We start from the raw sequence: 54867 nt of genomic DNA, 5'->3' as shown, positions 1-54867 counted from the left end.
GCTGCGCCGTCGAGTTCCGCGCGGTGGACGACGAGAAGAACGCCGATTCCGCCGTCGCGGCCATGGCCCGCTTCTCGGTCGAACGCGGCGCGCCCGGCGTGCACCTCGAATCCACCTGAATCTCCAGCGCCTGCAGGAATGCGCGGCCGTGCCTATGATGGCCGCCGCCTCTTTTCCTCCCTCTCCCATCTTCTCGGAGCGAGCCTGCATGAGCATCCCCACCACCCGCCTGGGCCGTACCGGCCTCACCGTGTCCCGCCTGGCCCTGGGCACCATGACCTTCGGCCTGCAGACCGACGAGGCCGTGTCGCACCAGATCCTGGACAAGGCCGCCGACGCCGGCATCAACTTCCTCGACACCGCCGACGTGTACCCGCTGGGCGGCACCATCGAGACCACCGGCCGCACCGAAGAGATCATCGGCAACTGGCTCGACAAGCAGGGCCCCGCGGGCCGCCGCCGCTTCGTGGTCGCCACCAAGGCCGTCAACAAGGTCGGCCCCAACCCCTGGGACCAGGGTGCCTCGCGCAAGCACCTGCTCGACGCCATCGACCTGTCGCTCAAGCGCCTGAAGACCGACCACGTCGACCTGTACCAGCTGCACATGGACGACCGCGAGACGCCGCTCGAAGAAAGCCTCGAGGCGCTCGACGTCATCGTCAAGTCGGGCCGTGCGCGCTACATCGGCGTGTCGAACTTCCTGGCCTATCGCCTGGCCCGCGCGCTGGGCAAGGCCGAGCTGCACCGGTTCACGCGCTTCGTGTCGGTGCAGCCGCGCTACAGCCTGCTGTTCCGCGAGATCGAGCGCGAACTGCTGCCGCTCGCCGCGGAAGAGGGCCTGGGCGTGATTCCCTACAACCCGCTGGCCGGCGGCCTGCTCACCGGCAAGTACAAGCCCGGCGCCAAGCCCGAGGAAAACACCCGCTTCACCCTCGGCACCGCCGGCGGCATGTACCAGGACCGCTACTGGAACGACCGCAGCTTCGACACCGTGACCCAGCTGCACGCGCTGGCCGACGAAGCCGGCGTGCCGCTGGCCACGCTGGCCGTGGCGTGGGTCATGGCCAACCCGCTGATCACCGCGCCGCTGCTGGGCGCCAGCCGCCCCGAACAGCTTGACGCCACCGTGGCCGCCGCCAGCTACGTGCTCGACCCGGCGCTCAAGCAGAAGCTCGACGCGCTCACCGCCGAGTACCGCAAGGGCGACGCGCCCCGCTGAGCGAACGGGCGTGCGGGCGCCCGGATGGCCTGCGCGCAGTACGTGCTTGGGCCATGCGGGAGAATCGCGCCCGGCATGACCACATCCCACACCCCTTCCCGGCGCGCCGCCCTGCGGCCCCTGGCAACGACCGAATGGCGGCCCGCATGGCGCAGCTGATGTCGCTGCTGGTGCAGAACGCGATCCTGGTGGTGTTTGCCGCCAGCTTTGCCGCGCGCCTGGGCCTGCCCGTGCCGGCCGCGGCCGTGCTGGTCGTCACCGGCGCGCTGCTGGCGGCGGGCGACGTGTCGGTGGTCGGCGTGGTGCTGGCCGCCGTGGTCGCCAACCTGCTGGGCGACGGCGCGTGGTTCTATGCCGGGCGCCGCTTCGGCTACCGCTTCATGCGGCTGCTGTGCCGCATCTCGCTGTCGCAGGACTCCTGCGTGCGGCGCGGCGAATCGCTCATTTCCGACTGGGGCGGCATGTCGCTCGTGGCCGCCAAGTTCGTGCCCGGCGTGTCCGTGGTGGCGCCGCCCATGGCCGGCGCGCTGGGCATGTCGGTGCGGCGCTTTGTCGGCTTCGACATCGTGGCCGCGCTGGTCTGGACGGGCCTGTTCCTCGGCCTGGGCTGGCTCTTTCGCGACCAGATCCAGCAGGTGCTCGCCGTGCTGGCGCAGGCCGGCGGCATCGCCACCGCCGCGCTGGGCGTGGTGCTGCTCGTGATGCTCGCCGTGCGCTACTGGCGCCGCCGCGCCTTCGCGCGGCTCACCGGCATGCCGCGCATCAGCGTCGACGAGCTGTTCGACCTGATGAGCGGCGACGTGCCGCCGCTGGTGATCGACGTGCGCGGCGAAGCCGGCGTGCAGGTCGACCCGCGCCGCATTCCGGGCGCGCTGTCGTACACCCTCAAGGCGCTGCAGCAGCGCAACCTTGACCTCACCATCGACCCCGACCGCGACGTGGTGCTGTACTGCAACTGCCCCAACGAAGTCTCGGCCGCGCAGGCCGCGCGCGTGCTGCTGGCGCGCGGGGCGCGGCGGGCGCTGCCACTGACGGGCGGGCTTGATGCGTGGGTGGCGTCGGGGCGGCCTACGAGCCTGCACTGACCCGCTTCGCTGCTGCTCATCGCAGCTGTTGTGTCATCGGGCACTGGAGAACGAGCCGGGCGGGCAGGGGTGAGTCCTGCCAGCCGGGGACGTCCTTCTTTCGGTAGGCCTCGAGCGACGGATAGCCATCGGCCGTCCAGTCGGTGCCATCCACCTGTTCGAGCGCGACGACTTCATACAAGCACTTGTCGCCGCGTGCCTTGAAGCGAAAGGCCATCCGCCGGGGTTCGCCGGGGCGGCTCATGTCCAGCACCTCATAGCTGCTGCGTGCGCAGCGGCTGAAACTCGACCGCCATTCGATGGTCTGGCTGCGCACGTGGAGCACACCGTTGCATGCCCGGCCCGTGCCGGTGAACTTCCCGGTGAATGTGTGGGCGTGCGCGGGACCAGCCATAACTGCTGAGCAGGCGAGTGCCAGGAGACGCCGCCCGATGTTTCGGCCTACTTGCATGCGGTTGCCTCGGAGCCTCTGCGAACGGCCGCCAAGGCATAGCCGAGCTTGTCTGCATACGTCGCATCGCCATCCACGTTGTAGTAAGTTGCCGCTCCCGATACCGTGATGGGCTTCCAGCCTGTGATGACCCTCTGAACCGAGGCCCTCTGGTAGTGCAGCACCTCGCCGGGCTGAAGCATGTGTGCGAACGGATTGAGCCGCTTCATCACCTCTGGCGTGCTGCCTTTCGCTCTGGCGATGCTGTTCAGGGTATCGCCAGCTTTCACGACGACCTGATGGGTGCGGGTGTCTGCATCGGGCACGCTCTGAAAGGAGAAATTGGCCATGCGCAGCAGCAGATAGCCGATGCCCGCCCGGATGTTGTCGGCAGGCGCGCGGCGCACGCCGTCGACGGAGAGGCTTCTGCGGTAAGAGGGCGGGAGGATCAGGTCACCGCCGTCCTTGCCACCCAACAGCGCCTGGAGGCCCAGATCTCCTGTATTGCCGATCTGCATCGGGCGGGTCTTCCACTGCGGCCGTTTGGCCCCCGTTTCGACCCACAGCATGGCCTTCACCAGGCGCCAGTCCAACGGGACGTAGCCCTTGGTTCGAGAGAGGTGCATGTCGTATTCATGGACGGCCGAGCGGATCTCGCAGTCGTGGCTGTTCCACTTGTTGTCGGCGTTGTCGATGCCGCGCTTCCAGCCTTCATTCTCTGTCTCGGCTGCCGTCGTCTTTTGCGTCTTGCGCATACGTGCTCCCTCTTCCGTTTGTTGATGTCCCCGTGTTGTAGGCCGGTTCGGCGCTGCACACTGTCACCCAACGTCACCCGGTCCTTCTTCCCCGGAATTTCTCCGCGAAGCCGCGAGGTCAGCTCCCCGCCCACCCCCAGTGGTAGTCTCCCTCCCCGATGAACCTCCGCACCAAGATCGTCGCGCTGGCCGTTGCGCCCCTGCTGGTCGCGCTGGTGCTCGTGGCCCTGGCTGTGCGTCACCAGGAACACGACCTGGCCCAGCGCGAGCGGGCGCTCATCGAGCGCAGCTACATGGCCCAGCGCCGCAGCGAGCTGCGCAGCTACGTCGACCTGGCCGTGAGCAACCTGCTGCCGCTGTACGAGTCGGGGCTGGACGACGAGGCCACGCGCACCGAGGCCCTGCGCCGCCTGGCCACGCTCAACTACGGCGACGACGGCTACTTCTTCGTCTACGACATGGACGGCAACTCGCTCATGCACTCGCGCCAGCCCGAGCTGGTCGGCCAGAACCTGTGGAACCTGCGCGATTCGCACGGCCGCTTCACCATCCAGGAGCTGATCAAGGGCGCGCGCGACAAGGGCGGTGCCTTCGTCGAGTACGAATGGCGCAAGCCCTCCAGCGCGCAGATGGCGCCCAAGCTCGGCTATGTCACCGCGCTGCCGCGCTGGAACTGGATGGTCGGCACCGGCCTGTACCTGGACGACATCCAGTCGACCATGGACACCCTCGACCGGCAGATGAACGCCAACGTCACCGCCACGCTGCTGTGGATCGCCGGCATCGCCGCGCTGTGCCTGGGCGTGGTCAGTGCGGCCGGGTTGCTGCTCAACCTCAGCGAGCACCGCACCGCCGAGGCCAAGCTGCGCCTGCTCGCGCGCCGCGTGGTGCAGTCGCAGGAAGAAGAGCGCGGCCACCTCGCGCGCGAACTGCACGACGGCACCAGCCAGACGCTGGTGTCGGCCAAGCTGCTCATCGAATCGGCCGTGGAGCAGCTCGACCGCGCGCACCAGTCGCCGCCGCCCGCGCTCGGCAAGGCGCTGCAGCGGCTGAACGATTCGCTCACCGAGGTGCGCCGCATCTCGCACCGGCTGCGCCCCGCGCTGCTCGACACCCTGGGCCTGCCCGCCGCGTTGGAGCGCCTGGGCGCCGAGTTCGGTGAAGAAGGCGGCGTCGACGCATCGATCATGGTCGAGGGCGAACCCTTCGAGCTGTCGCAAGAAGCCAAGACCGCGCTCTTTCGCGTCACGCAGGAAGCGTTGACCAATGTGCGCAAACACGCGCGTGCGCAGCAGGTGCACATCGCACTGGGCTTCGACGAAGAGGCGGTGCGCCTGGAGATCAGCGACGACGGCGTCGGCTTCAACGTCGAGGCCATGCAGCTCGACCCGCATCGCGGCATCGGCCTGCGCAACATGCGCGAGCGCATGGAGTCCATCGAAGGCCGGCTGCGCATGCGCTCGGGCCGGGGCCACACCTCCATCGTGGCCGAAGTGCCCGTGCGGCGCGCAAAGCCAGAATAGCGGCCATGAAAGAAGACCCCGCCGCTGCTGCTCCTGTTGTCGTGCGCCTGTTCCTGGTCGACGACCACCCGCTGGTGCGCGACGGCCTGCGCGCGCGCCTGGGCGCCATGCCCGGCCTGGAGATCGTGGGCGAGGCCGGCAGCGCGGCCGAGGCGCTGGCACTCATCGGCCCCGCGCAGCCGCACCTCGTGCTCATGGACGTGGGCATGAAGGACATGAACGGCATCGAGCTGGCGGCGCTGCTGCTGCAACAACAGCCGCAGCACCAGAAGCCCGCGCCGCACATCGTGATGCTCAGCATGTACGACAACCCCGAGTACGTGCAGAAGGCCCTGCAGGTCGGCGCGCGCGGCTACGTGCTGAAAGACGCGCCGGCGGCGGAGATCGTGGCGGCCATCGAGGCCGTGTCGGCGGGCGGCACCTTCCTGAGCCCGGCCGTGTCGAAGAAACTCTTTCGCAACCAGACCCCGCGCCCGCTGCTCACGCCGCGCGAGAGCGAGATATTGAGCGCGCTCGGCCGCGGCGAATCGAGCAAGCAGATCGCGCGCGACCTCGGCCTGAGCGTGCGCACCGTGGAGGCGCACCGCCAGAGCATCAAGCGGCGCCTGGGCATCGAAGGGCAGGCGGAGCTCATCAAGTACGCGGTGGAACACGCGCGGGAATTCGGCGGGCAGGGCTGAGGCGCTGCTGTCGATGCGGGGCTCGGGCCCTGCTTTCAGGGCCTGACTGTCAGGGCTTTGTGAATCGCCGCTGCCGCAGTGCGATTACTTGCGCGAACCGCGCATTCCTCGGCGAAATATCTCTCTGCGCCGGGCGGGACTTCTCTACAGTGAATGCCCCTGTGATGAAACGACCCGCTATGGGGGCGAGGAGGGCAGCACACACCACACCACGGACCACTGACTGATTGAGTGAATGAATGAACCGCGTCGCCTCACGGCGGGCCATCGATGCAGATCGATCGATGCGAACGTGAGGCACAAAAGGCGACGGCCACGGTGCGCGAACACCATGACCGTCTAACCAAATGACGTGCACAAACTTTGGAAAGCGAGCACACCAATGGCTGATCGAATTATGGCTCGGGCTCCCCGGCCGACTTCTCCCCAAGCAACCACCCCCAGCGCAGCAGACCTGCTGGAGTGCAAGCTGGAACAACTGAACTCACTGCTGTGGTGCTGCTACGGCGCCGGCGATGGCTGGTTTGAAGATGCGGGGGCAGGGCATCGGGACAACCTGCTGTGGATCGCTTCCGATTTGGCGCGGGATGCGGCGGCGTTGTTTCAGGAGAGTGGGGGAGGGTGAGAGTTTGGCGCCGGTATTGGATACCGGGGTGGCTGCTTCAGACTGATTGCTGCCGCTCGGGGCGATATGCGTCGAGGGCGGCTTTGCGACCCGGCGGGGACTTCCGCCTCGCAAATCTGCCCGAGCCGTCTGACTGAAGTAGACACGAACCAGCCGGTGCGCGCGTGTCAATAAACGGAGGTTCCAAACGCTCTGTGGCTTGGGCGACTGCTCGCATGCGTTGTGTCTTCAGTCTCGCCAAAGCGACGCAACAAGGCACATACGGTCGGTTGCCCAGGAGGCTCTACAGCATGGTTGTCGATGTCAGTTCGCAGCGTCTCGTCGAGCGTTGGCGTGTCGCCCCTGGCCAGTCGAACTTCGATCGACCACACAATTGCGTCACGAAGGATTTTCGGCATGCTGCGCCCACTGAGGTAAGTCCGAAGCAGCGACTCGGCGGTGAACTGGGAAGGTGTCATGGGCCCCTCCGTTGAAGAAGTTGAAGTCGCCACACTACCGCGCAGGAGATTTTTTGACCGTGCGCTGGCGCACAGACCGAAAACAAAAGGCGCGCGATGATCTGGTTGACGGCCATCCGGCGCTGGTAGAGGAAGCTTAAGCACCCGCCCATCAAGAGCGGCACCTCGATGCCGGCGGGCCGTCACCTCGCTGGATTTCATGGCAAAGGCCAAGCACTTGGGCCTGCGGAGCGATCAACTCCCGTTGTCTTACGGCCGCGAAGCGCCAAGCGTGTGATAGTGCACAGCCGCCCCCAAGAAAGATTCTCGCAATGTCCGATGCTCCCTACTTTCATGATGCCTCTGGCTCCGTCCGCTTCTGGGTGGACCTGGAAGGCAACCGGTTCGTGAGTGCCAGCGTCGGGAGCCAAGCGCTGCGCTATCACTTTCACACATCCGAGAGCGCCGATCCGCTTGAAACCTTCGGCCACCATGTCGAAGAGATTGAAGCTGCGGTGCGGCGGCGTCTCTCACAGGGGGCCATGGAGCCGGTGATGCTGCGGGAGAACGATCTTCATGTTCCTGCCGTGTGAATGGCAGGAAGGCCGCTTGTCATGAGATCAACCGTGCGTAGTTGCGCTGGTTGGCCCGATAGCAATCGCACGCCGCATTTTCCAGTCCCTGGCGATCCGTGATCGTGATGGCGCCACGGCGGTATTCGATCAGCCGACGCTCGTGCAGTGCCGTCGCTGCATTGGTGATGCCGACCCTGCGCACCCCCAGCATGCGACCCAGTACTTCATGAGTCAGTGCCAGGTGTGCGGAGTGCGCGCAATCCTGCGTGGTCAGTAGCCACCGCGCCAGGCGCTCCTCGATCAGATGGAAGCGGTTGCACAGGCCCGAGCGGCCCAGTTCCATCAGCAGCACACAGACGTAGCGGTTGAGAACACGCCTGAGCATCGTGTTGTGCTCCAGTTCCTGAGCAAAGGACTGCGCTGTCAGGCGCCAGGCCAGACCGCCGCCTTGAACGAACGCTCGCAACGGTGCGCTCTGAACACCCAGCGACAGTTCGTAGCCCAAGGCGCCCTCGTTGCCCACCAAGCCTGTTTGCAGGCCGTCGTGGCCGTCCGCCGTGGAAACCAGCGAAACAAAGGCGCTCGTGGGGAAGTGGATGTGGTGGATGGCATCGCCCGGCTCGTAGAGCGTCTGGGCCGCGGCCAATGGCACGCTCTCGCATTTTTCGAGCAGACGCGCCCTCACCATCGGCGGCAGCACTTCGAGCAGACGGTTGTGAATGGGGCGGGTCGGATGGGATGTCACAGAGCCCCTGGTGAGAGGGGCCAGCGCGAAAATGCGTGACCCGCCGCATTGTTGCCGATGCGATGGCTCACGTCTGTGCGGCGGCGCACCGAGCGTGACCGTCGGCGCGGCGAATCAGCTTGCCACTTGGCGAGGCAGCAGCCGATCCGTTTCGCGCTTCACGACCTCATAGCATTCACACACCTGCTGTTCCAGGCCCGGGCGGTCGAGCACCGTAATGTGACCTCGGGCGTACTTGATCAGGTTCAGGCGCTGCAACTTGCCTGCCGCCTCCGTGACGCCTTCGCGTCGCACGCCGAGCATGTTGGCGATCAGCTCCTGCGTCATGACCAGTTCATTGCCCGGCAATCTGTCCAGGCTCAACAACAGCCAGCGGCACAGCTGCTGCTCGAGCGAATGATGCCGGTTGCACACCGCCGTTTGCGACATCTGGGTGATGAGCGACTGGGTGTAGCGCAGCAAGAGGTGAAGCAACGGCCCCCCCTTGTCCGTCAGCTCCTGAACGTGGGTGGCACTCAGCCTGAAGGCCTTGCCTGCACTTTGCACCACGGCACGATTGGGGGTGCTACCTCCGCCCATCAGGAGCGACACGCCCACCATGCCTTCGAAGCCGACGACCGCGATCTCCGCCGACTGCCCGTTCTCCAGCACGTACAGCGGGGAGACGATGCAATCGACGGGGAAGAAAACGTGTCGCTGCACCACCCCCGACTCGTAGAGCACCTCCCCGAGACGCAGCGGCACCAATTCCAGGAACGGCTCCATTCGGGCCATCACCTCGAGAGGGATGGCATCCAGCAGTTCGTTGTGTGCGGCGGCCCGACGCAACGAAGAAGAACGAGGAGGCAATGCCATGGGCGAGATCTGCTTCCAAATTTTCATGATTCTGCGACTGAAATCCGGCGTCTGTGCGCTGGCGTACCAATCGTCGGGACATTTTTTTGGGGGGCTTGGTGCGCCAGCGAACAGTCAGGGACTCACTTTCTGGCTAGCGTGGGCCCCCCCAGAACCTCGCTTTGGAGAGCAACCCCATGTACGCCATGAGCCCCGCGGAAATCGACACCGAGAACCTGGCGCGCACTTGCTTGTACGGCCGTCAATTGCCCCGAATCCTGTACCGACCGGTGCGTGGGTTTCGGGCGCATGGTTGGGTGGCCGCACGTTCTCAGCAGTCAACGCTGCCGCCCAACACAGACCCGGGAAATCCAATGCCTATACATCTGCTTCGCCGCTTTTGCCGCGCGCGACCGCCTGTGCCGACCGATGATCTGGAGGAGACTCGAATGCGCGGAGTGCTGCGCAGCGCGGGGCTGAACGAGGCCGAACCTCCGTCCCCCGCTGTACCCACGTGGGCGAGTCGTCTGTTCAGGCCGGGCCACCGTGATGCGCGTGACGCCCAAAAGGCATGCTGCATCGGAACAAGCGCATTGAGCCCGTAGCATGGCCAAGCTTCTCGTGCACACAGCGACGGTGACTCTCAGCTTGCCCTTCGACATTGACGCGGACGCCGAAGTCGCAGCCCTTCGCGGCGCAGGAATCCCCGTTGATGCGCTCGGCAACGCAGAGTCTGGCTACCTGTTCGTGAGGCTCGCCAACAACCGCTGCGACAACATCTTCCGGTGGTTTCCCAACAAGAAGTTCTCAAAACCCTGAGAGGCTGCATTGATCTCTACGTCGGCGGCGAATGGCAGCAGGGATTTTCGGGGGTAGATTTTTCTGACGCGGGAGGCTACCCCTTGCTTACGGCCGGCGATCTTGATTGGGGGGGCCACATGGGCTCATGCGAGTGCGATGCGCCATTGAACTCAAAGCAGACGTCCGTCGCTTCGCGGTCGATTTCTACAATCGCTGCGAAGCGGACTTTCTCGACTGCTGGTTGTAGGACGGCATAGGGCCCACTGCGGTCTTCCGACATTGTCCAAAGCTGCCGGTCGTCGCGCCACTAAGAGACATCTCCTTCCACGCATTGTCTAGCCAGGCACGCTGAATAAAACCCAACCATGTCCGCCGCTGTAGTCCCACGCCCCCAGTGCACCGCTTGCCTGCGCCCGCTCAGCGCCTGCATTTGCCGCTGGGTCGCGCCCACTGCCCACACGGTGGAGGTACTAGTGCTGCAGCACCCGTTGGAGGTACACCAGGCCAAAGGCAGTGCCCGCCTGCTGCACCTCAGCTTGGCGCACTGCCGCTTGGTGGTGGGTGAGGCATTTGCCGTACCCGTCTGGCCGGAGGACGGCAAGCACACGCTGCTGCTGTACCCGGACAGTCTGCAAGATACCGCCCCGGACCTGCGAGTCCCACCCCCGCTACCGCCCGAGTGGCCGCAAGCCCCATCGCGCCTGCGCCTGGTCGTGCTGGACGGCACTTGGCGCAAAAGCCGAAAGATGCTCTACCAAAGCCCGCCACTGCAACAGTTGCCCCGCTTGGCCCTGCACAACCTGCCGCCTTCGCACTACCGTATCCGCAAAGCCCATGGGCCCGACCAACTGTCCACGCTGGAGGCGACCTGCTACGCCTTGTGCCAACTGGAAGGCGGTGCGGCGCGGTTCCAGCCCTTGTTGAATGCCTTCGACGGGTTTGTCGAGTACTTGGAGCAGGCTGGCGGGCAGCGAAACGCGCAAACTGATAAGCCCTGCCCTCGATCAAGGGATACAGGGTTCATTCAAGCGACCAGGTGAATGTCCGGTTGTGGCCGATAGTACCTATTCGTCTCGCAGGCGCCAACGACGGCAATCGCTGCATTGCCGACATTGCGGAACTACGAAACGGATCTGAGCGATCTTGCTTTGATACCCTGTAAGTTGTACCTGCCCGAAGCTTCTCGTGATGCCCGACCTCCCTTTCAGCCCCGCCGCCGACCGCAACAAACAACCCATCCTCGATGCCCTGACTCACATCCTCGGTGAGCGCGGCACCGCCTTGGAAATCGCCTCCGGCACAGGCCAACACGCCGCCTGTTTCGCCGCCGCCATGCCTTCATGGACCTGGCAGCCCACCGACGCAGACGCCCGCTCGATCCCCGCGATCGCCAGTCGCGTCGAGCAAGCCGCGCTGCCCAATCTGCGTCCACCGCTGCTGCTCGACGTGATGGCGCCGCAGTGGCCCTCGCAAGGCCCCGCGTTCGTTCAGGAAGGCGAAGAGGAAGAAAAGTTCGACGCCATCTACTGCGCCAACATGCTGCACATTGCACCCTGGCCCACCTGCGCCGCGCTCATGGCCGGTGCCGCGCGGCATCTGCGTGCCGGCACCGGCGTGCTGATCACCTACGGGCCTTACTTCGAAGACGAAGCACAGCACGGCCCCACGGCACCGAGCAATCTGGCGTTCGACGAAGACCTGCGCGCGCGCAATCCCGCGTGGGGCATTCGTCGTCTCGACGACGTGGTGGCGGAGGCGCGTCGCGTCGGTCTCGCATTGCGCGAGCGGCACGCGATGCCTGCGAACAACCTGCTGCTGGTCTTCGGCTTCAGTTGATGGCGATGAAGGGCGAGGGCATTGTCGCCCGCCAAGGGGCTCTGCATTGCGATCCGGCCCACTCGCGCTAGAGTCGGGCCACGTCCACAAGACCGGCCTGCGCCCATGCTCGACACACCATTGCCGACGCCTCCCCATTCCCCCGCATCGCTGTCGCTGCTGCAGCAGCGGCTCCTGTTCCGACTGATTCCCGCCGTCACCGCCTGCCTCCTGGCCATCGGCTGCGCGAGCCCGCCGTCGACGCGTGCGCCCGGTGGTTCGGTTCCGAGCAGCAACATCCCGCCGTTGACGTCGGAGCAGTCGAACAGCATCACGATCCATGCGCTGGGGCTGGTCGGCACGCCGTACCGCTATGGCGGCAACTCGCCCGAGGGCGGCTTCGATTGCAGCGGGCTCATCGGCTACGTGTACCGCCACAGCGTGGGGCAGGTGCCGCCGCGCACGGTGTCGCGCATGGCGGGCTTCGGTCGGCCGGTGCCGATGTCGGAGCTTCGCTCGGGCGACCTCGTGTTGTTCGGCTCGGCGTCGCCCACGCATGCGGGCATCTATGTGGGCGACGGGCGTTTCGTGCACGCACCGTCCACGGGCGGCGAGGTGCGGCTCGACCGGCTCGACGGCGTGTACTGGTCGCGCCAGCCGACGCAGGCGCGCCGGCCCGGCTGATCCGGCGAACCCGGCTCGCGCGTTACGCGCGCGGCGACTGCACGTGTTCCGGCCGCACGCCGATGCCCACGGCGCGCGCCGGCAGGGTGCGCAGCCACGGCCAGCGCCCCAGCAGGCGCAGGGGCCAGGGCATGGGGCGGGGCGCGGTCGATGCAGCTGCCTTGCGGCTGAGCACGGGCATCAGCACGCGGTCCTGCACGAGCCGCTGCGCGGCCTGGGTGACGCGCACGGGCCATTCGCGGCGGCGCTGCAGCTGGGGCAGCAGGTTGTCGATTTCCTTGTCGGTGGCGCTGCCGGCCAGCGACGCGGCCAGCAGGTTGGCGGCGGCCACGGCGTCCTGCACGGCGAGGTTGATGCCGACGCCGCCCACGGGCGACATGGCGTGCGCGGCGTCGCCGATGCACAGCAGGCCGGGGCACGACCACGATTCGAGCCGGTCGACGGTCACTTCGAGCAGCTTCACGGCCTCCCAGTCGGGCAGGGCCTCGGGCAGGCGCGTGGCGAAGAAGGGCGCGATGCGCGCGATCTCGGCGTGGAAGGCGGCAATGCCGCGCGACTGCAGTTCGGCGCTGCCGCCCTTGCGGATGACGAAGGCGCATTGCCAGTAGTCGCCGCGGTTGAGCGTCACCAGGAGGTGGCCCGCGGCGATGTGGCCGCCGGTGGCTTCGGGGTCGCCGGGGAGCTTGGGAAGGCGCATCCACAGCACGTCGATGGGCGCGCCGTAGCTGATGTGCGGCAGCGCCGCCGCGTCACGCAAGGTGGAGTGGCGGCCGTCGGCGGCCACGATGAGGGAGGCGTGCAGCTCGATGTCCTTCGGGCCGCCGCTGTCGGGGCTGCGGGCGCCGACGCGCACTTTCACGCCGTTGACGCGGCCCTTGTCCTGCAGCAGGCCGATGGCCTCGGCGTCGGTCCACAGCTCGAAGCCGGGGTAGCGCCGCGCCTCGTCGCACATGAAGTCCAGGAACTCCCACTGCGGCATGAGCACGAGGAAGCGGGCGTGCGTGGGCAGCCGCCTGAAGTCGGCAATGGTCACGCCGCGGCCCTCATAGGTGCCGCGCAGTTCTTCGATGCGGTTGTGCGGGCGCTGCAAGAAGGCGTCGAGCAGGCCGAGTTCGTGCAGCACTTCGAGGGTCGAGGGGTGCACGGTGTCGCCCCGAAAGTCGCGCAGGAAGTCGAGGTGTTTCTCGAGCACGACGACGGGCACGCCCGCGCGCGCAAGCAGCAGGCCCAGCACCATGCCGGCCGGGCCGCCGCCGGCGATGCAGCAGCGGGGCGACGTGGTGGGAGCGGGCGCAGAGGTGGTGTGGGTGTCCATGGCTCCGATCGATCCGGTCGCGCCATGGGTGGCGTGGCCTGTGGGGTGCGCGGTGCATGCACTGCGCGGCCGGACCCGCCGGGGCCCGGACCTCAGGGCTGCATGAAGCTCACGCTTTGGGCGATGAGCACGCCGTCGACCACGCGGTCGCCGACGACGGTCACGCGCTTGCCGTTGCCCAGGTCTGCGGCGGTGCCGTTTTCGAAGATGGTACCGGAGCCGCCGGCATCCACGCGCTGGCCGCGCACGGTGAAGTCGGCGGCCGACACGTAACCGCCGATGGCGCCGATCACGGTGAACGACACCGGACCGCCGGTGCCGGGCACGTGGCGGATGCGCAGTTTCTTGACCACGAGCACCTGGCCCGAGAGGAAACCGTCGACCTCGACCTTCACGCCGTTGCCGATGGAGCCGCTGGGCCCGCCGGTGATCTGGGCGTTGCGCGCGTCGATCTTGTTGCCCAGGACGCGGAAGTCGCCGAGCGCGGCGAAGTCGGTGATTACGCCGGCCAGCTGCAGCGCGATGCCGTCGGCCGAGGGAATGGCGTACCAGCCCTGCACCTGGGTGGCGGTGAAGCGGCCGGCGGCCGGTGCCGCCGTGCCGCGCACGCGGACGATGGCGCCGTTGGCCAGGCTGGCGGCGTCGATGCCGGGGCCGAAGGCGGCGCTGGCGAAGTCGACGGTCAGCAGGCCGAGCGTGAACTGCTGGCCGCCGCGGTCGAGGTTCTGCACGGTGCCGGTCACCAGCGGGGCGGTGGTGGCGGGCGCCACCTGGACGCGCGTGGCGCGCAGGATGCCCGGGGCGGCGGGCAGGCCCCACACCTGCACCACGGCACCGTCGACGAGGTCGGTGGCGCCCTTGGCGTCGCCCCAGACGGTGGCGTTGTCGGTGCTCACGCGGGCGCCCATCACGGTGAAGCTGCCGTCCTTCAGGTCGATGGCCGACACGGCGCCGCGCAGCTCGGCGGCCGAGACGACCGTGGCGGCGATGCCGTTGTTGAAGTCGGCGTCGACCTTGCCGGCGATGCGCGCGCTCATGCCGATCTGCAGCTCGGTGGTGTCCTCGAGGCTGAAGGTGGCGCTGTCGGTGTTGTAGCGCAGGCCGTTGAGGATCACGCTGCCCAGGCCGTCGGCTGCGCCGATGCCGGCGGCGTCGGCGGTCACGCCGGTGCCGCCGGAGCCCACGCCCGAGCCGTCGCCGTTGGTGTTGCCGGCGGTGCTGTCGCCGCCGCCGGTGCTTCCGGTGCTGCCGTTGCCCGTGCCGCTGCCGGAGCCGGCGTCACCCGAGCCGCCGTCGCCGCCCCCACCGCCGTTGCCGTTACCGGTGGCCGTGGTGCCGGCGGTGCCGAAACCCAGTGTGCCGCCGCCTCCACTGCCACCGCCGCCTCCCCCGCAGGACAGAAGCAGGGCCATGGCGCCGGCCATCAGCAGGCCGCGCACGAGTCGCAAGGAGAGGGGAGGCGTGTTCATCGGGGGGACTCGTTGTGCTGGGGCGCGCCGGGGGCGGGCGCGCCTTCTTCGTCTTCGTAATACGTGTAGATGCCGACGCGGATGCGTGCCTTCGCGGTGGCCTTGGCCTCGGGGGGCACGCGGTCGACGGCTTCGGTCATCTCGCGGGCCAGCTCGTGGTGCAGGCCGGCCCAGCGTTCGCGCACGAGGCGTTCGATGGCCGTGCAGTCGGCCAGCGTGAGCCCGCGCGCGTACACGGCGCGCTCGAGCATGCGGGGCGTCTCGCCCAGGGTGTTGGAGACGGCGGCCAGCAGGTGGTCGCGGCCGTTGTCGCCCAGGAAGGCGAGCATCGACTGCAGGTCTTCCACCGGCACGAAGCCGTCGGCCGTGAGTTCGGCGCTGCCGTCGCTCTCGGCCACCATCTGCAGGCGCACCAGCTCGTCGAGGATGGTGCGGTGGTGCACGTTGCCCCGGCTGGCCAGGCGGGCCACGCGCTCGAACGAGGGCCCGTCACCCTCGGTGACGACGGGCAGGCGGCGCAGGGTGTCGTCGTCGGTGGTCATCTGTAACCACAACGTAAAAGTCTTGGCGGCCGCTGACAGCTCGGTGTGGGGCAGCGGGTCGACGGTGGCGCGGACCTTGGCGGTGACGACCTTGCGGTTCAGCCCGGTGGTGACCGAAATCTGGCTGAGGTTGGGCTTGGTCACGCCCTGGGCGCGCCAGGTGCGCTGGGCTTCCTCGATGAGCAGGTCGCGCAGCAGGGCTTCGAGGTGCGGGTGCTTGACGCCCATGCCCAGCGCCAGCCGGACCACGGGCCTGAGGATGCGAGCGCAGGCGGCAAGGGCCCAGTCCAGCCGGTGTTCCATGAATGCGGGAGCGTTGTTCCTGGTGATGGTCGTCAAGGCAAGAGAGGCGGGACCGGCGCCCGGGCTTGCCACAGGGCCCTATTGTCGTTCGTCCGGCGGACCCCCTCGGCCGGCCGGGGTCAGGTCGCGGCGCAGGTGCCGCCGCTGGACCGGGTGACGGTGGTGCGTCCCGTGGCGCTGATGCTCACGGCGCGCGACTGGTCGGCGCTCGGGGTGGCGCGGCAGATGGTGATGCTGCTCCGGCCGGCGCCCAGGCCGGTGGCCTGGAACACGATGGCGCTGGCGCCATCGGCCTCGCGCAGCCGGTAGCCGCTGGCGGCCGCGGGCTCGACGCGCAGCACCTGCGTGTCGCTGCGCACGATCCAGCCGGCTTCCCACTGCCCGTTGGTGCTGCAGCTGGTGCCGTTGGCCGAGGCGCACAGGGTGACGGGCGCGTTGCGCTTGATGGCCTCGCTGCGCGCCAGCTGGCTGCCGGCGACCAGCGCGGTGCTGTAGCTGCTCAGGCGGGTGGACAGCCGGATGCCGTCGAACGAGGGCACGGCAATGGCGATCAGCACCACCAGCACGGCCAGCGTGACCATCAGCTCGATGAGCGTGAAGCCGCGCGGCCGGTTGCGGGCCTGCCTGGGGTGGTGGTTGCGCATGCGCGGGTGCACGGCTTTACTTCTGGATGAACCAGTAGACCCGGCCCTTGGGCTGCTTGAAGGCGGCCTTGGGGGCGGTGCCCTTGGGGCTGAGGAAGGAGTCGGGGTTGGCGCCGATCACCACGTCGCGCATGCCGCCGTTGCCATCGAGCTGCACGCGGAATACGGCAGGCGAGGGCGCGAGGCCGCCGCCCACCACGTTCTGGAAACGGCCGTTGGTGCCCTGGGCGGCGGCATCGACATACGACACGTTGTAGACGCGTGCGGTGCCGAGGTCGGCCTTGCACGTCTGCGTGTTGGGGGCGGTGGGCGTGTGGGTGTTGAAGGTGGTGGTGCCGTAGGCGGTGACCGAGCCGGTCACGACCTGCTCGCCCGCGGCCAGTGCAAGGTACCAGCCCTTCTTGGTGGCGAGGTCGGTGGACGTCGGGTTCTCGGCGGTGGTGATGGCCTGCAGCGAGGCATGGCACAGCACCTCGTTGCCGGTGCCGCAGCGGTCGGCCTCGCTGGTCAGCCAGGTGCCGGCGGTGGGCTTGTCCACGAGCATGTAGAAGCGGTTGGACACGCCGAGCGCGACGTTGTAGTAGCGCAGCGGCTTCTCGCGGTCGCCCGAGCCGAGCAGCACGACGTACGCGCCGTTGTCTTCCAGCACGTCGGGCGCGAACATGAACTTGCGGTTGGGCGTGCAGGTGGTCACGGTGTCGCAGCCGAGCGAAGCAATCTTCGTGATGCCCCAGGCGGACGGTGCCGCGCTGCCGATGGCGATGCGGTACACGTTGCCGCCCAGGTCGGCGGCATAGGCGATCTTGGCGACGCCGAGCGCGTCGGTGACCACCGTCACTTCGCCGACCACGGGGCGTGCCGTGGTGAACATCTTGAGCTGCGCTCCGGTGTCGGCGTCGAGCACGTAGATGCGGTTGCCCTTCACGCCGCTGCCGCAGGCCTGGGCGGCGCTGTTGGTGTCGACGTCTTCGCACTTGTCGTAGCCGCCGCCGAAGATCAGCAGCGGACTGTTGGCGCTGCCGTAGCCGTTGGCGCGCAACACCTTCGGGGCCGACCAGGTCTGGCCGATGCCGTCGAAGTCGGTGTCGCAGCCGGTGTCGTCGTTCTGGTTCGGGCAGCCCTTGCGCCACTTGAGCGTGGGCGTTGCGGGCGAGGACACGTCGAAGGCGTAGATCAGCCGGCCGCCGCGGCGCATGCTGGCATAGAGCCAGGTGTTGCTGCCCTGGCGGTAGGCGGCCACGGGACCGTCCATGCCATAGGGCTTGGGCGCCACCGCGCCCATGCTCACGGGCAGCTCGGGGAAGTTGATGCGCGTGCTGTTGTCGTACAGGCGCTTGAGGCTGCCGTAGAACTCGGGCGGCATGAACGACCACAGCTCGGAGCCTGCGGCGGCCCCGCCGATGGCCGTGTTGCGGTTGCCGTTGATGGCGCGCAGCACACCGTCGTTGCCGCCGTAGAACACCACCACCTGAGGTGCGGCGTCGGTGCCGTAGTTGATGGCCACCGGGCGCGAGTGCACCACGTCGCCGTGCACCGAAGGCCGCATGGCGCTCGAGGGCACTGGGTTGCCCTGGGCGTTGGGCCTTTCGTCGCCCAGGTTGTCCAGGCCGCGCACCCAGTTGATCAGCTTCGCATGCTCGGTGGCGTCGGCCGTGCCCAGGGCGGCGCGGGTGATGTCGGTGTTGCCGGCGTTGAACGCTGTGAGCGCCGTGCAGCCACCAGGCGCACAGGTCTTCATGTTGCGGCTGTCCGGCAAAATTCCGCGCAGCATGTAGCCTTGCGCGCCTTTCTCCACCACGTTGCCGTCGGGGCTGTCTGCGGCCTCTTTGCCAATGCAGTCGCCGGACTTGCGGAAGCTCCAGTAGGTGTCGGTGGTGCTGGGGGCCGGCGTCCAGAAGGCGCGCGCGCACGGTGCCACGAAGCCGGTCTGGTTGTTGATGGCGTTGGCGCCAACGGCGTCCTGCAGGACCAACTGGTTGCTGCTGTCCAGCCCGAGCTTGTACTGCTTGAGGTTGCCGTTCCAGCGCGGAAACGCGTCCTGGTCGGGGCGGAACATGCCGACGAACACCTGGTTCAGGTAGGTGCCCTGCGTGTTCACGCTCACGGGCAGGCTCACCGAGGAGAACACGCTGTTGACCGACTGGATCTTGCTGAAGATGTCGTCCAGCGCTTCGCCGAGCGCGGCGCCGAGTTCGGGCTTGCCGGTGATGTCGTAGTACTCGCCCTTGCTCTCCTTGGCGACGCTCTGCATCAGCGCGGTCCAGCCCGGCCCCTGGCCCTGGTCGGCCTTGGCGGCCTCGATGGTGTAGACCTTCACGCCCATGTTGGTCTGCAGGAAGCGCGCCCATTCATCGGCCGTGTTGTCCTGCGAGCCGCTGGTGCCCAGGGTGATCTGGGCGGTGCTGCCGCCGGCGGCGCGCAGCGCCTCGTTCGACAGCTGGTTGTCGTTGTTGTTGTCCTGCGCCGCGCCGTTGCTGATGTAGATGACGAACGTGCCGGTGCAGTTCTCGGTGCTCGGGCCGACGTAGGCGTTGGCGTTGAAGCTGGCGAGCGCGTTGCGCGGCAGCGCATAGATGGCCTTCGATGCCGCGGTGCCGCTCACGTTGCCGGCGTAGTCGGTCTTGACCTTGCCGTTGCCGGCGATCGGCGCGCCGCTGGACAGGTAGCGGTAGACCTCCGCCATGGTCTTGCCGGCCTTGCCGCCGTTGGACTTGTCGCCGACCTTGTCGAGGCCTCTGATCATGGCGCTGTACTTGTCCTTGGTGGGTGCATCGAGCGTGCGGACTGCGGCGCGCACGTAACCACCGTCGGTGTTCGAGTTGCCCTGGCCGGTCTCCGTGAACATCATCAGGCCGACCTTGAACCGGGCGTCCTTCAGGCTGGCGAATGCGTTGGAGAGCGCGGCGATCTCGGCCGTGAAGGGCTGGTTCCAGTTGGCCGTGTTGTCCAGCACGAACAGCACGTTGGGGGACTGCGCGGCGACGGGGTTGTAGCCCACGAAGAGATCGATGTCCTCCGCCTGCGCAGCCTGTATCGGCAGCGCGAGCAGCACGGCGGCCCACAGCGTGGTGAGTAGTTTCCTTGTCATGGCGGGGACCCGTTCATCGTCGTGGTTCAAGAGGCGGCCGGCGCGGGTTCGGCTGGCGCGACCGGCGGCGGCGCGCACAGCGCTTCGAACTGCGCCTTGTTGAGCAGCGCCCGCACGCCCTGGCGCACGGAGGTGGTGGTGCCGGTGGCGCCGGGGGTGGTGTCGGTCACGGTGGTGCTGATGTCCCACACGGCGTTGTACTGGTCGGGCAGGGCCGCGAGCCCCGAGCCGCTGCTGGAGGCGCCGCCCGTGATGCCGCCTGGGCCCGTGCTGCCGCCGCCGCCGCTGTCGACGGCCTTGGTGGCGCGCACGCACACGGGCGGGGCGACGGTGACCTTGTAGTCGTCCACGCCGTCGTTGTTGATGTCGACCATGCTCACGGTGCCCTGCGGCGGCGCGAGCGACGGGGTGCCGTCGCTGCCGGGCACCAGCAGGCTGGCCGCGACCTCCTCGATCGCGCGGTTGGCGGCGGCCACGGCTTCGTTGCGGGTCTGCAGGTTGCCCACGGCCTTGAGGTTGGCGCCGCTGAGGTTGAAGGCGGCGGTGACCACGAGCGTGATCAGCAGCAGCATGATCATCCCGATGATCAGCGCGGCGCCGCGCTGGGTCTGGGTGGAGCGGCCGGCGTGCACGCGTGGCTTCATGGCGTTTCCCTCCGGCCGGTGACGTTGGTCAGGCGCACGGTGGTCGCGAACGCGTGCCGCTTGTAGTGGTCGTTGAACGGCGCGAGCGTCGCAGCGCCCATCTGGTACCTGCGCGTGTCGGTGTGGCCCGGCGAGATGGTGGTGGCGCGCGCGAGCACATACAGCTTCACGGCCACCGCGTTGACCAGCTGGTCGGCGGTGCAGGTCGCGCCGCAGTGCACGAAGGCGCCGTCGGGGCTGCCGTCGCCGCGGTTGGAAGGGGTGGACTTGTTCGCCGGGTCGGCCCAGGCGATGGCCTGGGTGTAGTTGACGGCGGCGCCGGTCTTGCTCAGCGTGTCCAGGCCGAGCTCGACGCGAAAGCCCTCGACGCCTTCGATCAGCGCCGTGGGCGGCTGCTGCGCGAGCGTGCCGCCCACCAGGTCGAAGCGCGAGCGCGCCAGCGTGGGAATTCCGTCGTTTTCGGCCTCGGCGTAGTCGCGCACGTAGTAGATGTCGGCCACCAGTTTGCGCTTGGGCGAGGCGCTGGTGCAGTCCTTGAGGAACATCTGGTCGAAGGCGCCGGTCGAGAGGTCGAACGACGAGGGCTTTTGCGTACCGCAGAGCGACGACTGGAAGTACATCGCGCCGGCCACGTCGGCGTCGCAATGGGGCGTGCCGGGCAGGCAGGTTTCGGCATGGCGCACCACGAGGATGTCGGTGCCGGTCTTGTGGTGCGTCAGCAAGTCGGTGCAGGTGGCCGGCACGCTGCTGTAGACCTGCACGGGCAGGTCGAGCAGCTGGCGCTTGTAGTCCTCGGTCCAGTTCGCCGCCGAGTAGGCCAGGCACGGGTCGGGCACGTTGCCGGTGGGCACGTGCGTGGGCGCGGCGCTGACCGTGAGGTCGTCGAACTCGGGCATGTAGTTTTCCCAGAAGCCCGCGTGCGAGATCTCGTTCTCGAGCACGAAGATGCTCAGGCGCCCGGTTTCGATCTGGCGGTTGACGCGTTCCATCTCGCGCTGGGAGCCGCTCACGTTGAGGAACAGCGTGAGCAGCGCGGCCATCACGATGAGCATGATGGTGATGGCCACCATCAGCTCGATCAGCGTCAGCCCGCGCTGGGCGCGGCGTGCGGTGAGGCGCGGGTTCATGAGAGCGATCCGATGCGCACGAGCGTGGTCACGGTGCGGCGGCACAGGTCGTTGATGCACTTGGAGCCGGTGCCGCCGTCGTAGAGGTCCTTGCCGCAGGCCACGCCGGCCGGTGGCGCCGAGATCGGGCCCAAGCCCTGCCAGGCGACGGTCACGAGGTACTCGTTGTTGCCCATGTCCTGCACGCAGCCGCGCCCGCCGATGACGGTGCCCAGCTTGTCGTTGCCCGAGAACTCGGCCGCGCCCTGCAGCGCGTTGCACCACTCCCTGGCGTCGATCTGCTGGCGCGTGCCGGTGCCGGTAGGGCAGGCATCGGTGCCGCCCAGCGGTGCGCTCGTGGCGTAGCTGGCCGCCACCCGGCGGTTGATGGCGATGCGGTTGGCCATGTCGTTGAGCAGGATCAGCGCCTGCGAGCGCTGGTACGACTCCATCTCGGAGGCCTGCAGCCGGGCCTGCAGGCCCACGAGGCCGAACAGGCCGAAGGCCAGCACGAGCAGGGTGACCAGCACCTCGATCAGCGTGGCGCCGCGCTGGCGCCGCAAGGCGGGGCTCACCATTTGTTGGACGGCGTCTTCACGCCTTCGCTGGTGAGCCCGAGGTTGCCGTCGCCCACCTGGCTGCCGATTGCGGTGAAGGTGATCGCGAAGGTGGGCGGGCCGGACTCCTGCAGCGCGACGTCGTAGCTGTAGTTGCTGCTGACTTCGGCGGGCAGGCTGTAGCCGCTGGCAGTCAGTGCCGTCTTGTCGGCGTAGCCGCGGTTGGCAATGAGGAACTGCTGCTGCCGGTTGGCGATGTCCATCATCTGCGCCTGGGCCGCCGAGCGCTTCGAACGCACGATGTACTGCCGGTAGCTGGGCAGGGCGATCGACGCCAGGATGGCCACGATGGCCACCGTGATCATGACCTCGATCAATGTGAAGCCGCGGGGGGCGCGCGCCTGCGAATGCTGGGTCATCGTGGACTCGTCAGAGATGTTTCACATTGTTAGTGAATGTGAATTTATCACATCTAATGTGAGCGCAACGGTTTTGCGGCGCTTCTGATGGCTGTCGGGCGGAGGCGATTTGGGCGCAGATAGGGGTTATCCATTAGGCAATTCCACCCGGCCAGCCCGCGCAGTGCGACGGATGCGGCCCGGCGGCGGGCGGGGAACACTCGCCCGGTTCATATCGAGGAGACATCCGCATGCCCAACATTCGCCGCCATCTGGTGTGGCTGGCCGTGGCCGTGCTCGGCGCTTTTGCGCTGGGCACCGTCGCCCTGAGCCGGGGGGAAAGCATCAACGCCCTCTGGGTCGTGACCGCCGCGCTCTGCACCTACCTGATCGCCTACCGCTACTACAGCCTGTTCATCGCCGACAAGGTGCTGGGGCTGGACGCCAACCGCAAGACGCCCGCGCACCGCCACAACGACGGCCTGGACTACGTGCCGACCGACAAGAACGTGCTGTTCGGCCACCACTTCGCGGCCATCGCGGGCGCCGGCCCGCTGGTGGGCCCGGTGCTCGCCGCGCAGATGGGCTACCTGCCCGGTTTGCTGTGGGTGCTGGCGGGCGTGGTGTTCGCGGGGGCGGTGCAGGACTTCATCATCCTGTTCATCTCCACGCGCCGCGACGGTCGCTCGCTGGGCGACCTGGTCAAGCAGGAGATGGGCGTGGTGCCCGGCATGATCGCGCTGTTCGGCACCTTCATGATCATGATCATCATCCTGGCGGTGCTGGCCCTGATCGTGGTGAAGGCGCTGGCCGAATCGCCGTGGGGCAGCTTCACGGTGGCCGCGACGATTCCGGTGGCGCTGTTCATGGGCGTGTACCTGCGCTACATCCGCCCGGGCCGCATCGGCGAGGTGTCGGTGATCGGCTTCGTGCTGCTCATGGCGGCCATCTTCGGCGGCCAGTGGGTCAGCCAGCACCCGGTGTGGGGCCCGGCCTTCACCTTCGACGGCAAGGCGCTCACCTGGATGCTCGTGGGCTACGGCTTCGTGGCCGCCAGCCTGCCGGTGTGGCTGCTGCTGGCGCCGCGCGACTACCTGTCGACCTTCCTGAAGATCGGCACGATCATCGCGCTGGCCATCGGCATCGTGGTCGTGATGCCCACGCTGCAGATGCCCGCCATCACGCAGTTCGCGCAAGGCAACGGCCCGGTTTGGTCGGGCAGCCTGTTCCCGTTCCTGTTCATCACCATCGCCTGCGGTGCCGTCTCGGGCTTCCACGCGCTGATCTCTTCGGGCACCACGCCCAAGATGCTGGACAACGAACGCCACGCGCGCTTCATCGGCTACGGCGGCATGCTGGCCGAATCGTTCGTCGCCGTGATGGCGCTGGTGGCGGCCTCGTGCATCGAGCCGGGCATCTACTTCGCGATGAACAGCCCGGGCGCGCTGGTCGGCACCACGGTGCAACAGGCCGCGGCAACGATCTCCGGCTGGGGCTTCGTGGTCACGCCCGAGATGCTGCTGCAGACGGCCAAGGACGTGGGCGAGACCACCATCCTCGGGCGCACCGGCGGCGCGCCGACGCTGGCCGTGGGCATGGCCCACATCCTTCACCAGGTGATCGGCGGGCAGGCCATGATGGCCTTCTGGTACCACTTCGCGATTCTGTTCGAGGCGCTGTTCATCCTCACGGCAGTGGACGCCGGCACGCGCGCCGGCCGCTTCATGCTGCAGGACCTGCTGGGCAGCTTCGTGCCCGCGCTCAAGCGCACCGACTCGCTGCCGGCCAACCTGATCGCCACCGCGCTGTGCGTGGCGGCCTGGGGCTACTTCCTGTACCAGGGCGTCGTCGATCCGCTGGGCGGCATCAACACGCTGTGGCCGCTGTTCGGCATCTCCAACCAGATGCTGGCCGCGGTGGCGCTGATGCTGGGCGTGGTCGTGCTGTTCCGCATGAAGCGCGAGCGCTACGCCTGGGTGGCGGCGGCGCCGGCCGTGTGGCTGCTGGCCTGCACGCTGACGGCGGGCTGGCAGAAGATCTTCTCGAGCGATCCGAAGATCGGCTTCCTGTCGCACGCAGCCAAGTACGCCGACGGCCTGGCCAACGGCGTGCTGATCGCGCCGGCCAAGACGCCCGAAGCCATGTCGCGCATCGTCTTCAACGACCGGCTCGACGCGGCGCTGTGCGCGCTCTTCATCTTCGTGGTGCTGAGCGTGCTGGTCTACAGCATCAAGGCCTGCCTGGCGGCCCGCGCCGCCAACCGGCCGACCACGCAGGAGACGCCGTTCGAGGCGATGGGCGCGGCCTCGTCCGCCGCCCACTGACCGAGCGGAAGCACGCCATGGGCCTTGCCATGCCGGAAGCCGGGCGCTACATCGCCCGCTCGATCAAGCAGTCGCTGCGGCTCATGGTCGGGCTGCCCGACTACGACGTCTACCTGACGCACATGGCGGCCACCCACCCGGACCGGGCGCCGATGAGCTACGAGGAGTTCTTTCGCGAGCGGCTCGAGGCGCGCTACGGCGCGGGCAAGGGCCGCTGCTGCTAGCGGCAGTCGGCTGACAACAACGACAAAGGGCGCACACGGTGCGCCCTTTTTCATGTCACGAGGCGTCGAGGATCTGCGCCATCCGCAGCGCCGCCGGCGAGAGCGGCCGGTTCTTCAGCGCCAGCCGGTACAGCGGCCGCGACAGCACCGCGCCCGGCAGCTTCAGCTCGCGCAGCGTGCCCAGCGCGAGCATGTCGGCCACCACCACGCGCGGCAGCATCGAGATGCCGACGCCGCTGGCCACGGTGCGCGCAATGGCTTCGTTGCTCGCCATTTCCATCCACGGCGGCGCGTCGATGCCGTGCGCCGCGCACAGCGCCTCGGTGGCCTGGCGCGTGCCCGAGCCCGGCTCGCGCAGGATCCAGTTCTGCCGGCCGAGCAGCGCGGCCGTCACGCCGCGCCGGGGCAGCGCGGCGTCGGGCGGCGCGACGATGGCGAGCGGGTCGGTGGTCCATTCGCGCACCTCCACGCGCTCTTCGTCCACCCGGCCCTCGACCAGCGCGAGGTCGATGCGGCATTCGAGCAGCTGCTCGCACACCCACTGCGTGTTGCCGACCGTGACGCGCGGCACCACCGCCGGATAAGCCGCGCAGAAGGCCGCGATCTGCGGCGGCAGCCAGTAGCTCGCCACCGTGGTGCTGGCGCCCAGCGTGAGGCTGCCGCGCTGCACGCCGACGCGCGCACGCACGTCGTCCAGCGCCGCGCGCTCCATCGCGAAGATGCCGCGCGCGTGCGTGAGCAGCGACGCGCCCGCCTCGGTGAGCCGAAAGCCCTTGCCTGCGCCGCGCTCGATGAGCGTCAGGTCGAGCTGGTGCTCCAGCTCGCGGATGCCCTTGGACACCGCCGGCTGGCTGATCCACAGGCCCTCGGCCGCGCGCGAGAAGCTGCCCGCCTCGGCCACGGCGACGAACAGGCGCACCAGGTGCAGGTTCAGGGTCATAACTTAACTTCATGCATCGGTGAAGTTTATGTCTTTGACTCATGTGGTGTCGATTCCTAAGCTCGGGTCCATGTCCTCCCTTGCCGCCTCCTTGCCCGGTTTCTCCTTTGTTCGCCGCTGCGGCCCCGGCGTGTTGCTGTCTGCACTGCTGGCGGCCGCCGCCGCGCTGCTGGCCGAATGGCCGCCGATGGTGCACCTGGGCCTGAGCGCGCTGACGCTGGCCATCGCGCTGGGCATGGTGGCGGGCAACACGGTGTTCCCCGCGGTGTCGGCGCGCACCGGCGCCGGCGTGGACTTCGCGCGCAGCGCCTTGCTGCGCGCGGGCATCGTGCTCTACGGCTTTCGCATCTCGCTGAGCGACATCGGCGCCGTCGGCTGGCCCGGCGTGCTGATCGCGATGGCGATGGTGGCGCTGACCTTCGGCCTCGCCGTGCGCATCGGCACGCGCTGGCTGGGGCTCGACCGCGAGACGGCCGCGCTCATCGGCGCGGGCAGCGCCATCTGCGGTGCCGCCGCCGTGATGGCGACCCAGCCCGTGGTGCGCGGCGAGGAGCACAAGGTGTCGATCGCCGTCGCCACGGTGGTGGTGTTCGGCACGCTGTCGATGGTGGCGTACCCGCTGGTCTATCCGTACCTCGGGCTCACGGAACATGCCTTCGGTCTCTTCGCGGGCTCCACCATCCACGAGGTGGCGCAGGTGGTCGCGGTCGGCGAGGCCGTCAGCCCTGGCGCGGCCAACGCGGCCGTGGTCGAGAAGATGCTGCGCGTGATGATGCTGGCGCCGTTCCTCATGGGCCTGTCGTTCCGCGTGGCGGCGTCGACGCCGGGCGCGGCGAGCCTGGGTTCCTGCTGGCGCCAGGTGCGCGTGCCATGGTTCGCGGTGCTGTTCATCGCCGTGAGCGCCGTGCATTCGCTCGACGTGCTGCCACATGCCCTCGTCGCCGCGCTGGTGCAGCTCGACACGCTGCTGCTCGCCACCGCCATGGCCGCGATGGGCCTGCGCACCAGCGCCGCCAGCCTGCGCAAGGCCGGGGCGCAACCGCTCAAGCTCGGGGCGTTGCTGTTCGTGTTCCTGACGGCCGGCGGCTATGCGGTGAACGCGGCCGTGCTGGCGATGTTCTGAACGAATTTCGCGCAGGGCTCAGGCGGCGCCTGAGGCGTCCTGCGTGAATTCCAGTTTCTCCTGCGCGCGCCTTCGCGGGACCATCGGTGCCACGCAACCCGTGGAGAAAAACCGATGTCATCCGAACTCAACCAGATCGCCAGTTGGTCGCTGCGCTGGCGCATCTTTCTGTCAGGCACGCTGTGCCTCGTCGCCGCCATCGCTGCGGCCAAGCCCTTCGACGCGAACGTCGACCTGCAGACCGAGCAGCGCTACCAGCTCGCCCTCGAAGCGCAGGCCGCGCGCGACTACCGCACGATGCTCGAGCAGCTGCGCCAGGCCGCCACCGAAGGCCATCCCGAGGCGCAGGAGATGCTGGGCATGGTGCTGCTGACGGGGCCCACGCTGTACGGATCGGCCGTGAAGGCCGACCGCTGCGAGGCGCGCACGTGGATGCTGCGCGCCGCCGGGCAGGGCAGCGAAACGGCCCGGGTGCAGCTGGCGTTTCTCAACAGGCTGCGCAGCGCGCCGTCCGGAAAGATCGCCTGCGGTTGATGGCGGGGGCTGTGCGGCCATACTCGGCGCTCCTTCACGAGCGCGCCGTTGCATGCCCACTCCTTCTCTCGCGAACCGACGCATGCGCACCGTGTCCTGGCTGCTGTCAGCGCTCGCGCTCGCCGGGTGCACGGCAACAGGCAACAAGCCCGACGCGACCGTCACCCGGACCGCCGACGGCTACGAGGTCACGCTCTACGCCACCCGGGGCCTGATGGTGCATGACCCTGTGTCGCTGATCTTCCACCGCAGCTACGAACTCGAATCCCGCATCCGGGTGCCGTCGATCGAAGGGCGCGTCGACGCAGCCGACGCCTCGGTGTACGAGGTGAGCGAATTCGACAAGGCGGCCGAGAAGAAGGCGCCTTCCACGCACTCTGTCGACCTCCGGCTGCGGGAGCACTACGAGAAGGAGCGCAGGCCGCGCCTCACGGGCGCGCTCGTTTTCTCGGGCAAGACGCTGACGGTCGACGTGCAAGCGGTGGGGCAGAACGGTTCGTCCCCGTATCCGTTCAACGGCACCTACCGCCTGAAGACACGACAGTAGCGGCGACTGCCGGCTGCGTCTCAGGTCGCCCAGATGCGCGGCGTGGCCGCCGGCAGTTGCCACAGCTCGCCGCGCCACGCCTGCCAGACCTGCCGCAGCAGCTGCATCGCGGGCTCGACCACCGGCGCGAGCACGCGCAGCACCACCACTTCTGCATGCGGGCTGGTCGCGCCCGCGCTCTCGTGCAGTTCGTGCACGTCGAGCAGCTCGCGCGCCTGCGCCAGCAGGGCTTCGCGCCGTGCCTTGGTCATCGGCGAACCCGCCACGACGAACAGCGAGGCGAGGCAGCGGTGGCCGCCCAGGCCCAGCGGGCTTTGCAGCAGGCGGTGGTCGCTCGCGTCGATGCGCCCACGCTCCAGCCACACGCCGGGCGCCTCGATGTGCTGCAGGTAGGTGCCGCGCTCGAAGGGCTGGTGGGCGTTGGGCAGGCCGAGCGCGCACACGTCCCAGCCGATCATCTCGGCGCCCGGTGCGACTTCGAGCGTGAGCCGGTTCTCGGCCTGGCAACCGCTGTAGCAGATGGCTTCGAGCGGCAGCCATTCGAGCCGCGCGCCCGGTGCGAGGCGGATGCGCGTGCGTTGCAGCGCGGTCTCGCCTTCGGAGCGATAGAAGCGCGAGGCGCCGGGCGTGGTGATCAGGCCGTGGCTGCCGTCGGCGGCTTCGATGTCGATGTCGAGCGTGTCGCCGCCCACGAGGCCGCCGGGCGGGTGCACCAGCACGTTGTGGCACACCGCATCGCCCTCGGGGTAGAGGCTCTGCAGGATGCGCAGCGGGCCGTCGTGGCGGAAACGGGCGACGCTGCGGTCGGCTTCTTTTTGGTAGGCGAGGTGGAGACGGGCGTGCCAGGGCATGCGGCGAGTCTAGTGCGCTGGCTCAGGTCTTCCAGGCGCCGTCGTGCGCGGCAGCCGCTTCATCGATGAGCGCAGGCCCGATGCACTCGATCGGATGCGGCGACGCACGGAACACGTCGCGGCACGACAACTCCGCGTCGCGCTGGTCCTGCCGCTCGCCACGGAACACGCGCAGCCGCTGCGCGTCGATGCCGAACACCACGCGGCCGATGTTCGACCAGAAGATCGCGCCCGCGCACATCACGCAGGGTTCGCCCGAGGCATAGAGCGTGGCGCCGGCCAGCTCTTCGCGCGTGAGGCCGCGGCCGGCCAGTGCGCGCAGCGCGTTCACCTCGGCGTGCGCGGTGCAGTCGCCGGTTTCGGCGTTGCTGTTCGCGGCCTCGGCCAGCACTTCGCCGGCGGCCGAGACGATGACCGAGCCGAAGGGCCGGTTGCCGCGCCGGCGCGCGGCATGCGACCACACGATGGCCTTGCGCAGGTAGCGGCCGTCGCGCTCGTCGAGCGTGGTTTCTTCGGGGAGGGCGGGAATGGAAGGGTCAGGAAGGTTCATGCCTTGGGTGCGGGAAGAAGGCGCTCGCTGCGCGCAGGCAGCATTGAGCTATTGAAGAGGGCGTCGGCCGAGGGCCGCGTCTTCAGGCCGAAGGTGTCGGCCACCTCGTCGACCTGCTGTTCGAGCGTGAGCTTGCGGATGTCGCCCAGCCCGTGGCCGCGCGTGTCCGCCGCGCCCACGTACTGCGCCGTGAGGCCCCAGCGCTCGAGTTCGACCTTTTCGTCCAGGATCGGTTCGCGCTGGCGCATGGCCGCGATGCTGGGCACCGGGTTGGCAAAGGTCTCGACGATGGCGCGGTTGGTGGCGCGCAAGAAAGCCGCCACCACCTTCGGGTTCTGCGCGATGAGGTTGCTGCTCGCCAGGATCGCGTTGCCGTACAGGTTGACGCCCGCGTCCGCGTACTTGAGCACCGAGAGCTCGTCGGCCTTCATGCGCGCGAAGAGCGAGACGGCCGAGTCGTGGAAGTAGGTGGCGGCATCGACGTCGCCGCGCACCATCACGTTGTCGCGTGCGCTGAAGTCGGTGGTCTGCCACTGGAAGGCGTCGCCGCGCATGCCCTGTTTGCGCGCCACCATCGGCCAGGCGCGGCGCGTGGACTCGACGGCGGCGGCCGCCACCTTCTTGCCGGTGAGGCTCTTGAAGTCAGTCGTCACGCCGCGGTCCTTGCGCCCGATGATCACGAACGGTGCACGGTTGTAGTACTGGTACACGGCCTGCACCACCGGCGTGCCCGGGTTCTGTGCGTTGAACTCGACCAGCGAGCTGATGTCGCCCAGGCCCAGCTGGTAGACGCCACTGGCGATGCGCGTGATCGACGCGACCGAGCCGGCGCCGGTGTCGATCGTCACGTCCAGCCCTTCGTCGCGGTAGTAGCCCTTGGCCTGCGCCAGGAAGAAGGGCGCGGTCTGGCCGTTGATGCGGAAGTCGAGCGTGAACTTGAGCGGTGTGAGCTTGCCACCCTGCGCGAACACGGCAGGGGCGGCGAGGGTGGCGGCAGCGGCGGCAAGAATGGATCGGCGTTGCATGGTGGGGCCTCGGAGTCGGTGGTCTTGACGGATGCCTCCCACCGCGGGCGGGAGGCGCCTCAAGAGCAATTTCCGGGCGGGCGCACGGGGTTGGTGCGTGCGCTGCTGAACGCTTCTACTCTTGCCGGCTGTCTTGCATGAGGCATGCCAGGGTGCGGCGCTCGGGCATCGCAGCGTGGGGCTTGGACGTGCGACAAGGGCGCGCCACAATCCGGGCGCGCTAATTGCAAGTCGATCGGCGCAGAGTAGAAGCGTTCAGCCTCGCGCATGCCTTTCATCAGGCATGCCGACGAAGCAGGAAATTGCTCTTTCACGTTCGTTCCCCCACGCAACAACGAAGGAGTTCGCCCATGCTCGTCACCCGACAACCCGTCTTCCGCAAGTTCTGGCATGCCGTCATGCCGCTCACCGAACTGGCCCACGGCCCCAAGCCTTTCCGGCTGCTGGGCGAAGACATCGTTCTGTTTCTCGACGCCGACGGCCAGCCGGCTGCCCTGCGCGACCGCTGCTGCCACCGCACTGCGAAGCTCTCGAAGGGCTGGTGCGTGGACGGCGAAGGCAAGGCCTGCGGGCAGGGCGCGATCCAGTGCGGCTACCACGGCTGGACCTACGACCGCAGCGGCCAGGTGGTGCGCATCCCGCAGTACGAGCCGGACCGCAAGATCTCGCCCGAGTACAAGACCACGGCCTACCCCTGCACCGCGCGCTACGGCTACGCCTGGGTGGCACTGGAAGAACCCATTGCCGACATCCCGGCCATTCCCGAGTTCGAAGACCCGGGCTACCGCACCATCTTCCAGTTCTACGAAGAGTGGCAGACCAGCCCGATGCGCGCGCTCGAAAATTCCTTCGACAACTCGCACTTCAGCTTCGTGCATCGCGCCACCTTCGGCGTGGCCGCAAGCCCGAAGCCGAGCAAGTACGAGCTGGTGGAAAACGAGTCGGGCTTCCATGCCGAAACGGTGATCGAAGCGACCAACCCGGTGAAGTTCCACGCGATCAGCGGCGTGACCGACGCGATCACCACGCGCCACATGCGCAACGCCTACTTCCTGCCGTTCGCGCGCCGGCTCGACATCGAGTACCCGAGCGGCATCCGCCACATCATCATCAACTGCTTCACGCCCATCGACGACGGGCGCATGCAGCTGTGTCAGTGGCTGTTCCGCAACGACACCGAGGCCGACTGCGCGGCGCAGATGCTGATCGACTTCGACGAGGAGATCACGCGCGAGGACAAGGACATCCTCGAATCGACCGACCCCGACGCGCTGGTCGACACGCGCCGGCGCGGCGTGGAGTATTCGATGGAGTCCGACCGCCCGGGCATGCTGATCCGCAAGCACCTGATGCAGCTGCTGGCCAGGCACGGCGAGGCGGAGGTGCACCGGGGCATGACGATCCCGATCGCGAAGGCCGCCTGAGCGGGAGACCGCTGCAGGCCCCGCGTGCGCGTGGCCGCAGCGGTCAGTCGCTCAGGCCTTCACGAAGGCGCCGTGCAACCCCAGCGGCAGCGCGTAAGGCAGCGTCGCCTGCGCCACCGGCCCGGCGGCCAGGTGGTCGGCGGCAAAGCACGACAGCACCGTGCGCTGCCGGCCGAAGTCCAGCGCCGTGCCCAGCACCCAGCCGGCCTTTGCGCCGTCGGGCACGAAGACGTGCTCTTCCACGATGGCCTGCGCGCCGTAGCTGAAGCGCTGGCTGCGTCCGCTCTCGATGTCGGTGCGCGCGACGGCGCCGAAGCCGGGCACATCGGCGCGCGTCTGCGTGGCGTGCACCACCTGGCGGTGGCGCAGACCGACGCGGCGCGGGTCGATGCGCGGGAACTCGGCTTCCAGCGGCAGTTCGCGCTGCGTGGCCTTGCCCGTTCCCAGGTCGAGCGTGGCGACGGTCAGGCGCGGCTCGTTGCGGCGCACGCGGCGCGCGCGCATCACCTCGCGGTTGCTGGTGAACACCGACTCGGCGTTCTGCGTGCGCACGTAGTCGATGTGGATGCGCGCACCGCGCGGCGTGTCTTCTTCCCAGGCATTGCCGACGTGGAACAGGAAGCCGGCCGGCAGCTCGAGCAGCTGGCGCTTGTCCCAGTCCTGCTTGTCGACCACCAGCGCGCGCATGCCGAGCTCGGGCCGCCAGACGTGGGCGTCGAGAAAGCTCGCGCCGGCCTCCTTGCGCTTGCTGTCGTACACCAGCGGCGGCATGAGGAACACCAGGTGCCGCGCGGTCACGGCGAAGTCGTGGACCATCGGCAGCTCGGGCACCGGCACCACGGCCGCGCGGCGCAGCGCGCCGCCGGGCGCGATCTCGTACAGCGCCAGCAGGCTCTGGCCCGAGCTCACGCCGAAGTTCCACACCGTGCCGTCCGGGTCGACCTTGGGGTGGGCCGAGAAGGGCATGCCCGCGAGGTCGGCGCGCCAGGTCTTCACGCCCAGCGTGTCGAGCGTGCGCGCATCGATGCGCGTGGCCGAGCCGCCTTCCCACAGCGCCAGCACCTCGCCCTGCATCGGCAGCACGCTGGTGTTGGCGACGTTGATGGCGTCGGCCGAGGTGGGCGGCTCCACGCCCGGCGGCATGGTGCCGAAGGCTTCGGTGAGGTGGCGGCCGGCCTTCACCTCGGCCACGCGCTTGGGCGTGGCGACGTAGCGGCCCTGGTGGCGCACGTCGGCGCCCTCGATGACGAAGCGATGCACCATGCCGTCGCCGTCGAACCAGTGGTGGTAGCGCTCGCCGCCCAGGTCGTGGCCGGCCGGGCCGATGCGAAACAGCGTGCCGGCGACGGCGTCGGGGAAGCGCCCGCGCACGGTGGCGCGGGTCAGCGGCAGGTCGCCCGGGGGCGTGGCGAAGCCGATCTTCCAGGGGGCGTCGGCGGCTTCGAACTGGGCTTGCCAGTCGTCGGTGGTGCCGGCCGCGCGTGCGAGCGGGGCGAGCAGGGGCAGGGCGCCGGCCGTGGCCAGCAGGCGCAGGAGTTCGCGTCGTTCCATGGCCGTGTCTCCTCAGCGCAGGTGGATGACGGCTTGGGCGTCGGCGTCGATGCGCAGCGCCGCGGCCTCGAAGTCGGGCGCGCCGCGGTTGCCCTTGGCGTCGTTCGAGAAGCCGTAGCGTTCGATCGGCATGCCTACGAGGTTGGTGTCGAGCTTGCCGTTGCCGTTCTCGTCGGCGAACACGCGCAGCGCGTAGCGGCCCGGCGCCAGGTCGGTGAAGACGAAGCGGGCCTTGCCTTCGCGCAGAGGCGCGGTCTGCGAGGCGAGGGCTTTGCTCTCGGCGTAGCTGGCGGCGTCGTTGTACAGCGCGACGTAGAGCGTGGCGCCGGCGGCCGGGCCGTCGGCGATGCGCAGGTTCAGGTCGGCGGCCAGGGTGCCGAGCGGGGCGAGCGCGGCAGCGGCGATCAGGCCGCGCGCGGCGGGGCGGGAGAGGAAAGCGGGAAGGTGCATGGCAGGCCTCGTGGTGGGTGGAGGGCCCGACGATCCCGCAGTCGCCGGGCGGTGCCCAGCGTCATGCGACGGAATGCGTGATTGCGCGCGCGAAATGCGCGCAGAGGGAGTGAACGCCGGGGCCCGAGAGAGGCCCGGCGCGGCGTCAGGCCTTGTCCTGCCCGTCCTTCGGGGCCTGCGCGGCCTCTTCGACCGCGTGCCCCGTGCCCACATGGCCCGAGTCCGCAAAGAGGCTCCAGGCCGCCATGAACAGCGCCGCGATCACCGGCCCGATCACGAAGCCGTTGATGCCGAAGATCGCCATGCCGCCGATGGTGGACATCAGCACGATGTAGTCGGGCATCTGCGTGTCCTTGCCCACCAGCACGGGGCGCAGGATGTTGTCGACCAGGCCGATCACGAACACGCCGATGAAGATCAGCACGCCGCCCTGCCAGAAGTGCCCGGTGGCCAGATAGTAAATGGCCACGGGGCCCCAGATCAGCGCCGCGCCCACGGCCGGCAGCAGCGACAGGAAGGCCATCAGCACCGCCCACAGCAGCGCGCCCTGCACGCCCAGGAACCAGAAGGCCAGCCCGCCGATGGTGCCCTGTGCGATGGCCACGGCCACGTTGCCCTTCACGGTGGCGCGGATCACGGTGGTGAACTTGTTCAGCAGGTAGTGCGTGTGCGGCTTGGCCAGCGGCAGCGCGTCGCGCATGGTCTTCGAGAGCGACGTGCCGTCGCGCACCAGGAAGTACAGCAGGTACAGCATCACGAAGAAGCTCACCACGAAGTCGAAGGTGTTCTGCCCGATGGCCAGCGCCTGGCTGGCGATGAGCTGGCTGGCCTGGCCCGCGATGGCCGAGACGCGCGCCTGCCAGGCCGCCATGTCGCCCAGGTTGAAGCGCTCCACGATGTTCAGCAGCCACTGCGGGGTGGCGTTCAGGATCTGCTGGAAGTAGGCCGCGAAGTTGATCTGGCCCGAGCGGATGCTCTGCGTGATCAGCGCGATCTCCTGCACCAGCGACACGCCCACCATCGCCAGCGGCAGGATCACGATGAACAGGCAGATCGCCAGCGTGGACATCGCGGCCACGTTGCGCCGGCCGGGCATCTTCTTGAGCAGCCACTTGAACAGCGGCGTGAACAGAATCGCCAGCGCCACCCCCCAGAGCACCGCGCCGAAGAACGGCATCAGCACCCACAGAAAGGCGACGGTGACGGCGGCAAGCAGGGCGAGGAAGACGCCGCGCTGGAGTTGGGGAGAGTTCATAAGTGTCTCGGACTGTAGCCGAGCCGGAACCCGCCGCCGTGTCAGCCGGCGCGCCCTTGTGCGGCGCAACAGGGTTGCCAAGGAAAAACGCCGCAGGCGCAGGGCCGGCGGCGGGTGTCAGCTATGCAATCGATAGCTGATCGTGGCACAAATGCACAGCTTCAACGCTTGGCGGCGCGCGGCAGCGCCACCGGCGCCAGTGTGGCGCGCAGCCGGCTCGGCGCGTCGGGCTCGGCGGTGGCGTCGACCTCCAGCGCCCGTTCGACATTGCCGATGTGGTCGAGCATGAGCTGGCGCGCCTGCTCGATGTTGCCGGCCTCGAGCGCCGCGACGATGGCGCCGTGCTCCGCGCACGACTGCCCGGCCTCGTGCTTCGACTGGTACAGCGTGGCCGCCAACGTGGTGCGCGCCGTGAGGTCGCGCAGCACGTCGACCAGCAGCTGGTGGCCCATCTGCTCGGCCAGGCAGACATGGAAGTCGGCCAGCAGGAAGGCGCGCGTGGCGGCGTCGGCGCCTTCGATGGCGCGCTGCTCGTCGGCGATGTGGTCGCGCAGCTTGCGGATCACCTGGCCCAGCGGCCGGCCTTCGCTGGCAGCCAGGATGCCGGCCTCGACGATGCGGCGTGCCGAGAAGGCGTCGCGCGCCTCCTCGGCCGAGGGTTCCACTACGTACCAGCCGCGGCGCGACTGCACCTCGACGAAACCGCGTGCCTGCAGCTGCATCAGCGCCTCGCGCACCATCGTGCGGCTGACCGAGAAGTTCTCGGCCAGCGCCTGCTCGCCGAGCCGGTCGCCGGGCGCGAGCTTCTGCGCGAGGATGGCCTCGACGACGCGTTCGGCGATGGCGGTGGGGCTGACGTCGGCGGGCATTTTTTTCAGTGGGCGGTGGAAGCGGCGGTGCCGGTGTTTACCACGGGCGCCTCGGCCAGCGGCTCGTCGTCGGGCGAATAGGTGCCGTCGAGCACGGCATGGGCACGTTCACGGTCGATGTCGCCTTCCCACGCGGCGATCGCCACGGTGGCCACGCAGTTGCCGATCAGGTTGCCCAGCGCGCGGGCGATGCCCATGAACCAGTCGACCGACAGCACCAGCACCAGACCGATGGCGGGAATCGCCGGAATCGCGTGCAGCGTGGCGGCCAGCACCACGATCGCCGAGCCCGGCACGCCGTGCGCGCCCTTCGAAGTGACCAGCGCGATCGCAAGAATCGTGAGCAGGTCGGCCATCGAGATCGGCGTGTTGGTGGCCTGTGCAATGAACACCGCCGCCAGCGTGATGTAGATCGAGAAGGCGTCGAGGTTGAACGAGTAGCCCGTGGGAATCACCAGGCCCACCGTCGAATCGCGGATGCCCATGCGGCGCAGCTTGGCCATGATCTGCGGCAGCACGCTGTCCGACGAGGTGGTGGCGAACACGATGGCGAGTTCTTCGCGCAGGTAGCGCAGCAGCTTCCAGAGGCTGAAGCCCGACATGCGCATCACCAGCCCGAGCACCACGAACACGAAGACCAGCACCGCGCCGTAGAAGAGGGCGACCAGCATGCCCAGCTGCTTGAGAGAGCCGATGCCGTACTTGCCGACCGTGAAGGCGATGGCGCCCAGCACGCCCAGCGGCGCCAGCTTGATGATGATGCCCATGATCTTGAACAGCACCAGCGAGAGCGCGTCGACCACGGCTGCCACCGGTGCGCCGCGATCGCCCAGCAGCGAGAGCGCGCAGCCGAACAGCACCGCGAACAGCAGCACCTGCAGCACGTCGCCCGTGGCGAAGGCGGCCACCACCGTGGTGGGAATGAGCTTCATCAGGAACTCGACCGTGCCGCCGCTGGTGAGCTTGTCGGCGTTGGAGGCGTAGGCGCTCATGGCGCTGGCGTCCAGCGCCTTGGGGTCGACGTTCATGCCCACGCCCGGCTCGAACACGAAGGCCAGCACCAGGCCCATCGCCAGCGCGATGGTGGTCAGCACCTCGAAGTAGATCAGCGCCTTCACGCCGACCCGGCCCACGCGCTTGAGGTCGCCCGCGCCGGCGATGCCATGCACCACCACGCAGAACACCAGCACGGGAATGATCATCTTGATCAGCTTGATGAAGCCGTCACCCAGCGGCTTGAGCTTGGCGGCGAACTCGGGCGCAAAGAGGCCGACGAGCACGCCGATCACCAGTGCGATGACCACCTGTCCGAAGAGCGATTTGGCAAAGCGAGGCATGGAAATCTCCTGTCGTTGTCGTGTCGAGGTTTTGCATGCAAGGATCGCTTTTTCTTGCATACAAGAACTGTAGGCAAGAAGATTGCAAGGGGTTCAGAGGGTATTCCCGGGGCGTTCCGGTCGACGGGGTACCCCCGCCGCGCGCCGGGGCGGTGAGGCCTGTGCGGGGCGGCTACTCGATGAAAAGCAGCGCCGGGCATTCGAGCGAAGCCCGCACGGCCTGCACGAATTCGGCCGCCAGCTGGCCGTCGACCACGCGGTGGTCGAAGGAGGAGGACAGGTTCATCATGCGGCGCGCGACCACCGCGTCGCCCAGCATCACCGGGCGCTGCACGATGCGGTTGACGCCGACGATCGCCACCTCGGGCGCATTGATGATCGGCGTGGAAGCAATGCCGCCCAGCGCGCCCAGGCTGGTGACGGTGAGGGTCGAGCCGCTCAGCTCGTCGCGCGTGGCCCGGCCCGCGCGCGCGGCGTCGGCCAGGCGGGCGATCTCGGTCGCGCTCGACCAGAGGTCGCGCGCTTCCGCATGGCGCAGCACCGGCACCATGAGGCCGGCCGCCGTCTGGGTCGCGATGCCGACGTGCACCGCGCCGTGGCGCGTGAGCACGCCCGCCTCGTCGTCGAAGCGGGCGTTGATCTGCGGGAAGCGCGGCACCGCCAGCACCACCGCGCGCACCAGCAGCGGCAGCAGCGTCAGGTGCGCCCGCTCGCCGCCCCAGCGTTCGTTGATGCGGGCGCGCAGCAGCTCCAGCTCGGTCACGTCGACCTCCTCGACGTAGGTGAAGTGCGGGATGCGGCGCATCGCGTCCTGCATGCGCTGCGCGATGCGGCGGCGCACGCCCGTCACGGGCACGGCCTCCTCGTCGTGGCGCTCGGCGTAGCGCGCGGCATCCGGCGCCGGCGGACCGGGCCGGCGCAGCAGCCAGGCGTCGAGGTCCTCGTGCAGGATGCGGCCGTCCGCGCTGCTGCCCGGCACCTGCCGCAGATCCATGCCGAGGACCGCCGCCCGATGGCGCACCGCGGGCGCGGCGAGCGGCTTGCCGCCCGAGGGGCGTGCGCGTTCGACTGGTGCCGGTGCCGGTGCAGGCGCCGCCGCCGATACGACCGGCGCCTCCTCCCGTGCCTCACCGCCGCCCGTCACATCGATCCGGATCAACTCCGCGCCCACCGCGATCTGCTGCCCCACCTCGCCGCCGAGCGCGACCACCCGACCCGCGACCGGCGAGGGAATCTCGACGGTGGCCTTGTCGGTCATCACGTCGGCCAGCACCTGGTCTTCGGCCACCGTGTCGCCGGGCTGCACGCGCCACGCCACCAGCTCCACCTCGGCAATGCCTTCGCCCAGGTCCGGCACCTTGATCGTGAGCGTGCCCATTCAGTTCTCCATGGCGCGACGCAAGGCCGCACCGACGCGCGCCGGGCCCGGGAAGTAGGCCCACTCCTGCGCATGCGGGTAGGGCGTGTCCCAGCCGGCCACGCGCCCGATCGGCGCTTCCAGGTGGTGGAAGCAATGCTCCTGCACCAGCGCCGTCAGCTCGGCGCCGAAGCCGCTGGTGCGCGTGGCCTCGTGCACGATCACGCAGCGGCCGGTCTTCTTCACCGAGGCGACCAGCGTCTGCAGGTCCAGCGGCCACAGGCTGCGCAGGTCGATGATCTCGGCATCGATGCCGGTCTCGCGCGCGGCCGCTTCGCAGACGAAGACCATGGTGCCGTAGCTGATCACCGTCAGGTCGGCGCCGGGGCGGAACACCGTGGCCGACTCCAGCGGCACCGTGTAGTAGCCCTCGGGCACCTCGCCCAGCGGATGGGCCGACCAGGGCACCAGCGGCCGGTCGTGGTGGCCGTCGAAGGGGCCGTTGTACAGCCGCTTGGGCTCCAGGAAGATGACCGGGTCGTCGTTCTCGATCGACGCGATCAAGAGGCCCTTGGCATCGCGCGGATTGGAAGGCATCACCGTGCGCAGCCCGCACACGTGCGTGAACAGCGCCTCCGGGCTCTGGCTGTGCGTCTGGCCGCCGTAGATGCCGCCGCCGCAGGGCATGCGGATGGTGATCGGTGCGGTGAAATCGCCCGCCGAGCGGTAGCGCAGGCGCGCCGCCTCCGACACGATCTGGTCGTAGGCCGGATAGACGTAGTCGGCGAACTGCACCTCCACCACCGGGCGCAGGCCGTAGGCGCCCATGCCAATGGCCGAGCCGACGATGCCGCCCTCGTTGATCGGCGCATCGAACACGCGCGAGCGGCCGTACTTGGCCTGCAGGCCTTCGGTGCAGCGGAACACGCCGCCGAAGTAGCCCACGTCCTGGCCGTAGACGATCACGTTGTCGTCGCGCTCGAGCATCACGTCCATGGCGGAGCGCAGGGCCTGGATCATCGTCATCGAGGCCATGGCCGTCACCCCTCGGACGCCAGCTGTTCGCGCTGGCGCTTCAGGTGCTCGGGCATGTCCTTGTAGACGTCCTCGAACAGGGCGGCGTCGCCCGCGACATGGCCGTCGGCCATGGAGCCGAAGCGCTCGGCCTCCTTCACCGCGGTGTTCACCTGCGCCTGCATGTCGGCCTGCGTCTGCGCGTGCTCCTGCTGCGACCAGGCACCGATCGCCGTCAGGTGCTGCGCCAGGCGCGCGACCGGATCGCCCAGCGGGAAATGCGCCCAATCGTCGGCCGGACGGTAGCGCGACGGATCGTCCGAGGTCGAATGCGCACCGGCGCGGTAGGTGACCCACTCGATCAGCGTCGGCCCCAGGTTGCCGCGGGCGCGCTCGGCCGCCCAGCGCGAGGCCGCCAGCACCGCCAGGAAGTCGTTGCCGTCGACGCGCAGCGAGGCGATGCCGCAGCCCACGCCGCGCGCCGCGAAGGTGGTCGCCTCGCCGCCGGCGATGGCCTGGAAGGTCGAGATCGCCCACTGGTTGTTGACCACGTTGAGGATCACGGGCGCGCGGTAGACATGCGCGAAGGTCAGCGCCGTGTGGAAGTCGGACTCGGCGGTGGCGCCGTCGCCGATCCAGCCCGAGGCGATGCGCGTGTCGCCCTTGATCGCCGAGGCCATGCCCCAGCCCACCGCCTGGATGAACTGCGTGGCCAGGTTGCCCGAGATCGAGAAGAAGCCGGCCCGCTTCATCGAATAGCACACCGGCAGCTGCCGCCCCTTGAGCGGGTCGCGCTCGTTGGACATCAGCTCGCAGGTCAGCTCCAGCAGCGTCACGTCGTCGCGCGCCAGCAGCAGGCCCTGCTGGCGGTAGGTGGGAAAGCACATGTCGCCCTGCTGCAGCACCAGCGCGTGGCCGGTGGCGATGGCCTCTTCGCCCAGGCACTGCATGTAGAAGGAGATCTTCTTCTGCCGCTGCGCGATCAGCATGCGGGCATCGAAGGCGCGCGTCTTCATCATCGCGCGCAGGCCGCGGCGCAGCAGTTCGGGGTCGGCCGGCGGCGCCCACGGGCCGACGGCGCGGCCGTCGTCGTCGAGCACGCGCACCAGCGTGTAGGCCAGGTCGCTGGTGTCGGCCGGCGATGCGTCGACCGGGGGTTTTTGCACCTCGCCGGCGCGCGACAGGTGCAGGTAGGAGAAATCGGTCTCGTGCCCCGGCCGCCCGGTGGGCTCCGGTACATGCAGACGAAGAGATGTGCCTTGGCTCATCGCGTTGTCTCCGCGCTCGATGGCATCGCGCGCCACCACAGCCTAGCGAATTTCGGGCGCGGGCGCAGCCGGTCAAGTGCGTGTTTCGCAGGCGACCGGGGCGCAGGGGCGGGGAGGGGCGCGCGGCCCCCGCGGGCACCCGTGTCTTCCCCCTTGCCTTTCCCGGCGCGCCTCTGCACTGTCCGTCCACCCTGTGGCCCGCGGCGCATGAACGACCTGGAACCTCCACCCCCTCTTTTCGAACCCGGCCGCAGTGCGCCGCGGGCGAAGGCCGCCGATGCGGCCGGATGGCGCCGCTGGCTGCCGGGACTGCGCACGCTGCGCGGGTACGAGCTGGCCTGGCTGCGGCACGACATCGTGGCCGGGCTGGTGCTGACCACGATGCTGGTGCCCGTCGGCATCGCCTATGCGCAGGCGTCGGGTGTCCCCGGCATCCACGGCCTCTACGCGACCATCGTCGCGTTGCTCGCGTACGCCGTGTTCGGCCCCAGCCGGATCCTGGTGCTGGGCCCGGATTCTTCGCTGGCGGCCCTCATCCTGGCCGTCGTCCTTCCGCTGTCGGGCGGCGACCCGCAGCGCGCCATCGCTCTGGCGGGCCTGATGGCGATCGTGTCGGGCACGGTGTGCATCCTCGCGGGCGTTGCACGCCTGGGCTTCGTCACCGAGCTACTTTCCAAGCCGATCCGCTACGGCTACATGAACGGCATCGCGTTGACCGTGCTGATCAGCCAGCTGCCCAGGCTGCTGGGTTTTTCGGTCGAGGGCGACGCACCGCTGGCGACCCTGAAGGCCATCGCCGTGTCGGTGATGGAGGGCAAGACCCACGCGACCACGCTCATGGTCGGCGCGGGCACCCTGGCGGTCATCCTGCTGCTCAAGGGCCGCCGGCGCGTGCCGGGCATCCTGATCGCCGTGGTGGGCGCGACCGTGGCCGTCGGCGTGCTGGGCCTGGCAGCTCGCGAGGGAGTGCCGGTGCTCGGCGCCCTCCCGCAGGGCCTGCCGGCATTCGGCATCCCGTGGGTCACGGCCGCCGACATCGGCCCCGTGCTGATCGGCGGCTGCGCCGTCGCGCTCGTCTCGTTCGCCGACACCAGCGTGCTCTCCCGGGTCTATGCGGCGCGCACCCGCACCCACGTCGACCCGAACCAGGAGATGGTGGCGCTGGGCGCCGCCAACCTGGCGGCCGGATTTTTCCAGGGCTTTGCCGTCAGCAGCAGTTCGTCGCGCACCCCCGTGGCCGAGGCCGCGGGCGCCAGGACCCAGCTGACCGGCGTCGTCGGCGCGCTGGCCGTTGCCCTGCTGCTGGTGGCGGCGCCGGACCTGCTGAAGAACCTGCCCACCAGCGCACTGGCCGCGGTCGTCATCGCATCGGCCATCGGCCTGATCGAGATTGCCGACCTGCGGCGGATCTACCGCATCCAGCGCTGGGAGTTCTGGTTGTCGATCGCCTGCACGGTCGGCGTGGTCGTGTTGGGCGCCGTCGAGGGCATCGGCCTGGCCATCGTGATCGCGGTCATCGAATTCCTGTGGGATGCCTGGCGCCCCTATTCCGCGGTGCTGGGGCGTGCCGACGGCGTCAAGGGCTACCACGACATCACGCGCTATCCCGACGCGCGCCTCATCCCGGGCCTGGTCCTGTTTCGCTGGGATGCGCCGCTGTTCTTCGCCAATGCCGAGCTGTTCCGCGACCGGGTGGGCGAGGCCATGGCGTCGTCGCCCGCGCCGGTGCGGTGGCTGGTCGTCGCGGCGGAGCCCGTCACCAGCGTGGACGTGACCTCCGCCGACATGCTGGCCGAGCTGGTCGACAGCTTGCGCGACGCCGGCATCCAGTTGTGCTTTGCCGAGATGAAGGACCCCGTCAAGGACAAGCTGAAGCGCTTCGGGCTCTTCGCGCGGCTGGGCGAAGCCGCGTTCTTTCCGACCGTCGGTGCCGCCGTCAGCGGATACCTCAAGACCCATCCGGTGGAGTGGGTCGACTGGGAAGACGAGGGGCGCTGAGCCCTTGCGGGTCGCGGCACGCGCCTCCCATGGATGGGGGAGGCGACGTTTCGGGGCGGCTCCTAGCATCCGCGCACCCACAACGAGGAGCCTCCCGATGAAGATCGCCTTTACTTCCTGCTTCAGCGCCCAGACCTTCAAAGAACAACCTGTCTGGACCCAGGTGGGCGCGTCCGGCGCCACGCACCTGGTGCTGCTGGGCGACTCGGCCTACTACGACGCGGACGGCTCCAGCATGGGCGCGGTCAAGGCCATGGGCGCCAACGACTTCGCGATCCACGCCTTCGGCCGGCTGCGCGACCAGCTGAACCAGAAGGAGTTCGCCAAGCTCGTGCGCAAGACCGACCTGCAGATCCATCCGATCTGGGACGACCACGACTTTCTGTGGAACGGCGCCTGCGGTGCGCAGATCGAGGGCCAGCCTTCCTACCGGCACCTGCTGGACCCGACCCGCGCCGCGTTCCAGGAATACCGCAAGGCGCTGGATTCAAACGATCCGAAGACCTTTCCCAAGGCCGGCGATCCCTGGGCTTCGGGCGTTCCCGAACCCGGCTACCGGCCCCTCATGCTGAGCAATGTCGGCGATGCGGATGGTCCGGTGATGCTGCACCTCACCGACGGCCGCAGCTACAAGACCAAGGGCGGCGAGGACGCCGTGCTCGGAAAGAAGCAGATGAACAAGCTGAAGAAGGCCATCGAAGACTCGGACGAGAGGACCGTGCACCTGATCGCCAGCGGCCTCACCTTCGAAGCCCGCCACGGCGAGACCTGGATGGACTGCGCGGCCGAGCACGCCGCGATCCTCAAGCTCGCAGAGAAGCGCCGCATCCTCATCCTCAGCGGCGACGTGCACGAGAACCGCTTCGCCGTGCCGTGGCCGGCGGGCCCCTGGAGCCTGTTCGAAGCCACGTCCTCCGGCGCCGCGCTGCGCACGGCCGTCACCGTCGGCGCGCTGCAGCGCAACTGGGGGATGGTCGACATCACGAAGGACCAGGTGAACATCGAGCTGTCGCAGCTGAACATGGACACGCGCCGCCGCGTCATCGACCGCAAGAAGTGGAAGATGCTGTAGGCGTGGCGGTGAGCGGGTTCACGGGCCGCTCCTGCGGCTTGCGAAGCAGGATCACGAGGCCGGAGATCAGGAAGTACACGGCGCCCACCGTCGCATAGCCTGCGAGTGTCTGCAGGACCGGGGCATCGGTGCCTTGCCGTGCGACGAAGAGGCCGCCGGCCAGCGCGGACTGCGCGCCGCTCAGCATCATCACCCACTGCCCCCGATGGCTCTTTCGGCGGCGAACGGCCGTCGCCAGTTGCAGAAGGCCCGACACGATGGCCCAGACGCCGAAGATCGCCAGGCCGATCTGGAGCCCGAGCACCAGCGAGGCCACCACGGCCGCGGTGACCAGCGCGCTGATCCACGTGTTCAGCATCTGGCTGGGGTTGGCCCGGGGGCCGCCCGTCATCCGGGCGTCCACGAGGTTCGCCAGCGCGTCCCACGCCGGATAGACGACCAGCAGGATCGTCGTCAGCACCGGCGACTGCCTGGCGACGCTGAAGGCCAGCGCAACCCACACGAAGGAAAAGGCCGCACGGGTGAAGTAGAGCTTGCGCAGCCAGGCGGCCGGCTGCAAAGGGGGTTGGATGATGTCGGGCATGAAAGGGTGTGGGTAGGAGGAGAGGGCGCGCCTCGCACGAGGCGGGTGCAACGATTCTTCTGCGTTCCCCCGGGCCCCGGTATCGGTCGAATGACCGACAGGCGCCCAACCGGCGGCTGTGCGATGCTGTGCGCTCGCCCCCGCGATCCCATGCCCGAAGACACCACCCTCACCGCTTTCGACGCGGCCCGCGCGCTCGCCTTCATCGGCGACCTGAGCATGGGCCAGCCCATCGACCATTCGCCGCGCACCGCCTGGCTGGCCGGCATGATCGCGGCGCAGGCCGGCTGCAACGCGGCGCAGGCCGAGGTCGCGCAACACGTGGCGCTGCTGCGCTGGTCGGGCTGCACGGCGAACGCGCAGGAGTTCGCGGACTTCCTGGAAGACGACGTGCTGGGCCGGCGAGCCCTTCTGGCCTCCGCGCAACCGCGCCTGCGCCAGCCCCACCAGGCGTCCATTCCTGGGGCCGTCGTGGCGATGGCCCAGATCCATTGCGAGATTGCCGGCGACATCGCGAACATGCTCGGCCTGGGGCCCGAGGCCGAAGCCGCACTGCGCGCCGTCTTCGAGGCCTACGACGGCAGTGGCGTCCCCGGCCTGCTGCAGGGCGAGGGCGTGCCGCTGGCCACCTACGTCGTGGCCCTGGCGAGCGATCTCGAGATCTTCAGCCGCCTCTACGGGCTCGATGAAGCCCTCACGCTCGCGCGGGGGCGCGCCGACAGCCTCTACCCCGGCTTCCTGGTCGACGCCTGCGCACCGCACGCTGCGGCGTGGATGAGGCGGCTGGATGCGTCGCCCGCGCCGTGGGCCGATGCCGCCGATCCGCCGGTGTCGATGCGTCGGCGTGTCGGGCTGGAACTCGTCGGCGACGTGAGCGACCTCAAGCTGCCGTGGATGACGGGCTACTCGCGGCGCGTGGCCCGGCTGGCGCGCGACTGCGGCGCCCAACTGGGCATGAGCGAGGCGATGTGCCATCGCATCCACCGGGCCGGCCTGATCCACGGCATCGGGCGGGCCGCGGTGCCCAACGCCATCTGGAATGCGCCCGAGCCGCTGCCGGCTGCGTCGATGGAGCGCCTGCGGCTCGTGCCGTACTGGACGTCGCGCGCGGCGGGGCAGATCGACGGCCTTGCGGCAGAAGCAGAGATCGCCTCGTTCGCCTTCGAGCGGCGTGATGGCTCCGGCTACTTCCGTGGCCGCTCCGGCGCGTCGATGCCGCTCGAAGGGCAGGTCGTCGCGGCGGCCGAGCAGTGGGTGTCGCACCGCACCCGCCGCCCGTGGCGGCCCGAACTGACCGACGACCAGGCGCGTGATCGCATGCAGGCGGACGTCGGGGCCGGTCGCTTCGACGCGGAGGTCATCAGTGCGCTGCTCGCTTGTGCGCTATCGGGCACGCCTGCGAAGCCCGTGGTGCCCGCGCAGGACGACGCGTCGCTGTCCCAGCGCGAGCTGGACGTCCTGCGCTGCATCAGCCAGGGCGACAACACGAAGCAGGTCGCGCGTGCGCTGGGCATCAGCGCGAGCACGGTGCGCACGCACGTCGAACGCGTGTTCCGCAAGCTCGGTTGCTCGACCCGCGCGGCCGCCACGCTGAAGGCCTCTGCCAGAGGCCTGCTGTAGCGGGCCGCGCCGGCCGCCCCATCGACTAAGCGGCCACAGGCTCCGGCCGAACCGCCCGCGCAGGCGCTGCGCTGTCGAGCTGCCCGCGCAGCATCTCCCACCGCACGCGCGCCGACACGATGCTTTCTTCCTTCACGTGCCCGAAGCCGCGGATCTGCTCCGGCAGGCGCGCCAGCGACAGGGCGGTGTCGAAATCGATGCGCTCGAAGCGTGCGAGCAGGTCTTCGACCATCGCGCGGTAGTCGGCAACCAGCTGGCGCTCCATGCGGCGCTCGGCGGTGCGACCGAACGGATCGAGCGCCGTGCCGCGCAGGCCGCGCAGCTTGGCGAGCACGCGGAAGGCGCCGAGCATCCACGGGCCGAAGCTGGTCTTGACCGCACGGCCTTCGGCGTTGCGCCGGCCCAGCACCGGCGGTGCCAGATGAAAGCGCAGCACCGGCTTGCCTTCGAACTGCTCGCCCAGCTTCTCCATGAAGCGCGGGTCGGCATACAGCCGCGCCACCTCGTACTCGTCCTTGTAGGCCATGAGCTTGAACAGGCCCGAGGCCACGGCCTTGGCCAGCACCGTGCTGCCGCGCGTGCGCTGTTCGGCGTCGCGCACGCGTTCGACGAGGTCCGCGTAGCTGCGCGCATAGGCCGCGTTCTGGTACGCCGTCAGGAACGCGGTGCGGTCGGCCACCAGCGCTTCGAAGCTCTGGGGCTTTTGCAGCGACACCACCTGCGTCGGCGCGGCCTGGCGCGTGACGGCCGCGAGGTCGAGCGCCGCCTTGCGGCCCCAACGGAACGCGGCCTGGTTGGCCTTCACGGCCACGCCGTTGATCTCGATGGCCTTGTCGAGCGCCTGCGCCGACAGCGGCACGAAACCCTTCTGGAACGCGAAGCCCAGCAGGAACAGGTTGGCGGCGATGGCGTCGCCCATGAGGCGCGTGGCCAGTTGCGTGGCGTCGATGAAGTCGGCGCGGCCTTCCACCGATTCCTCGATCAGCGCGCGCACCTGCGCGGCGGGGAACTGCCAGTCGGGCTGCTGCGCGAAGTGCCCCGTCGGCTGCTCGAAGGTGTTGACCAGCGCGTAGGTGCGGCCCGGCCGCATGCGCGCGATGGCGTCGGGTGCGCCGGCCGTGAGCATGTCGCAGCCCAGGATCAGGTCGGCCTCGCCGGTGGGAATGCGCTGCGCCTTCAGCTGCGCCGCGTCGCGCGCGATGCGCACGTGCGAGGTGACCGAGCCGTTCTTCTGCGACATGCCCGTCATGTCGAGCACGCTCACGCCCTTGCCTTCGAGGTGCGCCGCCATGCCGATCAGCGCGCCGATGGTGATCACGCCCGTGCCGCCGATGCCGGTGATGAGGATGTTGTGCATGCCTTCGAGCGCGAGCGGCGCCGGTGCGGGCAGGGCGGCTTCCTCGGCGGCCTTCACGGCCACGGGCGCGTGCTTGCGCGGCTTCACGCCTTCGACCGTCACGAAGCTCGGGCAGAAGCCCTTGATGCACGATTCGTCGGCGTTGCACGCGCTCTGGTCCACGCTGCGCTTCAGTCCCAGGTCGGTTGGCTTGGGCAGCAGGGCGGTGCAGTTCGATTGCTCGCCGCAGTCGCCGCAGCCTTCGCACACCGCGTCGTTGATGAACACGCGCCGCGCGGCGGGCGGGAACTCGCCCTTCTTGCGACGGCGGCGCTTCTCGGCCGCGCACACCTGGTCGTAGATCAGCACCGACACGCCTTCGAAGCCGCGCAGCTCGCGCTGCACCGCGTCCATGTCGTCGCGGTGGTGCACGCTCAGCGCAAAGAGGCCGTCGCGGTCGGGCGGCAGCAGGCTGCGGTCGGCCCAGCGCGTCGGGTCTTCGGCCACTAGCGCGATGCGCTTCACGCCTTCGGCCGCCACCTGGTGCGCGATGCGCGGCACGGTGATCGGCCCGTCGACCGGCTGGCCGCCCGTCATCGCGACCGCGTCGTTGTAGAGGATCTTGTAGGTGATGTTCACGCCCGCCGCGACGGCCGCACGAATCGCGAGCGAACCCGAGTGGTAGTAGGTGCCATCGCCCAGGTTCGCGAACACGTGCTTGCGCTTGGAGAACCAGGCCTGTCCCAGCCACGGCGCGCCTTCGCCGCCCATGTGCGTGGTGGTGCGGTTGTGCTCGGGGTAGATGGCGGTGGCCATCACGTGGCAGCCGATGCCCGCGAGCGCCAGGCTGCCTTCGGGCACCTTGGTCGAGGTGTTGTGCGGGCAGCCCGCGCAGTACCAGGCCGGGCGCGAGGGCGTGGCCACGGCCTTGCCGAGCACCACGTCCTTCGCGTCGAGGATCGCCAGCCGCATGCGGATGCGGTCGCTGGTGTGAAAGCGCGCCACGCGCCCGGCAATGACGCGCGCGATCTGCGCCACCGAGAAATCGGCCGTGGCAGGCAGCAGCCACTGGCCGCGCGGGTGCGCGCCCCATTCGCCCTCTTCGTCGAACTTGCCGATGACGCGCGGGCGCACGTTCTCGCGCCAGTTGTACAGGTGCTCCTTGAGCTGGTATTCGACGATCTGGCGCTTCTCTTCGACCACCAGGATTTCTTCGAGCCCGTCGGCAAACTCGCGGATCGAGTCGGGCTCCAGCGGCCAGGGCATCGACACCTTGAACAGGCGGATGCCGATGCGCGCGGCCTCGTCGGCATCGATGCCCAGTTCTTCCAGCGCTTCGAGCACGTCGCGGTACGACTTGCCCGAGGCCACGATGCCCAGCCGCGCCTGGGGCGAGTCGATGGTCACGCGGTTCAGGCGGTTCTCGCGCGCGTAGGCGATGGCGGCGTAGATCTTGTAGTCCTGCATCAGCGCTTCCTGCTTGCGCGCCTGTACGCCGAGCGTGTCGGTCGACAGCCGCGCATGCACGCCGCCGGACGGGAACGCGAAGTTCTTCGGCAGGCGCGTGTGCACGTCGAGCGCGCTCGCAGCAATGGAGCCCGACGACTCCACCGTGTCGGCCAGCGCCTTGAAGCCCACCGGCAGGCCGGCAAAGCGCGACATCGCAAAGCCGTGCAGGCCCAGCTCGATGTATTCCTCCACGCTCTGCGGGTAGAGCATCGGGATCATCGAGGCGGCGAACAGGTGATCGCTCTGATTGGGCAGGGTAGAGGAAGACGCGCCGTGGTCGTCGCCCGCCACCAGCAGGATGCCGCCCTTCGGCGAGGTGCCCGCGTGGCTCATGTGCTTGAACACGTCGCCGCAGCGGTCCACACCGGGCGCCTTGCCGTACCACATGGCGAACACGCCATCGACCGCGCTCTCGCCGGTCAGGTGCACCTGCTGCGTGCCCCACACGGCGGTGGCGGCCAGCTCTTCGTTCACGCCGGGCAGGAACTTGACGGCGTTGGCTTCGAGCTGCGGCTGGGCTTTCCACAGCGCTTCGTCCAGGCCGCCGAGCGGCGAGCCGCGGTAGCCCGAGACAAAGCCCGCGGTGTTCAGGCCGGCCTGCTGGTCGCGCCATTTCTGCACGAGCATGAGGCGCACCAGCGCCTGGATGCCGCTCAGGTAGATCCGGCCTTCGGTGGCCGTGTATTTGTCGTCCAGCGCAACGCTGGCGAGTTCGTGGGTTGCCATGAGAAAAAAGACTCCGGGTAGGACTCGTGGAATGCGGGCGTGGCCCCGGTAGAGGGCCGGCCCGCGAAACGCCTCGCCGGGGTTGCCGCCGAGACAGCGACGATTCTTTCGCACTGCGGCCCGAAAGTGCTTCTTCGTTTCGACGGGGAAACCCGCATTCCGGAAGAGCCATCGCCGCGGCCGCCGATTCGCCGAAAGGCCTTCGGCTGCGCGCCCGCAACCGCGCAGGCCCGACAATGTCCGCCCGATCGACCGAGGACCCGATGAGACCCGACCTGGATTCGCTGGCGCTGTTCCTGCGCGCCATTGAGCACGGCAGCCTGTCCAAGGCGGCCGCCGAGAGCCACATGGTGCTGTCGGCCGCGAGCCGGCGCCTGGCCATCCTCGAGAGCCAGCTCGGCGTGGGGCTGCTCAACCGCACTTCGAAGGGCGTCACGCCCACGGGTGCGGGCGAGTCGTTGGCCATGCACGCGCGCCAGATCCTGCGCGACGTGGATCGCATGCGCGCCGACCTGTCGGACTACGCACAGGGCGCCACCGGCCGCGTGCGGCTGCACGCCAACGCGTCGGCCATGGGCCAGTTCCTGCCCGACGACGTGGCGAGCTTTCGGCTGCGCTACCCCGAGATCCGCGTGAGCGTGGAAGAGCACCGCAGCGTCTACATCGTGCAGGCGATTCGCGACCGTCAGGCCGACGTGGGTGTGATCACCAGCGAGGCGGTCGACCCGGCGCTGCACTTCATTCCGTACCGCACCGACCGGCTCGTGGCCATCGTGCGCCAGAAGCATCCGTGGCGCGGGCGCGAGGTGTCGTTCGAAGAACTGCTCGACTTCGACTTCGTCGGGCTCGAAGACGACTCGGCCATCTCCCGCACCATGGAAGACGCCGCGATGAGCGCGCGCAAGGTGCTGCGCCTGCGTGTGCGCGTGAAGAGCTTCGAGGCCGTGTGCCGGATGATCGAAGCGGGGATGGGCGTGGGCATCCTGCCCGAGGGGGCGGCGGTGACTTACCGCAAGGAGATGAAGCTGCGCTTCATCAACCTCACCGATGCGTGGGCGTCACGACGGATGTACCTGTGTACGCGGCAGGAGGCGTTGAGCTTTCCGCAGCGTCGGTTGGTCGATCATCTGCTGGCGCGCGGGATGCCGTAGGGCGCGGGTTCATTCGGAGCGACGCAGGAACACATGCATGGCGCGCTCGCCCGCCACCTGCCGTTCGCAGCGGTAACCCAGCGCCGGCAGATCCAGGCCTGCGAACAGCGCTTCCCCCTGGCCCAGCAGCACCGGCCGCAAAGCCAGGTGCAGTTCGTCGATCAGGCCGGCCTTCAGGTATTCGCGCACGGTGGCCACGCCACCGCCCACCCGCACGTCACGCCCACCCGCGGCGGCCCGTGCCTGCGCCAGCGCATCGTGGATGCCGCCGGTGACGAAGTGGAAGGTGGTGCCGCCTTGCATCGTCAGTGGTGCGCGGGCATGGTGGGTCAGCACGAAGACCGGCACGTGGTAGGGAGGCTCGTCGCCCCACCAGCCTTTCCAGCTCTCGTCGGGCCAGGGACCGCGCACCGGCCCGAACATGTTGCGCCCGAGGATCCAGGCCCCCATATCGGCGAAGCCTTGCTCGGCCATCTCGTTGTCGATGCCGGTCTCGCCATTGGTCTCGCCCGTCTGGAGCATCTGCAGCCAGACGCGCGTGGGCATGAACCAGTCCATGAGTTCGGGGCCGCGAACGCCCAGCGGATGCGCCAGACTCTGGTCCGGGCCGGCCGCGAAGCCGTCGAGCGAAACACCGAAGCTGCGCACAAGCAATCGAGGCATGGGGTCGTCTCCTGCAAAAGCGGAGCCGCAGTGTAGACCTTGCAACACCGTTGAAAGAGGAGCCGAAGGACATGACACTCAAGCGAATGGACAACATCCTGATCGTTGTCGACGATCTGGAAGCGGTGAAGGCGTTCTTTGTCGAGCTGGGCCTGCAGCTCGAGGGCCAGACCACGGTGGAAGGGCCTGCTGTCGGCAGCCTCATCGGGCTGGGAGATGTCCGGGCCAGCCTTGCCATGCTGCGAACGCCCGATGGGCAGGGAATCGAACTGGACAAGTTCCACACGCCGGAGGCGGTCCGGTTCGGGCCTGTGAATGCACCGGTGAACACCTTGGGTCTTCGTCGCATCATGTTTGCCGTCGATGGCATCGATGCGGTCGTTGCGCGGATGCAAGCCCATGGCGCGGAACTCATCGGCCAGATGCAGTACGAGACGTCCTACCGGCTCGCGTACATCCGGGGGCCCGAGGGCATCATCGTCGGGCTTGCCGAGCAGCTCGGCTGAGGCAACAGAGGTGTTGCACGCATGCAGCAATGGTTGCGCAGCACTTCGTCGCAGATGCCGACAGGTCACGTTCGTGGCGCCGTGGTGCAGGTCGATGCAGATGATGGCGGGTTGAATGACGGATTCTTCGCAAGGAGCTGGGGGCCGGGAATGGCCGCAACGGGCCCATAGCAGACATGCGCTCTGCCGCAAAGCGGTCGTTCCGCGCGGGGCGGTTGATGCTCCATGCCTACCGAGCGGGTAAGTGCCGACGTGAAACTCCTTTCTGAACCCGAGCCGCCGAGTCGCTGTTCGTAGAACCGGCAGATGCCATTCATTGGCCTGAAAAGAGGGTCGATTCCCACTAAATTCTGTGGGGCTGCCGGACACGCGGATGTGTGGTTTTGAATTGGGGAGGGCGAAATCTTGGTGGTGGGTGCGCCAAGATGGTCTCGATCTGAGGCAACACCCGGCGACAACCGGACGGTTGCAGGCAGCTCAGATTGACCGAAAAGTTTCCTATGGAAATTCCTGACTCCAACAACGGCTATGGGCTCGTCGATTGCGCAAGCCGTATGGAGGAGTTCGCTAGGCTCTTGCGGGGGGCGGGCTGCTGATGTTCGGCTGAGCTACCAGCCGATCACGCGGCCCGGGTAGTGTCCCGGCTGCGGAAGAACAAGCGCGAGACTACTCCTGTGACACAGTAAGACTAGCGTGCGTTGCCGGGAATGTTGAGTAGGTACTCGCTCTCGTTTTCCTATAGACGCGTCTACCGCCATCGCACAGCGCTCTTGCCGACAGTAGTCCATGCGCCAGTGAGATATCTTGCAGCAGGCAATTCAGAGGTGTCTGGGAGTTCAAGACTTCGGGTTGAGACCGGTCCGAGTCGAAAGACAATGGTGGGTCGAAAAATCCTGGAGGAAGAATGCGACTCCCCATCCTTGCGGTTCTCATCGCTTGCGCAACGACATCGTTGGCCGCTGTCGCCAAAGATGAATTGGTTTATTTCCACGGTCTTGGTGCCGAAGGCTGCGATAAGCACATCGCATGGCGAAGAAACAAGAACATCATCTATGAAGACGGCGTTGTTCAGTGGTCGTGGGGCTTCATCAGTGCTTTCAACAACGTGGCGCGGGTACAGACGCCGAACAAGACCCTCGCCCCTACAAAGGTGTTGGCGTACCTGGACAAGTACTGCCGAGATCACCCTCTGGAGCCGATCTATGGAGGCGTTGAAGACCTGATCACGGAGCTTGGTGGCCGGCGCTAGACTTGGAAGTTGCAGGGCAACTAGGTCGCCATCATGCGCCCCAGATTCATGTGCGGATGGAAGCACATCTTCAAATCGTGTGACGGCGAGCGCAGGCCTGCTTTGGCGCGTCTCCAATGCGGGATATCACTTCCATCAAGCGAACGCAGGGTACTGGGGCCTGCCTTTCACGCCAAATGTGAGGACCCCGATGGCACACCCTGAGTATTTCGTCGCCTTCGAAGACCATTTGGGTTCCACGCTCGAGGCCTTTGCCGCGCATCTGCGATCCATGCCGAAGAAGGTCGTCGGAACCGTCCAGCTATCCGAGCTCTGCTCGATGGCCGACCACCCCAACGGGCTCTACTTTTACTTCGATGATCAGGATGTACTTTGGTATGTCGGCAAGTCCACGAGCCGCAGCTTTATTGAGCGAGTGCCGTCGCACTTCGACCAACGGAAAGATGCCTGGTTCAACACACTACCCAAGCGCATCATGGCGGTGTGTTCAATCGCCGAATACACCGATGCTCACGCCCTTGGCTTGTCGCTGCGGCTGGTGCTCGTCGGAGTAAGATCGAAGCAAACTGCGATTCGGATGGAGTCCGTTCTGCGCAGCTATCTGCAACCGCACTTGAACGCCGGCAAGGCTCGCGGCCACACCGGGCAAGAGGCTCTGTCTACGTATGTGACCTAGCCCTTCCGTCGAGCGGACGTGCAAAGGTCCGTTTTCCGCCGCTTTCCCCGCCGCTAATGTCGAACGTTGGATGGCCGCTTCTGCAATACGGGGCCGTCACCTTTTGGCCGACTGTAGCCTCGCGTGCGACTCGCGCAAAGGGCCCACAAGAGACATAGCATCTCTGAAGAAGTCATTCAATTTGCGGGGACGTCCGCCTGACACTGGCTGCCCGCCTGAAGAAGACGGCGGTGGCCAGAAATCCCGCAAAGCCAACTCCTTCGAGCCATGCCTCGCCCAGACGGCCATCGATCGCCACCTCCGCAAGGCTTGCCTGCTCTGACCTGTAGGTCACCCAGACATCGTCGGCCAAGAAGCCCACACAGAAGTCCCCGACCTCTTTCGCGCATTCCGTGTGCAAGGAGTACCCGAGCCCATCGAGATGCGTCCCTTGCTGTTTGTCAGTGGCGACCACCCAATTTCGGTACTCGTCGTGGTCCGGGAGCCTTTTGTTCTGATCGATGAAAGTCCGTGCGTAACGGGAAACGATTTCGATGTGATCTTGCTCGGAGGGGCTGATTCGATGCGTCAGGTGCGTGGCATCAAAACACGCGATAAAAGAAATCGGTGCCGCGAGGATCAGAGCGAACCAAGAGATCGCCACGCAAAGGAACTCCAGCAGGCGTGCCAAGATCGGCGTTCGGTTGCCCTCAACTTGCCGAGCTTGTGCCATTTGGTTTGAGCCTACGTACGAAAAGCGACATTGCTGCCGCAGGCTATCGCGGGTGGGTTCGAGCTTGATGAAGTCCGAGTGAAATCTCGCGGTGGATCCGACCTGTTTTAGTGGGTTTGCGACCCAAACGGACTAACACACTTAGATGC

53 protein-coding genes (1 of these 53 running past the window's edge) are annotated in these 54867 nt (G+C 68.2%); 24 read left to right on the top strand and 29 right to left on the bottom strand.

What is annotated here, in order from left to right; translation table 11 throughout:
* From AC57B8_RS33995 to AC57B8_RS33985, 3 genes are all read left to right on the top strand, one after another.
* A protein-coding gene (locus AC57B8_RS33995) for an alkaline phosphatase D family protein (protein ID WP_496482068.1) crosses the window boundary here: on the top strand, positions 1-119 show its 3' portion. Its footprint begins 1432 nt before the window's first position; only the last 119 of its 1551 coding nucleotides appear in the window; the start codon falls outside the window, past its left edge; it ends in the stop codon at positions 117-119.
* A gap of 89 nt (positions 120-208) precedes the next feature.
* The gene (locus AC57B8_RS33990; protein WP_095946666.1) at positions 209-1219 is read left to right on the top strand and encodes an aldo/keto reductase; all 1011 of its coding nucleotides are present in this window, start codon (positions 209-211) and stop codon (positions 1217-1219) included.
* Between the two features lie 134 nt (positions 1220-1353).
* Positions 1354-2304, top strand: coding sequence for a VTT domain-containing protein (locus AC57B8_RS33985; protein WP_496482067.1), 951 nt, complete (start codon positions 1354-1356; stop codon positions 2302-2304).
* A gap of 16 nt (positions 2305-2320) precedes the next feature.
* Here the strand turns inward: AC57B8_RS33985 and AC57B8_RS33980 are convergent, their stop codons facing one another.
* Positions 2321-2620 carry a hypothetical protein gene (locus AC57B8_RS33980; protein ID WP_495267287.1) on the bottom strand — a complete coding sequence of 100 codons (300 nt, stop codon included), beginning with the start codon at positions 2618-2620 and terminating at the stop codon, positions 2321-2323.
* Positions 2621-2745: 125 nt separating this feature from the next.
* A complete protein-coding gene (locus AC57B8_RS33975) occupies positions 2746-3489 on the bottom strand; it encodes a LysM peptidoglycan-binding domain-containing protein (RefSeq protein ID WP_496482066.1) in 744 nt (247 codons plus the stop codon).
* A gap of 158 nt (positions 3490-3647) precedes the next feature.
* Between AC57B8_RS33975 and AC57B8_RS33970 the strand changes: the two genes are divergently transcribed.
* The 4 genes from AC57B8_RS33970 to AC57B8_RS33955 all read left to right on the top strand — a co-directional run bounded on the left by AC57B8_RS33970 (position 3648) and on the right by AC57B8_RS33955 (position 7347).
* Positions 3648-5012, top strand: a complete 1365-nt coding sequence (locus AC57B8_RS33970) for a cache domain-containing protein (protein ID WP_496482065.1) — start codon at positions 3648-3650, stop codon at positions 5010-5012.
* A 5-nt stretch (positions 5013-5017) separates the two neighbouring features.
* Positions 5018-5692, top strand: a complete 675-nt coding sequence (locus AC57B8_RS33965; RefSeq protein ID WP_496482064.1) for a response regulator transcription factor — start codon at positions 5018-5020, stop codon at positions 5690-5692.
* Between the two features lie 382 nt (positions 5693-6074).
* The gene (locus AC57B8_RS33960; RefSeq protein WP_496482063.1) at positions 6075-6317 is read left to right on the top strand and encodes a hypothetical protein; all 243 of its coding nucleotides are present in this window, start codon (positions 6075-6077) and stop codon (positions 6315-6317) included.
* 769 nt (positions 6318-7086) lie between these two features.
* A complete protein-coding gene (locus tag AC57B8_RS33955) occupies positions 7087-7347 on the top strand; it encodes a DUF1488 family protein (protein WP_062472160.1) in 261 nt (86 codons plus the stop codon).
* 19 nt (positions 7348-7366) lie between these two features.
* Here the strand turns inward: AC57B8_RS33955 and AC57B8_RS33950 are convergent, their stop codons facing one another.
* Positions 7367-8074: a Crp/Fnr family transcriptional regulator gene (locus AC57B8_RS33950; protein ID WP_062472158.1), complete on the bottom strand. Its 708-nt coding sequence runs from the start codon at positions 8072-8074 to the stop codon at positions 7367-7369.
* Positions 8075-8188: 114 nt separating this feature from the next.
* Positions 8189-8929, bottom strand: a complete 741-nt coding sequence (locus AC57B8_RS33945) for a Crp/Fnr family transcriptional regulator (RefSeq protein ID WP_496482062.1) — start codon at positions 8927-8929, stop codon at positions 8189-8191.
* Positions 8930-9514: 585 nt separating this feature from the next.
* On the opposite strand from AC57B8_RS33945, the gene AC57B8_RS33940 reads away from it, so the two are divergent.
* The 4 genes from AC57B8_RS33940 to AC57B8_RS33925 all read left to right on the top strand — a co-directional run bounded on the left by AC57B8_RS33940 (position 9515) and on the right by AC57B8_RS33925 (position 12208).
* Positions 9515-9727 (top strand): hypothetical protein, encoded by a 213-nt coding sequence (locus AC57B8_RS33940; protein ID WP_062472154.1) that lies wholly within the window; start codon positions 9515-9517, stop codon positions 9725-9727.
* Positions 9728-10074: 347 nt separating this feature from the next.
* Positions 10075-10749, top strand: a complete 675-nt coding sequence (locus tag AC57B8_RS33935; RefSeq protein ID WP_496482061.1) for a tRNA-uridine aminocarboxypropyltransferase — start codon at positions 10075-10077, stop codon at positions 10747-10749.
* Between the two features lie 148 nt (positions 10750-10897).
* Positions 10898-11545, top strand: coding sequence for a DUF938 domain-containing protein (locus tag AC57B8_RS33930; protein WP_496482260.1), 648 nt, complete (start codon positions 10898-10900; stop codon positions 11543-11545).
* 105 nt (positions 11546-11650) lie between these two features.
* On the top strand, positions 11651-12208 hold the full coding sequence (locus tag AC57B8_RS33925; protein WP_369631810.1) for a C40 family peptidase: 558 nt from the start codon (positions 11651-11653) through the stop codon (positions 12206-12208).
* A 22-nt stretch (positions 12209-12230) separates the two neighbouring features.
* Here AC57B8_RS33925 and AC57B8_RS33920 read toward each other — a convergent pair whose 3' ends face one another.
* From AC57B8_RS33920 to AC57B8_RS33880, 9 genes are all read right to left on the bottom strand, one after another.
* Positions 12231-13523, bottom strand: a complete 1293-nt coding sequence (locus tag AC57B8_RS33920; RefSeq protein WP_496482060.1) for an FAD-dependent oxidoreductase — start codon at positions 13521-13523, stop codon at positions 12231-12233.
* Between the two features lie 92 nt (positions 13524-13615).
* Positions 13616-14992 (bottom strand): DUF5666 domain-containing protein, encoded by a 1377-nt coding sequence (locus AC57B8_RS33915; RefSeq protein WP_496482059.1) that lies wholly within the window; start codon positions 14990-14992, stop codon positions 13616-13618.
* Complete coding sequence (locus AC57B8_RS33910; protein ID WP_492694320.1) at positions 14989-15837, bottom strand: DUF6502 family protein; 849 nt, start codon at positions 15835-15837, stop codon at positions 14989-14991. The genes AC57B8_RS33915 and AC57B8_RS33910 overlap by 4 nt, the downstream gene beginning before the upstream one ends.
* A gap of 119 nt (positions 15838-15956) precedes the next feature.
* Entirely contained in the window at positions 15957-16493 is a 537-nt protein-coding gene (locus AC57B8_RS33905) for a GspH/FimT family pseudopilin (RefSeq protein WP_253252313.1), read from the bottom strand.
* Between the two features lie 4 nt (positions 16494-16497).
* On the bottom strand, positions 16498-19569 hold the full coding sequence (locus tag AC57B8_RS33900) for a pilus assembly protein (protein WP_159278031.1): 3072 nt from the start codon (positions 19567-19569) through the stop codon (positions 16498-16500).
* 26 nt (positions 19570-19595) lie between these two features.
* Positions 19596-20213: a pilus assembly PilX family protein gene (locus tag AC57B8_RS33895; protein ID WP_070061623.1), complete on the bottom strand. Its 618-nt coding sequence runs from the start codon at positions 20211-20213 to the stop codon at positions 19596-19598.
* Positions 20210-21340: a PilW family protein gene (locus tag AC57B8_RS33890; RefSeq protein ID WP_496482058.1), complete on the bottom strand. Its 1131-nt coding sequence runs from the start codon at positions 21338-21340 to the stop codon at positions 20210-20212. Before AC57B8_RS33890 ends, AC57B8_RS33895 begins: the two co-directional genes overlap by 4 nt.
* Positions 21337-21897 (bottom strand): prepilin-type N-terminal cleavage/methylation domain-containing protein, encoded by a 561-nt coding sequence (locus tag AC57B8_RS33885; RefSeq protein WP_496482057.1) that lies wholly within the window; start codon positions 21895-21897, stop codon positions 21337-21339. Before AC57B8_RS33885 ends, AC57B8_RS33890 begins: the two co-directional genes overlap by 4 nt.
* Complete coding sequence (locus tag AC57B8_RS33880; RefSeq protein WP_496482056.1) at positions 21891-22295, bottom strand: type IV pilin protein; 405 nt, start codon at positions 22293-22295, stop codon at positions 21891-21893. Before AC57B8_RS33880 ends, AC57B8_RS33885 begins: the two co-directional genes overlap by 7 nt.
* 230 nt (positions 22296-22525) lie before the next feature.
* On the opposite strand from AC57B8_RS33880, the gene AC57B8_RS33875 reads away from it, so the two are divergent.
* Positions 22526-24598, top strand: coding sequence for a carbon starvation CstA family protein (locus AC57B8_RS33875; RefSeq protein ID WP_095744137.1), 2073 nt, complete (start codon positions 22526-22528; stop codon positions 24596-24598).
* Between the two features lie 17 nt (positions 24599-24615).
* On the top strand, positions 24616-24822 hold the full coding sequence (locus tag AC57B8_RS33870; protein ID WP_062472123.1) for a YbdD/YjiX family protein: 207 nt from the start codon (positions 24616-24618) through the stop codon (positions 24820-24822).
* A 55-nt stretch (positions 24823-24877) separates the two neighbouring features.
* Here the strand turns inward: AC57B8_RS33870 and AC57B8_RS33865 are convergent, their stop codons facing one another.
* On the bottom strand, positions 24878-25762 hold the full coding sequence (locus AC57B8_RS33865) for a LysR substrate-binding domain-containing protein (protein ID WP_095946697.1): 885 nt from the start codon (positions 25760-25762) through the stop codon (positions 24878-24880).
* Between the two features lie 70 nt (positions 25763-25832).
* Between AC57B8_RS33865 and AC57B8_RS33860 the strand changes: the two genes are divergently transcribed.
* From AC57B8_RS33860 to AC57B8_RS33850, 3 genes are all read left to right on the top strand, one after another.
* The gene (locus AC57B8_RS33860; protein WP_496482055.1) at positions 25833-26885 is read left to right on the top strand and encodes a YeiH family protein; all 1053 of its coding nucleotides are present in this window, start codon (positions 25833-25835) and stop codon (positions 26883-26885) included.
* Positions 26886-26999: 114 nt separating this feature from the next.
* Positions 27000-27419, top strand: coding sequence for a sel1 repeat family protein (locus AC57B8_RS33855; RefSeq protein WP_492734294.1), 420 nt, complete (start codon positions 27000-27002; stop codon positions 27417-27419).
* A 52-nt stretch (positions 27420-27471) separates the two neighbouring features.
* Positions 27472-27966, top strand: coding sequence for a hypothetical protein (locus AC57B8_RS33850; protein WP_496482054.1), 495 nt, complete (start codon positions 27472-27474; stop codon positions 27964-27966).
* A gap of 20 nt (positions 27967-27986) precedes the next feature.
* Here the strand turns inward: AC57B8_RS33850 and AC57B8_RS33845 are convergent, their stop codons facing one another.
* Genes AC57B8_RS33845 through AC57B8_RS33835 form a run of 3 tightly spaced genes read right to left on the bottom strand, consistent with a single transcriptional unit; the run spans position 27987 to position 30392 of the window.
* Positions 27987-28817 (bottom strand): urease accessory protein UreD, encoded by an 831-nt coding sequence (locus AC57B8_RS33845; protein WP_496482053.1) that lies wholly within the window; start codon positions 28815-28817, stop codon positions 27987-27989.
* 22 nt (positions 28818-28839) lie between these two features.
* Complete coding sequence (locus AC57B8_RS33840; protein WP_095946702.1) at positions 28840-29367, bottom strand: nucleoside deaminase; 528 nt, start codon at positions 29365-29367, stop codon at positions 28840-28842.
* Complete coding sequence (locus AC57B8_RS33835) at positions 29364-30392, bottom strand: ABC transporter substrate-binding protein (protein WP_496482052.1); 1029 nt, start codon at positions 30390-30392, stop codon at positions 29364-29366. The genes AC57B8_RS33840 and AC57B8_RS33835 overlap by 4 nt, the downstream gene beginning before the upstream one ends.
* 350 nt (positions 30393-30742) lie before the next feature.
* Here AC57B8_RS33835 and AC57B8_RS33830 point away from each other — a divergent pair, with 350 nt between their 5' ends.
* Positions 30743-31816: an aromatic ring-hydroxylating dioxygenase subunit alpha gene (locus tag AC57B8_RS33830; RefSeq protein WP_496482051.1), complete on the top strand. Its 1074-nt coding sequence runs from the start codon at positions 30743-30745 to the stop codon at positions 31814-31816.
* A gap of 51 nt (positions 31817-31867) precedes the next feature.
* Here AC57B8_RS33830 and AC57B8_RS33825 read toward each other — a convergent pair whose 3' ends face one another.
* From AC57B8_RS33825 to AC57B8_RS33790, 8 genes are all read right to left on the bottom strand, one after another.
* Positions 31868-33367 carry a carotenoid oxygenase family protein gene (locus AC57B8_RS33825; protein ID WP_492685948.1) on the bottom strand — a complete coding sequence of 500 codons (1500 nt, stop codon included), beginning with the start codon at positions 33365-33367 and terminating at the stop codon, positions 31868-31870.
* Between the two features lie 12 nt (positions 33368-33379).
* Positions 33380-33817 carry a DUF2141 domain-containing protein gene (locus AC57B8_RS33820; protein ID WP_492685949.1) on the bottom strand — a complete coding sequence of 146 codons (438 nt, stop codon included), beginning with the start codon at positions 33815-33817 and terminating at the stop codon, positions 33380-33382.
* Positions 33818-33962: 145 nt separating this feature from the next.
* The gene (locus AC57B8_RS33815; RefSeq protein WP_062472098.1) at positions 33963-35072 is read right to left on the bottom strand and encodes an AI-2E family transporter; all 1110 of its coding nucleotides are present in this window, start codon (positions 35070-35072) and stop codon (positions 33963-33965) included.
* A gap of 161 nt (positions 35073-35233) precedes the next feature.
* A complete protein-coding gene (locus tag AC57B8_RS33810; protein WP_496482050.1) occupies positions 35234-35941 on the bottom strand; it encodes a GntR family transcriptional regulator in 708 nt (235 codons plus the stop codon).
* 5 nt (positions 35942-35946) lie between these two features.
* Positions 35947-37278 (bottom strand): C4-dicarboxylate transporter DctA, encoded by a 1332-nt coding sequence (locus tag AC57B8_RS33805; protein ID WP_062472092.1) that lies wholly within the window; start codon positions 37276-37278, stop codon positions 35947-35949.
* A gap of 172 nt (positions 37279-37450) precedes the next feature.
* Positions 37451-38656 (bottom strand): dihydrolipoamide acetyltransferase family protein, encoded by a 1206-nt coding sequence (locus tag AC57B8_RS33800; RefSeq protein ID WP_496482049.1) that lies wholly within the window; start codon positions 38654-38656, stop codon positions 37451-37453.
* On the bottom strand, positions 38657-39670 hold the full coding sequence (locus AC57B8_RS33795; RefSeq protein ID WP_062472230.1) for an alpha-ketoacid dehydrogenase subunit beta: 1014 nt from the start codon (positions 39668-39670) through the stop codon (positions 38657-38659). It lies immediately after the preceding gene.
* A 5-nt stretch (positions 39671-39675) separates the two neighbouring features.
* Positions 39676-40917 carry a 3-methyl-2-oxobutanoate dehydrogenase (2-methylpropanoyl-transferring) subunit alpha gene (locus AC57B8_RS33790; RefSeq protein WP_496482048.1) on the bottom strand — a complete coding sequence of 414 codons (1242 nt, stop codon included), beginning with the start codon at positions 40915-40917 and terminating at the stop codon, positions 39676-39678.
* A gap of 207 nt (positions 40918-41124) precedes the next feature.
* Here AC57B8_RS33790 and AC57B8_RS33785 point away from each other — a divergent pair, with 207 nt between their 5' ends.
* Positions 41125-42915, top strand: a complete 1791-nt coding sequence (locus AC57B8_RS33785) for a SulP family inorganic anion transporter (RefSeq protein WP_496482047.1) — start codon at positions 41125-41127, stop codon at positions 42913-42915.
* A gap of 97 nt (positions 42916-43012) precedes the next feature.
* On the top strand, positions 43013-43987 hold the full coding sequence (locus AC57B8_RS33780) for a metallophosphoesterase family protein (RefSeq protein ID WP_496482046.1): 975 nt from the start codon (positions 43013-43015) through the stop codon (positions 43985-43987).
* Here AC57B8_RS33780 and AC57B8_RS33775 read toward each other — a convergent pair.
* Positions 43956-44570, bottom strand: a complete 615-nt coding sequence (locus tag AC57B8_RS33775; protein ID WP_496482045.1) for a DUF308 domain-containing protein — start codon at positions 44568-44570, stop codon at positions 43956-43958. The genes AC57B8_RS33780 and AC57B8_RS33775 overlap by 32 nt on opposite strands.
* Positions 44571-44720: 150 nt before the next feature.
* Between AC57B8_RS33775 and AC57B8_RS33770 the strand changes: the two genes are divergently transcribed.
* The gene (locus AC57B8_RS33770) at positions 44721-46190 is read left to right on the top strand and encodes an HD domain-containing phosphohydrolase (RefSeq protein ID WP_496482044.1); all 1470 of its coding nucleotides are present in this window, start codon (positions 44721-44723) and stop codon (positions 46188-46190) included.
* A 25-nt stretch (positions 46191-46215) separates the two neighbouring features.
* Here the strand turns inward: AC57B8_RS33770 and AC57B8_RS33765 are convergent, their stop codons facing one another.
* A complete protein-coding gene (locus tag AC57B8_RS33765; RefSeq protein WP_496482043.1) occupies positions 46216-49761 on the bottom strand; it encodes an indolepyruvate ferredoxin oxidoreductase family protein in 3546 nt (1181 codons plus the stop codon).
* 263 nt (positions 49762-50024) lie between these two features.
* Between AC57B8_RS33765 and AC57B8_RS33760 the strand changes: the two genes are divergently transcribed.
* On the top strand, positions 50025-50912 hold the full coding sequence (locus AC57B8_RS33760; RefSeq protein ID WP_062472076.1) for a LysR family transcriptional regulator: 888 nt from the start codon (positions 50025-50027) through the stop codon (positions 50910-50912).
* A 9-nt stretch (positions 50913-50921) separates the two neighbouring features.
* Here the strand turns inward: AC57B8_RS33760 and AC57B8_RS33755 are convergent, their stop codons facing one another.
* On the bottom strand, positions 50922-51575 hold the full coding sequence (locus AC57B8_RS33755; RefSeq protein ID WP_496482042.1) for a dihydrofolate reductase family protein: 654 nt from the start codon (positions 51573-51575) through the stop codon (positions 50922-50924).
* Positions 51576-51646: 71 nt separating this feature from the next.
* Here AC57B8_RS33755 and AC57B8_RS33750 point away from each other — a divergent pair, with 71 nt between their 5' ends.
* The 3 genes from AC57B8_RS33750 (at position 51647) to AC57B8_RS33740 (ending at position 54006) form a co-directional block, all read left to right on the top strand.
* Positions 51647-52081 carry a VOC family protein gene (locus AC57B8_RS33750; RefSeq protein ID WP_496482041.1) on the top strand — a complete coding sequence of 145 codons (435 nt, stop codon included), beginning with the start codon at positions 51647-51649 and terminating at the stop codon, positions 52079-52081.
* 904 nt (positions 52082-52985) lie between these two features.
* The gene (locus AC57B8_RS33745; RefSeq protein WP_496482040.1) at positions 52986-53330 is read left to right on the top strand and encodes a hypothetical protein; all 345 of its coding nucleotides are present in this window, start codon (positions 52986-52988) and stop codon (positions 53328-53330) included.
* A 190-nt stretch (positions 53331-53520) separates the two neighbouring features.
* A complete protein-coding gene (locus tag AC57B8_RS33740; RefSeq protein ID WP_496482039.1) occupies positions 53521-54006 on the top strand; it encodes a hypothetical protein in 486 nt (161 codons plus the stop codon).
* Positions 54007-54178: 172 nt separating this feature from the next.
* Here the strand turns inward: AC57B8_RS33740 and AC57B8_RS33735 are convergent, their stop codons facing one another.
* Positions 54179-54676, bottom strand: coding sequence for a hypothetical protein (locus AC57B8_RS33735; RefSeq protein WP_496482038.1), 498 nt, complete (start codon positions 54674-54676; stop codon positions 54179-54181).
* Between the last annotated feature and the right edge of the window lie 191 nt (positions 54677-54867).

This window comes from Variovorax sp. BGA-UO-ETr-C22 (assembly GCF_059567965.1).
Note: the sequence above shows the minus strand (reverse complement) of the source record. Positions and strands in the feature narration are given on the sequence as shown.

What these genes read in the sequence shown, in the direction of transcription:
- AC57B8_RS33800 (WP_496482049.1), bottom strand. Translation starts at nt 38,656, where the DNA reads ATGGGCACGCTCACGATCAAGGTGCCGGACCTGGGCGAAGGCATTGCC.
- AC57B8_RS33820 (WP_492685949.1), bottom strand. Translation starts at nt 33,817, where the DNA reads ATGCACCTTCCCGCTTTCCTCTCCCGCCCCGCCGCGCGCGGCCTGATC.
- AC57B8_RS33795 (WP_062472230.1), bottom strand. Translation starts at nt 39,670, where the DNA reads ATGGCCTCGATGACGATGATCCAGGCCCTGCGCTCCGCCATGGACGTG.
- AC57B8_RS33890 (WP_496482058.1), bottom strand. Translation starts at nt 21,340, where the DNA reads ATGAACCCGCGCCTCACCGCACGCCGCGCCCAGCGCGGGCTGACGCTG.
- AC57B8_RS33840 (WP_095946702.1), bottom strand. Translation starts at nt 29,367, where the DNA reads ATGAACCTTCCTGACCCTTCCATTCCCGCCCTCCCCGAAGAAACCACG.
- AC57B8_RS33850 (WP_496482054.1), top strand. Translation starts at nt 27,472, where the DNA reads ATGCCCACTCCTTCTCTCGCGAACCGACGCATGCGCACCGTGTCCTGG.
- AC57B8_RS33915 (WP_496482059.1), bottom strand. Translation starts at nt 14,992, where the DNA reads ATGAACACGCCTCCCCTCTCCTTGCGACTCGTGCGCGGCCTGCTGATG.
- AC57B8_RS33960 (WP_496482063.1), top strand. Translation starts at nt 6,075, where the DNA reads ATGGCTGATCGAATTATGGCTCGGGCTCCCCGGCCGACTTCTCCCCAA.
- AC57B8_RS33955 (WP_062472160.1), top strand. Translation starts at nt 7,087, where the DNA reads ATGTCCGATGCTCCCTACTTTCATGATGCCTCTGGCTCCGTCCGCTTC.
- AC57B8_RS33930 (WP_496482260.1), top strand. Translation starts at nt 10,898, where the DNA reads ATGCCCGACCTCCCTTTCAGCCCCGCCGCCGACCGCAACAAACAACCC.
- AC57B8_RS33750 (WP_496482041.1), top strand. Translation starts at nt 51,647, where the DNA reads ATGACACTCAAGCGAATGGACAACATCCTGATCGTTGTCGACGATCTG.
- AC57B8_RS33870 (WP_062472123.1), top strand. Translation starts at nt 24,616, where the DNA reads ATGGGCCTTGCCATGCCGGAAGCCGGGCGCTACATCGCCCGCTCGATC.
- AC57B8_RS33895 (WP_070061623.1), bottom strand. Translation starts at nt 20,213, where the DNA reads ATGAAGCCACGCGTGCACGCCGGCCGCTCCACCCAGACCCAGCGCGGC.
- AC57B8_RS33775 (WP_496482045.1), bottom strand. Translation starts at nt 44,570, where the DNA reads ATGCCCGACATCATCCAACCCCCTTTGCAGCCGGCCGCCTGGCTGCGC.
- AC57B8_RS33815 (WP_062472098.1), bottom strand. Translation starts at nt 35,072, where the DNA reads ATGAACTCTCCCCAACTCCAGCGCGGCGTCTTCCTCGCCCTGCTTGCC.
- AC57B8_RS33880 (WP_496482056.1), bottom strand. Translation starts at nt 22,295, where the DNA reads ATGACCCAGCATTCGCAGGCGCGCGCCCCCCGCGGCTTCACATTGATC.
- AC57B8_RS33875 (WP_095744137.1), top strand. Translation starts at nt 22,526, where the DNA reads ATGCCCAACATTCGCCGCCATCTGGTGTGGCTGGCCGTGGCCGTGCTC.
- AC57B8_RS33740 (WP_496482039.1), top strand. Translation starts at nt 53,521, where the DNA reads ATGGCACACCCTGAGTATTTCGTCGCCTTCGAAGACCATTTGGGTTCC.
- AC57B8_RS33825 (WP_492685948.1), bottom strand. Translation starts at nt 33,367, where the DNA reads ATGGAACGACGCGAACTCCTGCGCCTGCTGGCCACGGCCGGCGCCCTG.
- AC57B8_RS33830 (WP_496482051.1), top strand. Translation starts at nt 30,743, where the DNA reads ATGCTCGTCACCCGACAACCCGTCTTCCGCAAGTTCTGGCATGCCGTC.
- AC57B8_RS33920 (WP_496482060.1), bottom strand. Translation starts at nt 13,523, where the DNA reads ATGGACACCCACACCACCTCTGCGCCCGCTCCCACCACGTCGCCCCGC.
- AC57B8_RS33910 (WP_492694320.1), bottom strand. Translation starts at nt 15,837, where the DNA reads ATGGAACACCGGCTGGACTGGGCCCTTGCCGCCTGCGCTCGCATCCTC.
- AC57B8_RS33860 (WP_496482055.1), top strand. Translation starts at nt 25,833, where the DNA reads ATGTCCTCCCTTGCCGCCTCCTTGCCCGGTTTCTCCTTTGTTCGCCGC.
- AC57B8_RS33855 (WP_492734294.1), top strand. Translation starts at nt 27,000, where the DNA reads ATGTCATCCGAACTCAACCAGATCGCCAGTTGGTCGCTGCGCTGGCGC.
- AC57B8_RS33835 (WP_496482052.1), bottom strand. Translation starts at nt 30,392, where the DNA reads ATGCAACGCCGATCCATTCTTGCCGCCGCTGCCGCCACCCTCGCCGCC.
- AC57B8_RS33770 (WP_496482044.1), top strand. Translation starts at nt 44,721, where the DNA reads ATGCCCGAAGACACCACCCTCACCGCTTTCGACGCGGCCCGCGCGCTC.
- AC57B8_RS33935 (WP_496482061.1), top strand. Translation starts at nt 10,075, where the DNA reads ATGTCCGCCGCTGTAGTCCCACGCCCCCAGTGCACCGCTTGCCTGCGC.
- AC57B8_RS33975 (WP_496482066.1), bottom strand. Translation starts at nt 3,489, where the DNA reads ATGCGCAAGACGCAAAAGACGACGGCAGCCGAGACAGAGAATGAAGGC.
- AC57B8_RS33785 (WP_496482047.1), top strand. Translation starts at nt 41,125, where the DNA reads ATGAACGACCTGGAACCTCCACCCCCTCTTTTCGAACCCGGCCGCAGT.
- AC57B8_RS33945 (WP_496482062.1), bottom strand. Translation starts at nt 8,929, where the DNA reads ATGGCATTGCCTCCTCGTTCTTCTTCGTTGCGTCGGGCCGCCGCACAC.
- AC57B8_RS33810 (WP_496482050.1), bottom strand. Translation starts at nt 35,941, where the DNA reads ATGCCCGCCGACGTCAGCCCCACCGCCATCGCCGAACGCGTCGTCGAG.
- AC57B8_RS33845 (WP_496482053.1), bottom strand. Translation starts at nt 28,817, where the DNA reads ATGCCCTGGCACGCCCGTCTCCACCTCGCCTACCAAAAAGAAGCCGAC.
- AC57B8_RS33965 (WP_496482064.1), top strand. Translation starts at nt 5,018, where the DNA reads ATGAAAGAAGACCCCGCCGCTGCTGCTCCTGTTGTCGTGCGCCTGTTC.
- AC57B8_RS33940 (WP_062472154.1), top strand. Translation starts at nt 9,515, where the DNA reads ATGGCCAAGCTTCTCGTGCACACAGCGACGGTGACTCTCAGCTTGCCC.
- AC57B8_RS33885 (WP_496482057.1), bottom strand. Translation starts at nt 21,897, where the DNA reads ATGGTGAGCCCCGCCTTGCGGCGCCAGCGCGGCGCCACGCTGATCGAG.
- AC57B8_RS33760 (WP_062472076.1), top strand. Translation starts at nt 50,025, where the DNA reads ATGAGACCCGACCTGGATTCGCTGGCGCTGTTCCTGCGCGCCATTGAG.
- AC57B8_RS33790 (WP_496482048.1), bottom strand. Translation starts at nt 40,917, where the DNA reads ATGAGCCAAGGCACATCTCTTCGTCTGCATGTACCGGAGCCCACCGGG.
- AC57B8_RS33865 (WP_095946697.1), bottom strand. Translation starts at nt 25,762, where the DNA reads ATGACCCTGAACCTGCACCTGGTGCGCCTGTTCGTCGCCGTGGCCGAG.
- AC57B8_RS33925 (WP_369631810.1), top strand. Translation starts at nt 11,651, where the DNA reads ATGCTCGACACACCATTGCCGACGCCTCCCCATTCCCCCGCATCGCTG.
- AC57B8_RS33755 (WP_496482042.1), bottom strand. Translation starts at nt 51,575, where the DNA reads ATGCCTCGATTGCTTGTGCGCAGCTTCGGTGTTTCGCTCGACGGCTTC.
- AC57B8_RS33765 (WP_496482043.1), bottom strand. Translation starts at nt 49,761, where the DNA reads ATGGCAACCCACGAACTCGCCAGCGTTGCGCTGGACGACAAATACACG.
- AC57B8_RS33780 (WP_496482046.1), top strand. Translation starts at nt 43,013, where the DNA reads ATGAAGATCGCCTTTACTTCCTGCTTCAGCGCCCAGACCTTCAAAGAA.
- AC57B8_RS33985 (WP_496482067.1), top strand. Translation starts at nt 1,354, where the DNA reads ATGGCGGCCCGCATGGCGCAGCTGATGTCGCTGCTGGTGCAGAACGCG.
- AC57B8_RS33900 (WP_159278031.1), bottom strand. Translation starts at nt 19,569, where the DNA reads ATGACAAGGAAACTACTCACCACGCTGTGGGCCGCCGTGCTGCTCGCG.
- AC57B8_RS33990 (WP_095946666.1), top strand. Translation starts at nt 209, where the DNA reads ATGAGCATCCCCACCACCCGCCTGGGCCGTACCGGCCTCACCGTGTCC.
- AC57B8_RS33745 (WP_496482040.1), top strand. Translation starts at nt 52,986, where the DNA reads ATGCGACTCCCCATCCTTGCGGTTCTCATCGCTTGCGCAACGACATCG.
- AC57B8_RS33805 (WP_062472092.1), bottom strand. Translation starts at nt 37,278, where the DNA reads ATGCCTCGCTTTGCCAAATCGCTCTTCGGACAGGTGGTCATCGCACTG.
- AC57B8_RS33970 (WP_496482065.1), top strand. Translation starts at nt 3,648, where the DNA reads ATGAACCTCCGCACCAAGATCGTCGCGCTGGCCGTTGCGCCCCTGCTG.